This window comes from Labilithrix sp., from assembly GCA_019637155.1.
In the GTDB taxonomy this organism is placed as follows: Bacteria; Myxococcota_A; Polyangia; order Polyangiales; family Polyangiaceae; genus Labilithrix.
This window is the reverse complement of sequence record JAHBWE010000004.1, coordinates 113,553-171,223: the sequence shown is the minus strand read 5'-3', so window position 1 is coordinate 171,223 and position 57,671 is coordinate 113,553. Positions and strand designations below refer to the sequence as shown.

Here is a 57,671-nt window from a genome sequence, read left to right as displayed (position 1 = left end):
TGCTAATCCGCTGCCCATGGCGGAAAAGGATCTCGCTCAGGTCGACCCGGAAATCGCGAAGCTCATCGAGGAGGAGAACCGGCGCGAGCACGAGTCGATGCGCCTCATCGCGAGCGAGAACTACGCGTCGCGCGCGGTGCAGGAGGCGACCGGCTCCGTCCTCACGAACAAGTACTCCGAGGGCTACGCGAAGAAGCGGTACTACGAAGGCCAGGCCGTCATCGATCAGGTCGAGGAGCTCGCGATCGCGCGCCTGAAGAAGCTCTTCGCCCCGAACGACGACTCCGTCCACGTCAACGTGCAGCCCTACTCCGGCTCGCCCGCGAACCTCGCGGTGTACCTCGCGTTCCTCCAGGCCGGCGACACGGTGATGGGCCTCGGCCTCCCCGCCGGCGGCCACCTCACGCACGGCCACACCGTCTCGATCACCGGCAAGTACTTCAAGAGCGTGCCTTACGGCGTGCGCCGCGAGGACCACCGCATCGACATGGACGAGGTGCGGAAGCTCGCGAAGGAGCACAAGCCGAAGCTCATCTGGGCCGGCACGACCGCGTACCCGCGCACGCTCGACTTCGCCGCGTTCCGCTCCATCGCGGACGAGGTCGGCGCCGTCCTCGCCGCGGACATCGCGCACATCGCCGGCCTCGTCGCGACCGGCGTGCACCCCTCGCCGATCGGCGTCGCCGACGTCGTCACCTCCACCACGCACAAGACCTTCCGCGGCCCGCGCGGCGGCATGATCTTCTGCAAGAAGGAGCACGCCACCGCGATCGACAAGGCGGTGTTCCCCGGCCTCCAGGGCGGCCCGCACAACCACACCACCGCGGGCATCGCGGTCGCCGCGCGCGAAGCGGCGACGCCCGAGTTCGTGCAATATGCAAAGAACGTCGTCGCGAACGCGAAGGTGCTCGCGGAGGACCTCCTCGCGCGCGGCTTCGGCGTGACGACGGGCGGCACCGACAACCACCTCATGCTCGTCGACCTCACGAGCAAGAACATCGCCGGCAAGCCGGCCGCGCAGGCGCTCGACCGCGCCGGCATCGTCGCCAACTACAACGCGGTCCCGTTCGATCCGCGCAAGCCCTTCGATCCGTCGGGCCTCCGCATCGGCACCCCCGCCGTGACGTCGCGCGGCATGGGCGTACCGGAGATGAAGAAGCTCGCCGAGTGGATCGACCGCGTCGTCGCGAAGGCGACCGACGAAGCGGTCATCAAGCAGGTCGCAGCCGAGGTGAAGGACCTCTGCGCAAAATTCCCCGCCCCCGGTCTTGTTTCATAGTCGAGAGGGCTCTGCCCTCTCGACGCTCTCCCGCCGGGGGATTCTTCGCGCGCGGGGCGCGCTACGACGCCCCCGGACCCCCGAGAGGGGGGGCCGACGACTTGACGTTCGCCGGGGGATTCTTCGCGCGCGGGGCTACGACGCCCCCGGACCCCCGAGAGGGGGGGGCCGACGACTTGACGTTCGCCGGGGGATTCTTCGCGCGCGGGGCTACGACGCCCCCGGACCCCCGAGAGGGGGGGCGACGACTTGACGTTCGCGGGCGCGGTCCGACGCCTCCGGACCCCCGAGGGGGCTTGGACTTTTTTGGTTCCCATCGGGTGGGAACGCGATTACGCGCCTGGGCGTATGCGGTCGGTCGTTCTCGCGCTCGTGCTTGCAGGGTGTTCGGCTGCGGGGGGGCGGAGCGAGGAGCCGGTGGGGACGACGCAGGTCACGGCCGCGCTCGTCGTGGCGAAGGCGGCGAAGGCGGCGCCGCGCGTCGCGGTCGCCGCGCCGGCGGTGGAGGCGCCGCAGCCCGAGCCGGCGGTCGCCGAGCCCGTCGCCTTCGACGCCCCGTTCACCGGCTTCGGCGCCGCGGGCTGCTCGTACCTCGCGCCGACGAGCGAGTTCATCGGCGCGGACGGTGCGATCGACGTCGTCTGGCACTTCCACGCCGGGCAGATGGCCGCCGCCGACATGAAGACGAGCGGCCTCCGCGCCGTGTTCGTGTCGTGCGGCTACGGCATCGGCAGCGGCGGCTACTCGAGCCGCTTCGAGGACCCGAACCGCTTCGGCGCGATGATGAAGAGCCTCACCCGCATGATCGCGGCGCGCACGAAGCGGAGCGACGTGCACCTCGGCCACCTCGCCCTCGCGTCGTGGAGCGCGGGCTTCGCGGCGGTCGGGCGCATCCTCTCCGTGCCGCAATGGTACGAGGCGACCGACGCGGTGCTGCTGTTCGACAGCTTGCATGCGCAATACATCGATCTCCCCGAGGACGCGAAGCTCAAGAACAAACCGGTCGCGGCGCGCGGCGCCGACCACGTCGACGTGAAGATGCTCCGCCGCTTCATCCGCTTCGCGACCGACGCGGCGGCGGGGAAGAAGACGATGGTCGTGACGCACTCATCGATCGTGCCGCCGGACTACGCGAGCACGTCCGAGGCTACGGCCGCGCTCATGCGCGAGGTCGGCGTGGCCACTAGAGAGACCAGCGCGCCGTTCGGGCTTCCGAACATGACCCCGAGCGTCACCGCCGACGAAGCCGGCCTGCACGTGCGTGGGTTCCGCGGCCAGGGGCCCCACGACCACTTCGATCACTTGCATCTGATCGGTGACGCGGTGAAGACCTGGCTCGTACCGCGCTGGTCCGGCGCTTATACTCCCGCGCGTGAGCGACACTGAAGAGGAGGCGAAGGCCTCGCCGGCGCCCGCCCGCTCCGATCCGCCGAAGGATCCGACCGGGATCGCGACGACGCAGACCTCCCTCATCAGCCCGCTCCAGGATCCCGTCGCGGTCGCCGCGCGCGCCGCCGAGCGCGCCGCGCTGAAGCGCACCGCGATCGGCATCGCGCCGCCCGCGATGGGCAGCAAGCAGCCGCCGAAGCTCGACACGATCACGGGCCACGGCACCGCGCCGCCGCCGGGAGCGAAGCCGCCGCCGAGGGTCGAGACGGTGAAGGTCGAGACGAAGGCGCTCCCCAAGAAGGCCGAGCCGGTGAGCCCGCCCGCGTCGGTGCGTCCGAGCCGCCCGCCGCCCGGCCTCCCCTCCGGCGGGAGCCGCCCGCCGCCTTCGAGCGTCTCGCCCGCGAGCAAGCCGCCCCTCTCCACGAGCAAGCCGAGCAAGCCGCCGATCGCGCCGAGCAGGCCGCCGATCGCGCCGAGCGGCCCGATGCCGGCGGCGAAGCCGGTGCCCTCGATGGACGATCCACCGCCGCCGTCGAAGCCGCTCGCGCCGCGGCGCCCGAGCGTCCCCGCCTCGCCGATCGCCGACACCGTCCTCGCGATGGAAGCGCCGAAGATCGGCGGCGACACCGCGAAGAGCTTCGCGCACGATCCCGCCAACGCGCCCGCTCCGCCCGCGGCGCCGGTCCCGAAGCTCGGCTCGACGCTCATCGGAACCGCGCCGCCGCCCGCGCCGCTGATGGGCCCATCGAAGATCGTCCCCCGCCGCCGCACCCCGGCGAAGGGGATCCCCGCCGCCGCGCCGATCGAAGACGCCGTCCCGACGAAGGAGCAGAGCCCGCGGATCACCCCCGCCGCCGGCACGCCGCCACTCCCACCCGACGTCCCGAAGCCGCCGATGATGACGACCTCGGTCGTCCCCGCGAAGCCGTCGATCGTGCCGCCCGTGATCCGCATCCCGGGCGCGGGGGCGATCCAGACGAAGCAAGACGGCACGCTCATCTGCGAGATCCTCCTCCGCTACGGCTCCGTCACGCAGGAGAAGATCGACGAAGCCCTCGCGATCCAGGAAGAGCGCGGCGGTCAGATCGGCCGCATCCTCGTCCAGCTCGGCGCGTGCAGCGAAGAGGCGATCGCGCGCGCGCTGATCGAGCAGCTGAAGACGCGCAAGGACGGCGGCTTCTACATCAGCGACATCTCGAACGCGGCGCGCGAGAAGAAGGACGTCGCCGGCCTCAAGGTGCTCACGCGGCCGACGCGCACCGTCGCCACGCTCCTCCTCACCGACCTCTTCTCGCTCCTCCTCGCCGCGATGCTCGCGACGAGCGTGCACTGGTTCCGCATCTACCACGAGGAGGGCCTCGATTGGACCTCGTGGCTCGTCGTCGGTCCGTCGGTCGTGCTCTGCATGCTCACGTTCCTCGGCCTCGAGCTCTACTCGCCGATGGCGAAGAGCACGCCGGACGAGATCCGCGACATCACCTTCGCGACGTCGCTCGTGCACCTCGGCGCGTCGGTCCTCTCCACCCTCGGCGATCTCCCGATCGTGAAGTGGGGCATCTTCGTCCGCACGGTCTGGTGGGTCGCGACGCTCTTCCTCGTCCCCGTCATCCGCGCGCTCGTGCGCAACTACTTCTCGGTCCAGCCGTGGTGGGGGATCCCCGTCGTCGTGCTCGGCGCGGCGAAGACGGGGCGCCTCGTCGTCCGCACGCTGAAGGCGCAGCCGCGCTCGGGCCTCAAGCCCGTCATGCTGCTCGACGACGACAAGAGCAAGTACGGCACCCTGCGCGCGAGCTTCACGAACGAGGTGATGGACGTCTACTCCGTCAACGTCACCTCCGCGCAGTTCCTCACCGAGGAGCAGCGCGCGGAGTACTCGAACGACATCTTCGGCGACGACTACGAGCTCACCGCGCCGATCAGCTCCGACCACATCCCGGTCGCGCCGATCGCGAACACGATGGAGGTCTCGGGCGATCCCGCGCGCGACCCCGCCTCGGTGAAGATCTCGACGAAGGACCCGAAGTCGGGCCCCGCGCGCCCCACCGGCGAGTTCTTCAACCCGGAGAGCCAGCGCCTCTCGCGCTCCCAGATCACGAAGGACGCCTCGCAGTTCCCGCGCGGCAAGTTCGCGGAGGTCGACGGCGTGCCGCTCGTCGGCGACCTGAACCTCGGCCCCGTCCTCGCGAAGCGCCTCAACATCCCGTACGCCGTCGTCGCGATGCCGGGCCTCTCCTCGCCCGACCTCCTCAAGATCATCGAGCGCGTCGGCGGCCACTTCACGCACCTGCTCATCATCCCGGACCTGTTCGGCCTCGCGTCGATGGGCGTCCCGGCGAAGAGCCTCGGCGGCATCCTCGGCGTCGAGGTCAGGCAGCAGCTCCTCCTCCCCGGCCCCCGCCTCGCGAAGCGCGTGATGGACACGGTGCTCACGACGCTGGGCGGCCTCTTCGTCGCGCCCTTCCTCCTCCTCATCGCCGCGCTCATCAAGCTCGACTCGAAGGGCCCCGTCTTCTACTCGCAGAACCGGCTCGGCAAGGACGGCTCGTACTTCAAGGCGTACAAGTTCCGCACGATGCACGGCGACGGCGAGGAGCGCCTCAAGGCGATCCTCGACAGCGACCCCGCCCTCCGCGCGGAGTACGACATCTATCACAAGCTCAAAAAGGACCCGCGCGTCACCCGCATCGGCCGCTTCCTCCGCAAGTTCAGCCTCGACGAGTTCCCGCAGCTCCTCAACGTCATCAAGGGCGACATGAGCCTCGTCGGCCCGCGCCCGTACATCGAGCGCGAGCTCACGGAGATGAACGGCCAGGAGAAGATCATCCTCCGCGCGCCGCCGGGCATGACCGGCATGTGGCAGGTCTCCGACCGCAACGCGACGAGCTTCGCGCAGCGCTGCCAGATCGACGTCTACTACGTCCGCAACTGGAGCCCCTGGCTCGACATCCACATCCTCGCGAAGACCTTCGGCGTCGTCATCAAGGGCTCGGGCGTGTGAGCCGAGCTGCTAAGATGAGCGGAATGGGGCTCTTGCGGAAGATGGCCGCCGACGCGATCGAGCTCGCGCGCGCGCTCGGGGCGGAGCGTCCGTCGGTGAAAGAAGCGGTGAAGGCCGCGCTCACGCAGGACGGCTACAAGGTCCTCTTCATGAGCCGCGTCCGCGAGTCGGCGCGCAAGTGGCACGTCCCGGGCGTGAACCACGCGCTGCGGCTCGTCACGACCGTGCTCTACAGCATCGAGATCGGCAACGACATCGAGCTCGGCGACGGCATCAACTTCACCCACACCCTCGGCACCGTCATCGGCGGGACGTCGAAGGTCGGCGCGCGCGTGAAGCTCATGGGCAACAACACGATCGGCACCGCGAAGGACAACGGCTGCCCCGTCATCGAGGACGACGTCGTCATCGGCTGCGGCGCGCGCATCCTCGGGCCGGTCCGCATCGGCAAGGGCGCGTTCATCGGCGCGAACGCGGTCGTGCTGACCGACGTGCCGCCCGGCGCGATCGCGAGCGGCATCCCGGCGAAGGTGCACGAGCGGCGCGACAAGAGCGACAACGGCGCGAAGACGAACGGCGCGGAGTGATGGGCGTCGAGGTCGCGGCGGGGGACGTCCTCGGCGGCAAGTTCCGGGTCGAGCGCATCGTCGGGCGCGGCGGCATGGGCGTCGTCATCGAGGCGACGAACACGCAGCTCGATCAGAAGGTCGCGCTGAAGCTGCTCGCGCGCGGCGCCGACGATCCGAGCACGGTGGAGCGCTTCACGCACGAGGCGAAGGCGGCGGCGCGGCTCCGGAGCGAGCACGTCGCGCGCGTCTTCGACGTCGGCAAAGATCCCGTCCACGGTCCCTTCATCGTGATGGAGATGCTCGACGGGCAGACCCTCGCCGACGTCCTCACGACGTCGGGACGCGTGCCCTCCCATCGCGCGGTCGAGCACGTCATCGACGCGTGCGAAGGGCTCGCCGAGGCGCACGCGCGCGGCATCGTCCATCAGGACGTGAAGCCGGCGAACCTGTTCCTCGTCACCGGCGACGACGGCCGGCCCACCGTGAAGCTGCTCGACTTCGGCATCGCGACGGTGCGCGGGCCCGAGGCCGCGGCGAAGGACAAGGACGGCAAGTCGAGCGCGCCGCGCTCGCAGGGGACGCCGGCCTACCTCTCGCCCGAGCAGCTCCGCGGCGGGAGCGCGCCGATCGATCATCGCGCCGACGTCTGGTCGCTCGGCTGCGTGCTCTACGAGCTCCTCGCGAACGAGAAGCCGTTCCGCGCGACGCGCTTCACCGAGCTCGTCACGAAGATCCTCGAGACGAGCCCCGAGCCGCTCCCGAGCGACGTCGACGTACCGCCCGCCCTCGCCGCCGTGATCCTGCGCTGCCTCGAGAAGGACCGCACGAAGCGCTTCTCGAGCACCGGTCAGCTCGCGCTCGCGCTCCTCCCCTTCGCGCGCCGCCGCGCGCACTCGTCGGTCTCGCGCGCCGTCGCGCACGTGAAGACGGGCGGCCTCGATCCCGATCTCGAGATGCCGTCGTCGATGCCGCCCCCGCCCGACAGCGAGCCCTCGATCTCGAGGCCGGGCTCGGACCCGCGCCTCCGCGCGCCGAGCGTCCCCGACATCTCCCTCGCTCCTCGACCGCTCGCCTCCGCCGCGCCCGCTCCCGCTCCCGCTCCCGCGAAGAGCCGGCTCCCGCTCGCGATCGCGCTCCTCTTCGGGACCGTCGCGCTGGGAGGCGGAGCCTTCGCGATCACGCGCGGCGCGAGCACGACGCCGGTCGCGCCGACGGTCAGCGCGCCGACCACGCCGACGGAGATAACGAACAGCGCCGCCGCCGAGCCCGCGCCCGCGCCGTCGCCGGCCGCGTCTCCGGAGCCGGCGCCCGAGGCGACGACGAGCGCGGCGGCGACGAGCGCGACGCCGATCGCGATCCCCGTGAAGCGACCGGTGGTGCGCCCGCGTCCGACCGCGTCGAGCGCCGCGCCGATCGGCACCGAAGCGGAGATCCGCCACACGCGCTGATGCGTGGTATCGTCCCGCGGCGCTGTGAGTATCTCGACCGGCCAGGTGCTCGAGGGGAAGTTCCGCGTCGAGAGCGTCATCGGCGAAGGCGCGATGGGGCTCGTCGTCGAGGCGACGCACCTCGATCTCGAAGAGCGGGTCGCGCTGAAGTTCCTCCGCGAAGAGGCGCGCGCGCGGCCGGAGCTCGCGTCCCGCTTCGCGCGCGAAGCGAAGGCCTCCGCGACGATCAAGAACGACCACGTCGCGCGCGTCTACGACGTCGGCACGCACGACGGCGCGCCGTTCATCGTGATGGAGTACCTCGTCGGCCGCGACCTCGAGCAGATCCTCGAGGCGAGCGGCCCGCTCGATCCCACGCAGGCGGTCGAGTTCGTCATCCAGGCGTGCGAGGGCCTGACCGCCGCGCACGTGCAGGGCATCGTCCATCGCGACATCAAGCCGGGGAACCTCTTCGTCAGCGAGCACGGCGGCCTCCGCCAGGTGAAGGTGCTCGACTTCGGCATCTCGAAGTCGGGCCTCAAGAAGGGCACGCTCGAGGACGTCGATCTCCTCACCGGCGACACGACCCAGATCATGGGCTCGCCCCATTACATGTCGCCGGAGCAGATCCGCTCGACGCGAGACGTCGATCTCCGCGCCGACATCTGGTCGCTCGGCGTCGTCCTGTTCGAGCTCATCACGGGGCAGCCGCCGTTCGACGCGACCGAGGTCACCGGCATCATCGCGCAGGTCCTCCACGAGCCGCATCGCACCGCGCGCTCGCTCGTCCCCGACATCCCGACCGGCCTCGAAGAGGTCATCGACCACTGCCTGCAGAAGGACCCGACGAAGCGCTATCAGTGCGCGGCCGATCTCGCCGTCGCGCTCCTCCCGTTCGCGCCGAAGCGCTCGCGCACCGTCGCCGAGCGCGCGAGCCAGATGCAGGCGCGCGCGACGGGACGCGAGCCCGCGCCGGAGTCGCTGCCGCCGCCGGCGTACCGTCCGAGCCCGGCGCCCGCGCCGGTGCTGGCGCCGGTCGCGCCGGTGGCCGAGCCCGCGTCGAACCGATCGTTCGCGTGGATCGCGCTCGTCGCGGTCGTCCTCGGCCTCGGCGGCGGCGCGTTCGCGCTCTTCTCTCGGCTCCAGTCTCCGGTCGCGAGCCCCGAGCCGGTGCCGACGACGACGGCGACCCCCGCCGCCCCGGCCCCGGCCGCCGAAGTGACCAGCGCCGTCGCGCCGATCGTGACGGCGAGCGCAGCGCCCGCGCCGTCCGAGGCGCCCGCGCCCGCGGTCGCTCCGCCCCCGCGTCCTGTCGTCGTGGCTCCGGCGCCCGTCGCGCCGCCGCGCCCGCGACCGTCGTCTCCGCCCCCCGCGCCCGCGCCGAACGCAGAGAACGAAATCCGCCACGAGCGTTAATGCGCGGTTTGTCGCAGCAGCATTCCCGCTTATAAGCCGGAGCCGTGGCGGGCTCTACATTCCTTCGATTCAAGAAGCCGGCAGTCTCGTTCCTGCTGATCGCGGCGCTCCTCGGCACCGCGTCGCGATCGGCATATGCCGACGACGTCGCGGACGAAGCGGATCTCCAGTTCCAGCTCGGCGCGGAGCGCTACGAAGCGGGCGACTACAAAGGTGCGCTCGAGCACTTCCTCGTCTCGAACCGCCTCGTCCCGAACAAGAACGTCCTCTTCAACATCGCGCGCACGTACGAGCAGCTGAAGCGCGCGCCCGACGCGTATCGCTATTACCTCGTCGCGCTCGAAGGCGAGACCAACCCGCAGGCGCGGAAGCGCGTCGAAGACGCGATCGCGCGCATCACGCCGAACGTCGCGGTCCTCAAGGTCGAGACCTCGCCGCCGGGCGCGACGATCTACCTCGATCGCAAGGACCTCGGCCCGCGCGGAAACGCCCCGCGCTCGCTCGGCCTCGCGGCGGGCAAGCGCAAGGTCATCGTCGAGAAGCCGGGCTACGAGGCCGCCGAGTCGGAGGAGGTGAACCTCGAGATCGGCAAAGAGGTCGTGGTGAAGCTGACCCTCAAGCAGATCCTCGGCACCGCGAAGATCGAAGGCGAAGAGGGCGCGGTGGTCCGGATCGACGACGAGGCCGGACCGATCGCGTGCACGGTCCCCTGCACCCTCGACGTCGCGCCGGGCCGGCACACGTTCTTCGTCGGCAAGGAGGGCTTCCAGCCGGGCGAGGTCACGACCGAGATCCCGGCGAACCAGGTCACCGCCGTGCGCGCGCGCCTCGCGACGCAGACCGGCTCCGTCGTCGTCAGCTCCGACGTCCGCGACGCGCTCATCTCCGTCGACGGCAAGGCGCTCGGCTTCACGCCCGCCGTCCTCGCGGTCCCGGTCGGCCGCCACACGATCGCGATCACGCAGCAGGGCTATCGCCCCTTCGTCCAGGAGGTCGACGTCACGCGCCGGCAGGAGACGAAGATCGACGCGCAGATGGTCGTCTCCGAAGAGGTCAGCGCCGCGTCGCGTACGACGGAGTCGGTCGAGGACGCGCCGGCGTCGGTCTCGATCATCTCGCAGCAAGAGCTGCGCGCGATGGGCTACCCCACGATCTGGGAGGCGGTGCGCGGCATCCGCGGCCTCTACCTCTCCGACGATCGCAGCTACCAGACGATCGGCTTCCGTGGCTTCTCGCGCCCCGGCGACTACGGCAACCGCGTGCTCGTCCTCCTCGACGGGCAGCCGATGAACGACAACTACATCTGGTCGTCGTACGTCGGCACCGACGGGCGCGTCGACATCGACGACATCGAGCGGATCGAGGTCGTGCGCGGCCCGGGCTCGGTGCTCTACGGCTCGGCCGCGTTCTTCGGCGTCATCAACCTCGTCACGCGCAACAAGAACCAGGCGACGCACGCGGAGGCGTCGATCGGCACGTTCGAATACGGCCTCGGCCGCGCGCGCGCGACGGGCGTGGTGCGCCTCTCCCCCGACGCCGGCTTCTGGGCGACGGTGAGCGGCCTCCAGGGCGGCGCCCAGCGCGAGATCTACTACCCCGAGTACGACTTCGATCCCTCCGATCCGAACGCGGAGCGGAAGGCGAACGGCAAGGTCTCCGACGGCATCACGCGCGGGACCGACCGCCAGTTCGCCGGCATGATCACCGGCCGCGCGTGGTGGAAGGCGCTCACGCTCCAGTGGTTCTTGAACTCGCGCCAGAAGTTCCTCCCGACCGGCGAGTACGAGACGATCTTCGATCACAAGCGCACGCGCTTCGCGGACACGCGCTCGATGATCGAGGCGCGCTACGAGCCGCAGATCACGCAGTCGCTGCAGTCGCTCTCGCGCGCGCACTTCAACATGTACTACTTCGACGGGTTCAACCCGTACACGCCGGCGCTGGAGGGCGCGTCGCGCGACGCGTACCGCGGCCGCTGGGGCGGCGTCGAGCAGCGCTTCGTCTACACGCCGTCGTCCGCGCTCCGCCTCACGGTCGGCGGCGAGTTGGTGGAGCACTTCACGACGCGCCAGGTCGGCGTGAACGACGCGGGCGCGTACGTCCTCGACGACTCCGGCCGCGCGGGGCGCAACGATCCCTTCACCGTCGGCGCCGGCTACGTCAACGCCGACATCGTCCCGACGAAGCGCCTCAAGCTCGTGGCCGGCGCGCGCTTCGACTACTACTCGAACCTCCCGAAGTTCGAGGCGTGGCCCGCGATCAACCCGCGCCTCGCCGCGATCATCAAGCCGTACGACGGCGGCGTCCTCAAGGTGATGGGCGCGAAGGCGTTCCGCGCGCCGAGCGTCTACGAGCTCCACTACACGTCGCCCTTCCAGGTCGCGCCGACGCGGCTCTCGCCGGAGCAGATCTACTCGGGCGAGGTCGAGCTCACGCATCGCTTCTCGCAGGTCGTCACCGGCACCGTCGCGGCGTACACGAACTTCGTGCAGGACCTCGTCGTCCTCAACGACCTCTCGCCCGGCGTCGTGCAGTACCAGAACTCGCCCGCGAACGTCGTCATCATCGGCGGGGAGACGGAGGTCCGGCGCGAGTGGCGCCAGGGCTGGATGCTCGCCGGCACCTACTCGTACCAGAAGGCGCAGTACACCGGCGGCGGCGCGCTCCGCGACGTCGCGAACTCGATCGAGCACATCGCGTCGGTGCGCGGCGCGATGCCGATCATCGGCCGCACGCTCATGGCGATGACGCGCCTCACGATCGAGGGGCCGCGTCCGGACCGCAGCGAGTCGACCTCGGACCCGCCGCAGGCGCGCACCGATCCGGGCGTCGTCTGGGACCTCGTCCTCTCCGGCGAGGTCGAGAAGATGGGCCTTCGCTACAACCTCGGCGCGTACAACGCGCTCGACTGGCGCTACTCCATCATCCCGAGCGGCGAGTTCCGCCAGCGCCAGATCGTCCAGAACGGTCGAACCTTCCTCGCGTCCGTGACGCTCGCGTGGTGACTCCATGAAGAAGCCCCTCATCCTCTCCTCGGCCCTCGCGCTCGTCATCGGGGCGGCGGCGTGCGAAGAGCCGTCTCATCCGCCGCTCGGTGGGGTCGCGATCACGACGAGCGCGCCTACGATCGAGGGCGACTTCACGACCGTCGACGGATGGAACGTGAAGTACTCTCGCTTCATCGTGAACGTGAGCGCGATCACGATCGCCGGCTACGACGGCGTCATCACCGCCTCGGCGACGTCGCAGCTCGTCGACCAGACGCAGCCGCCGACGAAGCTCCTCCTCACGTCGGCGAACCGCATCGCGCGCGCGTGGGAGGACGTGAGCTTCGAGATCGGCCCCACCACCGCGGAGACGGAGCCGCTCGAGCCGGTCACGGAGGTCGATCGCGACACGCTCGCCGTCAGCCGCGCCTCCATCTTCGTCGAAGGCACGATGACGCGCGGCAACGACGTGAAGTCCTTCCGCTGGAGCCTCTCCCCGCGGACGCGCTACAGCGCGTGCTCGGCGCGCGTGAACGGGGCCACCTTGCCGGGGCTCCTCGTCCCCGAGAACGGCGCCGACACGGGCGACATCCTGATGGACGGGACCGTCCTCTTCTTCGACAACCTCGCGACCCGCGGCCACGTCCTGCGCGGCGATCCGATCGCCGCCGCCGACCTGAACAAGGACGGCGTCGTGCAGCTCACCGAGCTCGCCAACGTCCCGCTCGACGAGGCGCGCAAGAGCACCGGCCTCTACGGCCCGATCGCAGGCGTCGACGACCTCGCCGCCTTCCTGAACGCCCAAGCGCGCAGCATCGTGGTGTCGTTCCGCGGCGAAGGCGACTGCCGCATCACGCCGGTCGACGAGGCGCCCTGAGTCCGAGAGGGGCGCTGCCCCTCTCGAGCTCTCCCCGCCGGGGGTTTCTACGCACGCGCTGCGCGCGCGCTTCGACGCCCCCGGACCCCCGCAGACCCCGCAGAGGGGGGGCCGGACTTTGTTTCGAGGGGTGGGCTTCGTGGTCGAGGAGCCAGCGTTTTGTGGGGAGGCCGCCGCCGAAGCCGGTGAGGGAGCCGTCGGCGCCGATGACGCGGTGGCAGGGGACGATGACGGGGATCGGGTTGCGGCCGTTCGCGGCGCCCACCGCGCGCGGGCCCGTATCGCCGATCTTGCGCGCGAGCGCGCCGTAGCTCGTCGTCTCGCCGTACGGGATCGCGCGGAGCGCTCGCCAGACGCGGAGCTGGAACGGCGTGCCGCGCGGCGCGAGCGGGAGATCGAACCGCGCGCGCGTGCCCGCGAAGTACGCGTCGAGCTGGCGGCGCGCTTCGAGGAGGGGCGCGTCGTCGTGCGGCGAGTCGTCGGGGACCACGCCGAAGAGCACGGCGGTGAGCGCGTCGTTCTCCCAGCGCAAGGTGAGCGCGCCGATCGGCGACGGCATCACGAAGTGACAGCGAGCCATGGCGTGAGGATGACGCGACCGCGACCGCGGCGCTGGCCATTTTCGGACGTGGTCGTGCGCCGCCGGCGGTGCCACGATGGGAGCGATGCAGACGCTCGACGCCGGCCGGTGCTATCGCGCGCTGCTCGCGCGGGACGCGCGCTTCGACGGCCGCTTCTTCGTCGCGGTGCGCACGACCGGGATCTACTGCCGCCCGATCTGTCCCGCGCGGACGCCGAAGCGCGAGAACGTCACCTTCTTCGCGAGCGCCGCCGCGGCGCAGGAGGCGGGGTACCGGCCGTGCCTCCGCTGCCGCCCCGAGTCGTCGCCCCAGCTCGCGGCGTGGCGCGGGACCTCGAGCACGGTGTCGCGCGCGATGATGCTCATCGCCGAAGGCGCGCTCGACGGCGCCGAGAACGGCGTCGAGTCGCTCGCGCAGCGGCTCGGGATCGGCGGATGCCAGCTGCGCCGCTTGTTCCAGGAGCACGTCGGCACGTCGCCGATCGCGGTCGCGCAGACGCGGCGGCTCCTCTTCGCGAAGAAGCTCGTCCACGAGACGTCGATGCCGATGGCGGAGATCGCGCACGCCGCGGGCTACGGGAGCCTCCGCCGCTTCAACGACGCGTTCCACCAGCTCTACGGACGACCGCCATCCGCGCTGCGAGGAAGGCGTGCTCCGGCGTCGGCGCTCACGCTCTCCCTCAGCTACGTGCCGCCCTACGACTGGGACGAGATGCAGCGCTTCTTCGCCGCGCGCGCGATCCCCGGCGTCGAGGTCGTCACGCCGCGCGTGTACACGCGCACGATCGAAGAAGGCGGCGCGTGCGGGACGATCGCGGTCGCGCCCTCGCCGAAGAAGGACGCGCTCGCGGTCACGATCTGCTTCCCCGCCGTCGCGGCGCTGCCCGCCATCATCGCGCGCGTGCGGCGCATGTTCGATCTCGACGCCGACGTGCGCGTCATCCACGCGGCGCTCTCGAAGGACCCGCTCCTCCGTCCCCTCGTCGCCGCCCGCCCCGGCCTGCGGGTGCCGGGAGGTTGGGACCCCTTCGAGGTCGCGGTGCGCGCGATCCTCGGACAGCAGGTGAGCGTCGTCGCCGCGCGTGGGCTCGCGGGCCGCCTCGTCGCGCGGTACGGGCGATCGCTCGAAGGCGCGAGCGCCGGCGGCCTCACCCATCTCTTCCCTCGCCCCGAAGCGCTCGCGCGCGCCGGCGCCGAGACGCTCGGCATGCCCCGCGCCCGCGTCGCCGCCCTCGCCGCGTGCGCGCGCGCGGTCGCCGCCGATCCGGGGCTGCTCTCGCCCGCGCGATCGCTCGACGACGCCGGCGCGGACCTCCGCGCGCTGCCCGGCGTCGGCGAGTGGACCGCGCAGTACGTCGCGCTCCGCGCGCTCCGCGATCCCGACGCCTTCCCCGCGAGCGACCTCGGCTTGCTCCGCGGCGCCGCGACGTCGGGCGCGCGACCGACGCCCGCCGCGCTCCTCGCGCGCGCAGAGGCGTGGCGGCCCTGGCGCGCCTACGCGGCGCAGCACCTCTGGTGCGCCGACGCGGGCGAGAAGCGGCTCCCGCTCTCCGCGTGATCAGCCGTCCGTCGTGCCGAGGTCGAAGACCGCCTCGTCGAAGCAGAGGAGACCGTGATCGATCGCGCGGGTCGCCTTCTCGCGGCCGAACGCGCGCACGAGCTCGTCGTCGAGCGTCTGCGGGACCTCCGTGACCGCGAACGCGATCCGCTCGATGTCGTTCGTCGCGCGATCGGCGGTGGCGTGCGCGGCGCGGAGGCTCGTGACCCGCGCCAGCGCCGCGCGCGTCGCCCCCTCGCTGAGGTCGAAGAACGCCGCGCGACAGATCGAGATCTTCGACTCGGTCGACCACTCCTCCCCCTCCGCGGCGACGCCGCGGTAGGCCTCGTTCGCCTCGCACGTCCGGCGGATCGACGCCCACGTCCGCTCGTGCGTGCGGCGATAGACGTCCGTGAACGTCTCGACCTCCTCCGCCGTGAAGCCCGCCGTCTCCGCGCGGTGGAGGCGCTCGGTGCGCTGCGAGCCGTGGGTCTGGAAGGAGCGACCGCCCTCCGCGCGCCGCGTCGAGAAGCTCCCGTGCTCGTCCCACGCGCTGCACGGCATGCGCGTCCGCAGCTTGCCCTCGCGCGCCATGCGTCCCCACTCGTCGACCGAAGGGAGGACGCGCGCGCGATCGGCGCTCACCATCTTCGCGGACTTGCTCTCGGCCTCGTCCCGCCGATGCTCCGCGAGCGCGAGACGTCCCTGGACGTCGTGGAGCTGCGCGACGAGGTTCGCGTTCGCCTCCATCGCCGCGCGGTCGGTGCACGACGACGCGCCCTCCGGCGCCGATGTCGTCTCCGCCGCGCGCGCCGGCGGCGGCGGATGTACGAGCACGGCGACCATCCAACCGGAGGCGAACGTCGCGCCGAGGAGGAGGAGGCGCCAGGGGAACACGCGTCGCATCGGACAACGGAGCGACAACGAACCTTGGACGAAGTTCCTTACGGCGGCGCGCGCCGAAAAAGAACGCAGCGCCGACGGCGGAGAGCCGTGGCGCTGCGTGGGGACGACGCTGCCGTCGCGAAGTACGAAGTGCGTGCTACTGCGAGAGGCCCGCGAGGTTCGTCGTGATCTGGAAGATGTGGGTGCCCTGCGTCGTGATGTAGAGCGTCTTCATCTCCGGACCGCCGAACGTCATGCCGGTCGGGGTCTCCGGCACCGCGATGCCGCCCCAGCGCTCGCCGTTGGGCTTGAAGACCTCGACCCCTCCCGTCGTCGCGACGTAGACGTTGCCCGCCAGGTCGACCGCGAGGCCGTCCGGCGCCGACTCCGCGCCGAGGTCGATGAACTTCTCGAAGCCCGCGAGCGAGCCGTCCTCGTTCAGCGCGTACCTGCGGATGTACGGGACCGTGCCCTGCGTCGGCGCGGTGAAGCCGACGTAGAGGATCTTCTCGTCCGGCGAGAGCGCGATGCCGTTCGGCTTCGGGATGTCCTCGAACGCGTCGACGATGAGGGCGGGGCCGCCGTTCGGGAGGACGCGGAAGATGCGATTGACCGCGGGGCCGCCCTCGACGAAGTAGCCGGGGTCGGTCACGTAGAGCGTGCCGTCCTTGCGCGCGACGACGTCGTTGAGCGTATCGAAGCTGCCGTCGCCCGGCGGCGGCGGCGGCGGCGCGTAGGGATCGGTCTGCCCCGGCTGCGAGGACGGATCGTAGTTCGCGGTGATGACCGACGCCGGCGCGTTGAGGACCGCCTCGAACGTCGTCTTCGTGATGCGCTTCGCCTCCGCGGTGATGATCTCGCCGGTGCCGGGGTGCACCGTGTTGCCGATCGGCTGCGAGCCCTCGAGCGCGACGCCGGTGCGGACCTCGATGGCGCGGCCGTCGGGGAGCATGCGGTAGAGACCGCCGTCGCCGAGCGGCGTCGAGAAGTAGAGCGCGCCGCCGTTCTCCGACCACACCGGGCCGTCGGTGAACGTGCCCGGCTCCATGATCGCCTGCACCTCGCCGATGCCTTCGATCGGGTTCGTGCCCGCGAGCGCGGGGTCACCGCCGCCGAGGCCGTCCGGATCGATCGGCGTCCCGTCCGGGTTCGTCGCCTGCTGGCCATCGGGGGTCTGGTCGTTGGTGGCGGTCTTCTTGTCGCTGCTCCCGCAGGCGACGGCGAAGAGGGTGAGAGCAAGCAGCGGCAGAATGCGGTTCATCGTTCGGCTCCAAAAGATGATTCGTGAGACTTGGGTTGTGGCGACGGGCAGCGTCGTCGGGGTTGTGTCGTTGCCTCAAGCAGTCGTCGTGCCCAGCTCGAGGCACGCGCGAACCCGCGCATTTTTCAGTGGTTCGTGGCGCGGGTCTGTGGCGAAGACGAACAGGGATCAGAGCTGCCACCGCTCGCCGAAGCGGTAGGAGCATCGATTGCCGCGCCTCCCGTGCTCGAGCTCGAGCTCGCGGAGGACGAAGTCGACGAAGACGACGACGTCGCGCCGTCGCTGCCCGCGTCGGCGACCGGCGTCGCCAGCGGCGGCAGCACCGCCGCGAGCGAAGGCACCTCGTCGACGCGCACGAACGTGAAGCCCTCCGCCTTCAACACGGGGACGATGTTCATCACCATGTCGACGGTGCCGCCGTTCTCCTTCTTGTCGTCGATGAAATACGGATCGTGCAGCAGCACGACGCCGCTCCCCGCCGCGCGGATCTGCTGGAGGTAGAGGTCCCCGCACGTCGCGACGTCGACGACGGGTGGATCCGACGCGCCGTTCGGGCTCCAGCAGTCCCAGTCCGCGGCCATGCCGGGCCCCCACTGGAAGCCGAGGTCCCAGTCGACGGGGCCGACGTACTTGCTCATCGGCGACGCGTCGAGCGCGGCGAGCACCGCGTCGTTCCACGCGCCGTACGGCGGCCGGAACATGAAGCGCTGATCGGGGACGAACGGCGCGATGATCGCGTCGGTGCGCGCGACCTCGTCGACGATCGCCTCCGGCGTCAGCTTCGTGAGGTCGGCGTGCGTCTCGGTGTGGTTGCCGAGGACGTGGCCGTCGTCGACGATCGCGCGCAGGACCGCCTCACCTTCCGCGCCCGCCGGCACGTTCTTGCCGTTGACGAAGAACGCGACGCGCACGCCCTGATCGCGGAGCCAATGCGAGAGCTCGACCGTGCGGACGCCGGGTCCGTCGTCGAACGTGAGCGAGATCGTCTTCGGCGGAAGCCCGTTCCCGCGCATCTTCGCGCTCTGCAGCGCCTGCGCCTCCGAGCACGCGTGCGAAGGCTTCGCGCTCGAGCTCTGACAACCAACACCGAGCGCGACCAACACGAAGGCCGCACCAACACGAGGAACGTCGAACATGACGCCGCGACCATGCACGGCACGGTCCGGCTCGCGCGCGGGGTTTTCAGAGCGAGGTTCAGAGCGAGTCGAAGAACGACCAGGTCGCGCGCGGCGCGAGGGACCACAGGTCGTGGCCGATGCCCGGGACCTCGCAGTAGACGACCGGGCGATCGGAGGCGCAGTTCAAGAGCTGGATGCACGGCGCAGGGTCGAAGCCCTCGAGGCCGCCGGTGCGGCACGAGTTGACGCGGCCCCAGTGATCGCGCGTGGCCTGGCCCTCCTTGAGCTCGACCTCCGTGTCGTCGGCGCCGTGCGTGATGATCGCGGCGACGGGCTTCTCCGGGCAGTTGAGCTGACCACGCTCGCTGAAGTCGAGCGCGTCCTCGCTCGTGGGGCCGCCGCCGCCGTGCGCGGCGAGGGCGCGGATCGATCCGCCGCGGAAGCAGCCGAGGTGGTTCGCGAAGTAGGCGCCGCGCGAGTGACCGGTCACGAAGACGCGGTTGATGTCGATGCAGTGCGACTTGCCGAGCGAGGTGCGGATCGCGTCGTAGAGCGCGACGTCGCCGTTGCCCTCGCCGCCCCGCTCGATGTCCCACCGGCCGGACGTGTCGGGATCGGGCCAGACGAACGCGGCCGCGCCGGCGGTCGCGGCCTCGAGCGGGTACTTCGCGCGCGCGTCGGCGCCCTTCTGGAGATCGCCGCCGAAGACGAAGACGAGCGGGATCGGCGCCTGCCCGTTGTGGGCCTCCGGGATCATCCAGTCGTAGGTGCGCGTGCTGCTCCCGATCTCGACCTGCGTCTGCGCGAAGAACCCCTTCGGCGCGCCGAGCGCGGTGGTGTTGCATCCCTCGGAGACGAGGCGCACGACCTTCGAGTCGTCGACGGGCGGCGGCTTCGGATCGTCGCAGCCGGCGAAGAGGACACCGGGGAGGATGAGGAAGAGGAGCTTACTCGACGACGACGACATCGCCGGCCTGGAGCTGGAACGCGATGCTCTTCGGATCCGCGGACCGGAGGTCCTGGTAGCGGAACCGCACGCGCTGGGGGAGCGACTTGCGAACGACGAAGACCTTGTCCGCGTCGGCGTATTCGGAGAGGCCGCCCGCCGCCGCGAGCGCGTGCAGCACGTTCGCGCCGTGATCGAGCTGGAACACACCCGAGTTCCTCACCTCGCCGACGACGGAGACCCGGAGCTCCGCGCCCGCGTCCATCGTCACCGTGACCGACGGCGCGACGACGACCGACTTGAGGCGGTCCTGGATCTCCGAGGCGAGCTGCGCCGGGCGCTTGCCGCGGGCGGTGACCTCGCCGATGACGGGCATCGAGATCTTGCCGTCGGGTCGCACCTTCTCGTGGGTGGAGAGCGGCTCCTGGTTGAAGACGCGGACGTTCACCACATCGCCGTCCTGGATGATCACGCCGTCGGTCGAGCCGCTCGCGGAGGCGGGCAAGCTGTCGGCCCAGACGTAGGGGCCCGTCGACGCGCAGCCGCCGGCGAGCGCGGCACAAAGAACGATGCGGAGCCAAGGACTCATGTCGCCGCGATCATACACGAGCCGGGCCAGGACGTCCTGCGGCTGCGAACCGCTATCCTCCACAGAAATGCGCATCCTGACGATGGAAGACTGGCCCTACGCCGTGCGGTACCTCATGACCGCGGCGCAGAACGCGTCGAACGCGAACGGCCACGCGATGACGTCCCCGGCGCACCTCAGCGCCGTGCTCTACGAGATGCCGCCGGTGCGGGCGATCGTGGGGGAGCGTATCTCGGCGAAGGCGATCGAGGCGTCGGTGCTCGTCGAGCAGCGCGGCGGCGCGAAGAAGGCGCTCTTCACCAAGTACCTCGAGGAGCTCCTCACCGGACCGGCGCCGCGCTCGACGCAGAGCTTCCTCGAGCGCTACGCGACGGGGCATCCTACCGCGGCGAAGAACGGGCTCGTGTTCGCGGCGTTCGCGGAGGCGATCGCCGCCGTGCTCGACACGCCGCGCCTCGAGTCGGTCATCCGCGAGCCCGCGTCGAAGGAGCTGTTCGAGGAGTGCCCCGTGCTCGCGGTCGCGTTCGTCCTCGCCTCGAAGAACGGCCACGCCTTCTTCGGCCATCGTCACGTGCTCCTCGCCGCGATCCACTCGTTCGACAAGGCGCTCCGCGCGAAGGGCAAGCCCGCGCTCGAGGACGAGCTCGCGCGCATCACCGAGCTCGTCGATCGCACGACGCCGAAGCGCGCGCCGACCGACATGTCGCTCTACGCCACGCCGCGCCTCTTCGGGATCCTGGCGCAGGCCCTCACCGACGGCGGCGACGCCTTCGGCCCCAAGCTCACCGAACGCTGCGCAAACGGCGACGACGCGCTCGCGCCGCTGATGGAAGCGCTCCGCGCCGCGGTCACGCGCCTGCGCGAAGGTTCGTGAAGGTCAGGAAGGTCACGAGCGCGCCGGCGCGCGCGCGGCGACGTTCGGGATCGGCGCCTCGACGATCGAGCGCGGCGGCACGCTGCGCGAGAGCACGCAGTTGGCCATGATCTTCGACGACTCGCCGATGACGATCGGACCGAACAGCGTCGCGCCGATGCCGACGTGGACGTTCCGCTCGAGGAGCGGCGCGCCGGCCTCCTTCGTGATCGGGTCCGGCCCGTAGCCGAGGGTGACGTTCTGGAAGAGGATGCAGCCGTGCCTCGCGCGCGCGGCGTAGCTGATCGCGAGGCCGAAGCCGTGCACGATCATGATCCCGGGCTCGAGGTCGGCGTCCCAGTGGACGTCGGACGAGAACGCGTGCCGGATCGTGCGCGACATGAACTGCGCGCCGAGCTGGAGGCCCGCCGCGCGGAAGGCGCGCATCACGCGGTACGCGATCATGAGCTGGAACCCGATCTTCTTCACCGCGTCGCCGGCGAAGCTGCTCTCGCTCGCGCGGTCCTCGTACTTCTCGGCGTACATCTGGATGACGCGATGGTCCTCCGCGATCGCCTCGCGCATCGCCTTGAACGCGGACGAGTCGTCGCCCTTCCGCAGGAGCGCGACGCCGCGCTTGAACTCGCCGTACTCGCGCCGCGCGTCGAGCGCGCCGCCGACCTCGGAGCGCACGCCGCGGTAGTATTGAATGCCGTACACGAACGTCATCCCCGCGATCGCGACGGGCTCGAGGCCGACCTTGTCGAGCGTCGACGCGGTGCGGATCGCGGCGCCGGCGACGACCTTCGCCGCCGCGGGCGCCGCGAGCGAGAGCGCCATGAACGGGCGCGACACCGGGTTCAGGTTGGGGAGGAAGCGCCACGGGCTCGACTCCGGCATGTCGGGGTGCTTCTTCGAGAGCTTGGTCTGGTAGACGCCGTCGCGGTACGCGCGCTCCATCCATTTCTGCATCGAGGTCCAGTCGGAGCCGTGGACGCTCTCCGCGTCGTTCGCGAACGCGAAGGTGGCCCCCGCCTTCTCGAGCCGCACGCCGAGCTCCTCGTCCTCGAGCGCGCGGAAGGCGGGATCGAACCCGCCCGCGCGCACGAAGAGCGCCTTCGGCATCGAGACGTTGCCGGTGTAGATGTTGTGCCCGCGCACGGGCTTCCCCGACGCGAGCTCGTCGTTCTGGCTCGCCATCACGCGCGCGTAGAAGCGCTCGAAGAGCGGCATCTCCGCGAGCTTCGCGTCGGGCCGCAGCCGCCCGAGCACGACGGTGGTCACGCCGTCGTGCCGATCGAGGTGCCGCTCGATGAAGTCGGAGCGCACCTGCATGTCGTCGTCGAGGAAGACGATGATGCGCCCGCTCGCGAGCTCCACCCCCCGCTGCCGCGCCGCCGCCGCCCCGGCGTTCTCCTGCCGCTCGATGCGATGCACGTAGCGCGTGCGCAGATCGGACAGCGCCTTCTTCGTGTCCTCCTTCGACCCGTCGTCGATCGCGATCGCTTCGTAGCGTGAAGGATCGATCGTCTGTGAGTCGAGCTGCATCAACAACCGCCGCAGGAGCTCCTGCCGGTTGTAGGTCGCAATGACGACGCTCGCCCAGATGCCATCGCCGAACCGCCGCGCCATGTCGATCATTCGAGGCTCGATCTTCGCGCGCCGGCCCAGTCCTCGCCACACAAAGGAGCGCCCGCGCCTGCCGTGCGCCGTGTCAACCGGAGGACGTCGGGACCGTGGCCGGGCGCGTGAGGAAGCTCTTCCGCCCGCGTCCAGGTCTCCTCGTCCTTCAGCTCGAGGGGAACCGGGTTGCCCTGTTCGATCTCGCGCAGCCGGGGGACGGTTCGAGCCCGCGCGTCACGACCGGGGCCTTCACGTACGTCACCTCCGGCGGAGGCGACGTGTTCGTCGGCGCATCCATCGACGACCCCAACGTCCAGCGCCTCTCCGGTCTGCGCCTCGACAACATCGAGCCGTCGTGGGCAACGCTCCCCGACAGCGGCTCCGATCACAAGGGCCCCGACGCGTTGGCGACGGACTGCATATCGACGTACGCCGCACGAGAGGACCAGTCGATCTGGCGCGTCCCGAACGACGGCGGCGGCACGTTCACGAGATGGCTCGACGCCGGCGCACGCCAAGCCGTGGCGAGCGCCGCCGACGGCCGCTACGTCTACTTCGCCGCGTACAACGCCGGCGGCGTCTTCGCGTTCGACAAGACATCCAGCGATTGGCGACACATCTACAACGGCAACGTCTGGGGCGTCCACGCCGACCTGCAGGGCGTGTACTGGGGCGAGCACGAACCCGGGCCCGACGCCGGCAAGATCTACGTCGTCCGGCGCTAAGCTCGCCCCACAAAAGGAGCCGAGCCCCCCTTCCGTGCGGCGCTATGCTCGTGAAGATGCGCGCGATCCATCTCGCGTCCTTGCTCGCTCTCGCCGGCGGTATCGTGGTCGCTTGCTCGACGTACGCGAGCGACGACGAGCAAGCGCGCCCGGACGCAGGGGGCGCCGTCGACGCTGCCGCCTCGAACGACGAGCCGGACGCGCCGTCGGCGTCGGACGACGCGGGGCCCGACGGCTCGCTCGCCCTCGGCGCGCTGAACCCTGCGTGCCCCGACCCGACCGCAGGCACCTTCCCCTCCCGGTCGAAGGAGGTGCTCGCGACGCCGCCGGCGGGCGAGGTCGAGTTCCCGTTCGAGATCGACACCGACTCGCGCTCGGTCTTCTGGGCCGCGCAAGCGATCACGATCGCGCAGCTCGACGAGAACGGTAGCGCCGTCATCGACGCCTACAACGGGCTCGCGCGGAGCCGGATCCGACGCGTCTCGAAGGAGCCAGGCGCGCAGGCCGAGACGCTCGTCATCGAACAACAGCGGACCACGACGATCGCGCTCGACGGCGACTACGTCTACTGGCCCGTCGCGATCTCGGGATCCGCGACCGCGATCCGGCGCGTGAGGCGCGACTGCGTCGCTCCGTGCACGCCCGAGCCCGTCGCCGACCTCGACGTCGCCGCGGTCGATCACCTGCAGCGGCTCGCGGACGGAAAGCTGTTCTTCCGGCGCGAGAACAAAGACGGCTACCTCCTCGACGTCACCACCACCCCGCCGGGCGTGACGAAGCTGACGACCACGAACCCCTTCCTCACCGCGACGACGGCGGGCAGCGACCTCTTCATCGGCGCGTCCTCCGAAGACACGATCGGGCGTGCGTCCGGGCCGACCTTCTCCGCGTTCACCCCGGGGTGGGCGAAGCTCCCCGCGCCCTCGTCCGGTCAGGAGAAAGGCCCGGTCACGCTCGGCGCCGATTGCACCGCCGTGTACGCCGCTCGCTGGGACGACGCGGTGTGGCGGGTCGAGAGCGATGGCGGCACCTTCTCGCGCTGGCTCGACGCCGGCGCCGACCTGGGCCAGCTCGTCTCGACCTCGATCGACGCGCACCACGTCTACCTCGCTGCATGGAACGCCGGCGGCGTCTACGCGATCGACAAGAAGACGCGATCGATGCTGACGCTCCACAAGGGAAACGTGTGGCACGTCTTCGCAGACAAGGACGGCGTGTACTGGGGCGAGCACGAGCGCTCGGTCGAAGCCGGCAAGCTCTACACGCTCCGACGCTGAGCCCGGCCCCACCAAACACGCTATCCTCGACCGCGTGCGCCGCTCGCGACTTGCTCTCTTCCTCGTCTTCAGCGCCGGGGCCATCGCGTTCGCGTGCTCGTCGTTCACGGCCGCGAACGACGGCGACGAGCTGCCGGACGGCGGGCCTCCGACCCCTGGCACCGACGGGACCGTCCTCGACGTCGACACGCCGCCGATCCCCGACGGCGCGCCTCCGGATCGCGAGCCGTACGACGCAGCGCTGAACCCTCCGTGCCCCGCGCCCGTGGCCGACAGCATCTCCGGCAAGACCAAGGACCTCCTCGCGTCGCCGCCCACCGACGCCGTCGAGTTCCCGTTCCAGCTCGACAGCGACTCACTCGCGGTCTTCTGGGTCGCGCAGCACATCACGCTCGAGGAGCACCGCGACGCGGGCATCGCGCGGAGCGAGGCCTACAACGGCAAGGGCATCGCGCGGATCCGGCGCGTCCGCAAGGCAGCACCGAGCGCGGCCGAGACGCTCGTCGAAGGGCAGACGCGCACGACGGCGCTCGTCCTCGACGGCGATCACGTCTACTGGGCCGCGTACGAAGGACAGTCGATCATCCGCCGCGTGCGCCGTGACTGCGCCGCGCCGTGCGAACCGGAATACGTCGGCAACGCCGGCGGGCTCGTGCATAAGCTCTACCGCCCGCGTCCGGGCCTCCTCGTCCTTCAGCTGGAAGGGAACCGCGTTCACCTGTTCGATCTCTCGAAGCCGAACGTCGGCTCGATCGAGATCGCCACGACCGGGAACTTCACCTACGTGGTCCCGAACGCAGGCGACTTGCTCCTCGGCGCGTCGTTCGACGAAGCGGCCGTCCGGCGCCACTCCGGTCCGAGCTTCTCCCAGATCGACCCAACGTGGGCGACGCTCCCCGAAGGCGGGTCCGACAGCGAGGGACCCGACGCGCTGGGGACGGACTGCGAGTCGACGTTCGCCGCACGAAAGGACCAGTCGATCTGGCGCGTCGGGAACGACGGCGGCGTGTTCACGTACTGGCTCCAAGGCGAAGTGGGCCCGGCCGTGGCGAGCGCCGTAGACGGTCGCTACGTCTATTTCGCCGCGCTCGACACCGGCGGCGTCTTCGCCTTCGACAAGTCGACCGGCGAGCGGTTCGTCCTCCACCGGGGCAACGTCTGGAACCTCCACGCCGACGCGCAAGGCGTGTACTGGGGCGAGCACGACGACAGGTCGCCCGAGGTCGGGAAGCTCTACGTCCTCTGGCGTTAACGGTTCAACACGAAGCTCCGCACGAAGCTCCGCGGGTGGCGCGCGAAGTGGCTGACCCACTGCGCGGCGTCGACCACGGCCGGCATCTTGTCGTCGTCGTCGCGCACCGCGTCGGTCGCGGTCTTCTTGTGCTTCGCGTACCAAACGCGCCAGCGCTTCACCTCCTCCGCCGTCATCTGGCCGGAGAGGCCCTGGAGCGAGAGCACGAGGTCGAGCATCGTCTTGTGGCAGTAGACCTCGTCGCCCTTCGAGCGCCACGCGCGCGCCTTCGCGACGAGCGCCGCGACCTCGTCCTTCTCGCCGCGCGCAGCGTGCCACACGAGCTGCGGGATCGGGAGCCCGCGCGCGATGTCGAAGCCCATCTGGCTGTAGAAGCGCGGGTTGAAGTCGATGAGGAGCCGGCGCTTGCCGTAGACGATGAACTCCGACTCGAACGCGCCGTAGTAGCCGATCGACCGGCACAGCGCGCCGATCTTCTCCGCGAGCGGCTGCTCGACCGGGCGTCCCTCGAAGCAGAGGCCGATGCCGACCTTGCGCGGCCGCTGCAGCACCTTGAGCGCGCCGCGCGCGACGACCTCACCCTCGAGCGTGACGAAGCCCGACACGCTGAAGATGTTGGTCTCCGCCGCGGTCAGGTACTCCTGCAGCATCGGCTCCGCGACGTCGGGGTGGCGATCGGTGAGGACGGGATCGAACGCGACGAGCTCCTCGAAGCGCTTCAGCTCCGCCGCGAGCTCGACGTGGTCGTGCGCGATGAAGCCCTTGATGCCGCTCGTGAGGTAGACCTGCGTGCGCGGCTTGAGGAGGACCGGGAACGGCACCGCGCGCACGAAGGTGGAGTCGACGCTGATCTCCGCGAGCGCGAGGGTGACGGGGTGCTCGATGCCGACGTTCGCGCACGCGGCGTGGAGGCGCTTCTTGTCGAGGAGCGTGAACACCGCGTCCTCGGGCGGCGTGAACATCGAGAAGTACGAGTCGAGGCGGGTGCGGTGCGCCGCGTAGAGCCACGCGAGGTGATCGTTCGGCGGGTAGAGGAGCGTGCCGGGGTTCTTCTTGCCGTAGTCGACGAGCCAGTCGATCAGCTCGTTCGGCTTCGAGAGCGGCGGATGCGTGAGCTTCTCGCTCACGTGCTTCGAGTAGAGCGCGCGCGCCTGGCGGTTGTCGTCGGCCATCACGACGCGGATGCCGGCGCGGCCGTACGCGCGGGCGGCGGCGAGCGTCCCGTAGTAGTCGGCTCCCAGGAGTAGGACGCTCATCTATCCGTGGAACTTACCCTTCAACTTCAGGAAGGGCGATTCGAAGAAGCGGAAGCTCAAAGATGCAACACCGTAGATGAACGCAATACCGCCGACGACGAACGCGCCGGCGATCGCCATCTGCGTCACGGTCGACTGGCCCGCTTGCCACTTCGTCAGGTAGGGCACGACGACGACGACGAGCGGCCAGTGGAAGATGTACATGCCGTAGCTCACCTTCCCGCACGCGACGAGCGGCTTCGACGACAGGAAACGCGTCGCGCGAGCGCCGACGACGTGATCGGCGCAGAGCGACACGGTGCTCGCGAACAGGAGCGCGAGGGTGAAGTAGCCGACGCCGATCACGCGGCGGTCGTAGTCGTTGAGGCCCGTCGCCATGACGTAGAGCCCGGCGAGGGCGAGCGCGGTCGCGATGAAGATCGGGAGCCGCACGCGGCGCCAGACCTGCGCGATGGGATGGCGGACCTCGCGCTGCGTCACCGCGACGAAGGCGCCGAGGAGGAGCCCGTCCGCGCGCGTGAACGTGCAGCGATACACGAACTTCGCGATCCCGTGCTCGAGGCCGCCCTCTTCGTGCGCGTACCACTGCTGGAAGATGCCGATGTCCGCGCCCTTGAACGTGAGGAACCCGCGGAGCCCCACCGTGAAGACGACGAGCCCGAGGATGAGCGGGATCAGCTTCTTGCGCGGCACCATCAGCGCCACGATCGGCCACACGAAGTAGAACTGCTCCTCGATCGCGAGCGACCAGAAGTGCGCCGTCCACCGCATGATGACGGGATCGAACGCGAGCGAGTAGTTCTGGAAGTAGAGCCAATAAGGCAGGTTCGGGACCCACTGCGCCCCGAGCGCGAGGGTGACGACGGTGCCGCCGATCAGCACCGCGTAGTAGAGCGGGAAGATGCGGAGCACGCGGCGCATCCAGAACATCTTCATCCGCGTGCCGAGCGGCTTCTTCGAGTCGGTGACGAGGCCGCGCGTAATGAGGTAACCGGAGAGGACGAAGAACAGATCGACGCCCGTCCACCCCGACCACATGAACGCGTGGAGGTGCACCGCGATCTTGTCGACGAGGCCGTGCGCGGCGTTCGGATCGTCGCCCGGGAACGTCCACGCGAAGTGGAACGCGAGGACGGCGAGGACGGCGATGCCGCGGAGGCCGTCCAAGGTCGGGATCGCGTGCGTGTCCGCGCCGGCGAGGGCCTGCTTCTGTCCTTCGTCGAGCTCCGCCGGCGCGGGCGGCGGCTCGGGCGAGAGCTCGGCGAAGGAGTCCTCGTCCTTGACGATGCGCCGCGCGACGGCGGCGGAGACGAGGCCGAAGACGAGGACGACGCCGAGGTCGGCGCCGCCGAAGGCCGGCGGCAGCGTGTGCCCGAGCGACGCGAGCGCGCCGGCGATGTTGTCGTTGTTGGTCTGGTCGAGGCCGAGGAGCTCCCGGTCCTTCACGTCCGCGCCGTCGCGGAGGAGCATGTGGTTGCCGGTCTCGCCGCCGAGCTCCTTGAAGCCGAGGCTCGCGATGTACGCGTCGTCGGCGTCGTTGCGGTCGACCGCCTCGACGATGAGCTGCGCGTTGCGCTCGCCGAGGCTGTACGCGTAGTCCCATTTGTCGTGGCCGGGCGAGAACACGCCGCGCGGCGCGAGGTGGGCGACGTGCGCGTCGTTCTTGCCGAGGAGGTCCTCGGTCGGGCGCTGCGCGAAGTACGGCGTCGCCCCTGCCGCGGCGACGGCGATGCGGAAGTCCTCCTTCGTCTCGGCCTTGATGAGGAGACCGAGCCGCGTGTACCGCGCCTCGTCGGCGTACTGCGCGGCGTTGTCCTTCGCCCAGCGCCCGAACGGGAGCAGATGCGACGGCAGCCAGACGAGAAGGGCGACGAGGAGCGTCGCGAACGCGACGGTGCGGCGGCTCGAGAGGCGCGCGTGCAGCGCGGCGAGCCCCTCCGCGAGCGCGGCGGCGGTGGCCTTCATCCGAAGGAGCACGCCGACGAGGAGGAACGCGGCGCCGGCGACGAAGGGCGTCTTCTCGAGCTTGATCGTCGCGGCGATCCCCTGCTCGTCGACCTTCTTGCCGATCAGGTTCACGGCGACGAGGACGGCGCCGCACGCGATGAGCGCGTAGGCGAACCGCTTCGCGAAGACCTCGCGCTCCGCCGCAGGCGCGGAGATGGCGCGCTCGGCGAGCACCGCGACGAGCACGATGAGCGCCGGCATGCCCGCGCTCATGTAGCGGTTCGCGTACATCATCCACTCCCACGCGTCGCCGCCGACGTACGTGGCGTACGCGACCTGCGCGACGAACAGCGCGCCGAAGAGGACGAGGCGGCGGCTCGTCTTGTCCCCCCAGACGCGGCGCGCCCACGCGAAGGAGGGCCTCTCGATGCCGATGCTCGCGAGGACGATCGAGAGCGGGATCGCGAGGTGGAAGCCGAGGACCTGGAGCGCTACGAACGCGCCGCGCTTCACGCGGTCGAGCGTGTGGATCTTGTAGAGCTTCAGGTAATAGGTGTTCGGGACCGTGTCGTGGAAGTACGAGCGGCGAAAGACCATCTGCGCGCCGACCGCGCCGCCGGCGATGACGCCGATGACGCCGGCGAGGAGCCACCGGTTCGCGCCCGTCGCGGTGAGGAACGCGTAGAGGCAGATGAGGCCGACCGGCACCGCCGCGTCGCTGCGAAGGAGCAACGCGGCGGCGGCGACGACGCCCATCGCGATCGCGCGCGGCAACGTGAACCTGTCTTCGTTCTCGAGCGCGAGCCACAAGAGCGCGTAGACGGAGACCGTCATCGCGCCGACCTCCATCCCGCGCAGCGTCCAGAAGACGAGCGGGTAACAGAAGAGGGTGGCGGTCAGGACGGCGACCGGGACCCACGGCGAGGACGTGACCTTCTTCGCGATGCGTGAGGCAACAAGGGCGGTCAGCGACAAGATCGCGACGCCGGTGAGCATGATGAAGAGCGAGATCTTCGACTCGGACAGACCGAGCTTGTGGGCGGCGGCCATCCACAGGACCCAGAGCAGGTTCGTGAAGCCCTCGATCGGCGGCTCGCCGACGTTCCACACGAGGCCGTGCCCGTCCGCGAGGTGACGCGCGTAGCGCATCGAGATCATCGCGTCCTCGAACAGCACGAAATAGCGGGTCCCGCCGAGCGAGAAGCTCGTTCGCAGGATGAAGACCGCATAGAACGCGAGCGCCGCGATCGCGACGCCGAGACGCATGCGGCGGCTCGTCGCCGCGCCGCCTTCCTCTCCTTTAACTGTGTGTCCCTTCGCCAAGTCTCTCTTCGTCGTCCGAAGCTCTACAGTACCCGAACCATCAGCCGCCATCACATGCCCTCCGAAGCCAGGCGCGCGAGCTCGTCCAGCATGTTCTGGGCCTTCGCGTAGCGTTCGGCGGGTCTGCGTCGCAGCGACTTCATGACGATGCGCTCGAAGCCTTTGGCGAGGCGGTCGTCGCGCCCGGTCTCGAGCGGCGCGGCCTCCTGCTGGAGCTTCTCTTTCATGCTCCGTTTGAGGTCGAACGGAAGCTCCCCTTGCACCGCGCGATAGAGGATGGCGCCGACGGAATAGACGTCGGAGGCCTCCGTCACGCGGCGCGCGTCGAGCAGCTGCTCGGGGGACATATAGGGCACGGTCCCGATCGCGGCGTGCATCGAGGTGAGGCTCGACGTCTTCCCCTTCCCTTTCACGCGCGAGAGGTTGAAGTCGAAGATGACGGCGTGCCACCCGTCCGGGTTGGGGCGGAGGATGATGTTCTCCGGCTTGATGTCCCGGTGAATGATGCCCATGGACTGCATTTCCGCTACGCCGGAGAGGATGCCGACGCCGAGGCCGAGCGCGTCCTCGACGCTGAAGCGCGCGCGCTTGAGGACGTCGGAGAGGAGCTCCCCTTCGATGTACTCCATGACGAGCGCCATCTCGTAGGGCGGGCCGGTGAGCATCTCGAACATCCGTGCGATGTGCGCGCTCTGCAGCTGCGACAGCGCCCACGCCTCGCGCTTGAAGCGCTCCACGTTCTCGCGATTGACCGCGGCTTCGGGGTGCAGGATCTTGATCGCGACGCGCTCGCCGCTCTCGGAGTGCCGGCCGAGCCACACCACCCCGAAGGCTCCCGACCCCAAGAGCTCCTCGAGGACGTACGCCCCGATCGACGCTCCAGGCCCGAGCTGCACGGAGAGCATCGTACCCGGGATAGTCCGCGAGAAACGAGAGGCATCGCGCCTCGCTGTCGCTTTGCGCCTATTCTGACAGGGATACACCGCGGTGCCGGCAGGCTACGTGCTAGCGTGGCTCGCGCTCGATGACGGAGGCGCGCCACGAGGGAGCGACCGCGCTCAGGAACGGGGTGAAGCTCGCCACCTCGCTCGTCCTCACGTGGGGCGTGGCGCTGGTCATCACGTTCAAGCTGCCGCGCTACCTCGGCGAGATCCCGCTCGGCTACTACAAGTTCGGCCTCGACTACGCGACGACGCTCGCGGTCTTCCTCGGCTTCGGGATCGACACGTACATCTCGCGCGAGGTCGCGGTGCGCCCGAAGCACGCGAGCGACTTCTTCGGCGGCGTCGTCCTGGTCCGCGCGCTCGCCGTCCTGCCGCTCGTGCTCTTCGGCTGGGCGCACCTGTCGCTCACGCACACGGTGCCGGGGAAGCAGCTCTCGGCCGCGCTGTTCGGCGTCACGGTGATGTTCGTCGTGCTGAACCAGACTTTCCAGCAGACGCTGCAAGCGGCGTCGCAGGTCGGCGGCCTCGCGGTCGCGAACGTGGTCGCGAAGATCCTGTGGGGCGGCGGCACGCTCGGCGCCATCCTCGCCGGCGCGCCGTTCTGGACGCTGCCGCTCCCGATGCTCGCGTCGGAGATGCTGAAGGCGGCGTTCCTCGGCTACGCGACGCGGAAGGCGGTCGATCTGCGGTTTCGCGTCGACGTCGCCGCGACGAGGAAGGTGCTGCGCGTCGCGTTCCCCTTCTTCATCGCGAACGCGGCGGTCTCCCTCGGCGCGACGCTCGACACGGTGGTCCTGAACGGCCTCGTGCCGGAGGACTCGAAGGAGCTCGGCTGGTACAGCGCCGCGAGCATGATCGCGCGGCTCTCGGCGCTGATGTCGCCCGTGCTCTCGGGCGTGCTCGTCCCGATGATGAGCCGCGCGAAGCACCGGAGCGAGGAGGAGCTCTTCGCCATCCTCCGCCGCGGCCTCGAGGGCGTGATGGTGATCGCGATCCCGCTCACGCTGATGCTCGCGCTCGGCGCCGACTTCATCATCGTCCTGCCGAAGGCCTCGTTCCTCCCCGGCGCGCGGAGCCTCGCCTGGCTCGCCCCCACCTTCGTGCTCGCGTACGCGAACGTGCTGTTGTGGATCGCGCTGATGATCCTCGATCGTTCGTGGACGATCACGGTCATCTCGTTCATCGGCCTCGCGCTCCTCCCCATCTTCATCTTCGCGATCCACCCCTTCGCGAAGTCCCTCGGCGGCGACGGCGCGATCGGCATGGGCGTCGCGATGGCCCTCTCCGCGCGCGAGCTCGTCGTCGCGATCATCTTCTTCGTTTGCATCGGCAAACGCGCGGTGGACGATCGGAGCGTGCGGTCGATCACGAAGAGCCTCGGCATCTGCTGCGCCGTCATCGCGCTTCACGTGAGCCTCGCCCGCTTCGGCCACGCGCGCCTGCTCGCCGACATGGCCCTCTACGCCATCTTGATGCTCATCACCGGCGTCCTCCGCCCCCGCGACGTGAAGGACATCCTGCGCCTCATCAAGAACCGCAAGCAGCTCCAGGCCGAGGCGAAGGGCTGACCGGCGATACGCTGCAACGATGTCGGCGGTGGCCACGCGGGAGCCGGACGTCCTCTACGACGACGGCGGCTCCGACGCGACGAGCGCCCCGACGAGGCACACCACGAACGGCCGCAGCGCCGGCTTCGCGAGCACCTTCTCGTCGACGCCCGACGCGCGGAGCCACGGCCGGTGGAAGAGGAGCGGCGAATACCAGAGGCCGCCGACGACGAACGCGACCACCGCCGCCGCGAGGACGCGCGAGCCAGTTCACGTAGGAAGGATCCATCGCGCGTGGCGTAGCCGCTCGCGCGCACCGGCTCTTGAAGTTTCGTTACCTCGGCAGCCGCTCGCGCGAGCAGCGATCCGCCTCTGCGTCACCGCGCGAGCGCGCGAAGCCAGGTCTTCAAGACGCCGGCCGCTTGGTAGCGCAGCGCGATCTCGAGCGCGCCGGCCTCGGCGATGGCGGCGCCGATCAGGCGCGCGACGACGACGGCGGACAGCGGCCGGAGGACGCGTTCGTCGATCCAGCGCTGCACGAGCGACGTCACGAACGGCTCGTTGACGGCCGCGTCGATCGCGCCGAAGTGCTCGAGCACCCGCGGGCCGTCGCGGAAGAGGATGGCCTGCACCGCGGGCTCCGAGCACGCCGCGAGGTACGCGTCGCACGCCGCCTCGACCTGCGCGAACCCCGACTCGCGCTCGACCGCGCTCACGACGCGCGCGGCGAGCTCGCGATGCAGCTCCGTGACCACCGCCGCGAAGAGCGCATGTTTGCTCGGGAAGTGGTGATAGAGCGCCCCGTGCGTCACGCGCGCTCGCTTGCACACCGCGACGACGCTCGCACCGTCGAAGCCGCGCTCCGCGAACTCGCGCCGCGCGACCGCGAGGAGCCGCGCCCGCGTGAGCTCCTTCTTCGCCTCACGCGTCCGCGCGGTGCGCTTTGACATTACCTCATAATGTTAATTACATTACGCCATCATGTCAAACGACGCGCTGCGGGCCAGCTACGAGAGCCGCTTCATCGGCGCCGGCTACGACGTGCTGTCGCGGCTCGTGTTCGCGCCGGTCGGCGGCCTCGACGAGCTGCGCGACGAGGCGCTCGACCTGGCGGCGATCGCGCGGGGCGAGCGCGTCCTCGAGCTCGGGTGCGGGACCGGTGGGTTCACGCAGCGGCTCCTCGCGCGCGGCGCCGAGGTCCACGCCGTGGACTGGTCGGGCCCCATGCTGAAGGTCGCCCGCCGGCGCGCGCCGCGAGCGACGTTCGAGCAGGCGGAGATCACGTCGTTCCAGCCGACCGAGCGCTACGACCGCGTCCTGTTCGCGTTCGTGCTCCACGAGCTCGACGCGGACGACCGCGCGCACGCGCTCGCCGTCGCCCGGAGCGCGCTCCGACCGGACGGCACGCTCCTCGTCGTCGATCACGCGCTCGCGGCGCAGGGCCTCGTGCCGCGCGCCGTGAGCCGAGTCGTCCACGGCTTCGAGCCGACGACGCTCACCTCCTGGCTCGACGGCCTCGTCGACGAGGTCGCGCGAGCGGGCTTCCACCCCGCCCCCCGCCACCCCCTCGCACGCGGAACCGCGATGGCGCTCATGGCGTATCGATGTCAAGACGAGGCGCGCGAAGGCGACAATCGCTAGACGGCCCCTACGAGCGACTCGCCCTCGCTCGTCGCCGCGATGGTCTCGATGGCGAGGGAGGCGACGCGCTCGAAGACCCTATCGTCCAGGACCAGTCGAGCCGGGACGAAGGCTTCATCAGGGAGCTCCTTGCGCGCTTCCATGAAGTAGAGCAAGGCTTGCTCGACGACGTAGTTCTACTTCAGGCCGTGGCTCTCCGTGAAGCGATCGAGCCGCTCCTTGGTGGCGACCGATGGTCGGCCGAGATCTGCGATTGGTCACTCATCGTCATCCCCACGGTCAGGCATTAAAAACTTGCTGAACCATGGAAAAACTACTCTCTGCGAGTTGGGTGGCAGGCGCGTCACGCGGCCTCTCAGACGCGGTAGACGATGAGCTCGAACGCGCCGACGAAGGCCGCGATGGCGAGCGCGAGGATGATCCATGAACGAAGGCGGCGGCGACGCTCTGCGGCGACGAACGCGGCGGGGTCGGTCTCTTTCTCGCGCTGGCGGCGGCGCTCGAGGATCTTCGGGAGGCGGTGGCTGAAGAGGACGCCGCCTCCGATGCCGAAGCCGATCCAGGAGAGGAGCAGGCCGAGGCCGCTCCCGAGGTCTCCGAGCCACGGCATCCCGACGACCGACCCGAGGACGCTCGCGTGGAAGCCCACCACGAGCGCGGCCGCGACGAGACGGAAGCGCCGGAGCTCACGACGCTCGCGTTCGTCGATCGCGCTCTTGAGCAGCGGGCGCACGAGGAGGAAGACGATCGCGACGAGCACGACGCTCAGCGCGAGCGCCACCATCGAGAAGGTAGGCAGGAGGAGCGCGACCAGGCCGTACCTCGTACGCGGGAGCGCCGTCGCGGTCACGACCGCGGCGGGCGCCAGCATCGCGAGCGCGGTCTTCCCTGCGTTCGGGAGGAGCACGGTGGCCGCGGCGGCGGTCGTGGGCGCCGCGAACGCGAGGCTCCCGGCGACCGCGGCGACGAACGCGACGCCGGCCGCGCTCCTGCCCGCGACCGCGGCGAAGCGCGCCTCGACGCCTTCACGGAGCGCGCCGCGCGCGCGCTCGAGCCGCTTCTTCACCGCCGACTCGCTCAGACCGAGGAGGCGCGCGACCTGACGGACCGACTGCCCCTCGCGGTAGAAGAGGAGGAGCACGTCGCGTGCGTCGTCGGGCATCGCCGCGAGCGCCTCCTCGAGGACGAGCCGCTCCTCCTCCGAGATCGCGGCGTCCTCCGCGCTCGTCTCCGCGGCGCGCTCGCTCGCCTCCGCGTCCCACGGCGCGTGCCGCTTCTCGTAGCGCCGCCGCGACCGCGCGCGCGTCAGCGCCTCATGGCGCGTGAGCTGCCGGAGCCAGGGCAGGAAGCTCTCCGCGCGCCGCAGCGACGGGAGATCGTTCCACGCCTGGAGGTAGACCTCCTGCGCGACGTCCTCGCTCGCGCGGAGATCGCGCAAGATCCCGAGCGCGATCGACGTCACGACGTGCTTCGTCGCGTCGACGAGGCGCGCGAAGGCGACACGATCGCCGCTCGCTGCGCTCCGGACATCCATCGCTTCGTCGATCAAGATCGCCATCGTAGCCTCCGTTCTCGAAGAAGAAGGCGCCGGTCGCGGGCGATGGTGACGAAAAAAGTCGGGCGCCGCGCGCCGCGTCGTTCGGGGCCGGCAGGAACGCTCGCCTGGCGCCGGCCGCCACCGTAACCTGCGGCCGTGTCGGTCGCGGACACACCGCTCCTCGGAGGACGATTCGAGCTGCTCCGCGAGCTCGGCGCCGGCGCGTTCGGGCGGGTCTTCGAGGCTCGCGACACCGAGCGCGGGGCGGTCGTCGCGCTCAAGCGGCTCGTCCACGTCGACGCCGACTCGCTCTATCGCTTCAAGCGCGAGTTCCGCGCCGTCGCCGCGGTGCGGCGCGTGCGAGTGCGCGCTCTACGACGGTGACGCCGCCGCCGCGCACGTCGCACGAATGGAGCTGCTCGCAGCGTCTCGTCGCAGCTTGCACACGGCACGCGGCCCGCTCGGCCTCCTCCGCTGCTACGTGCTGGGCTGCATCGGAGGCGCCGCCGTGCTCGAGGGCGACCGCGACGCAGCGGCGACCGAAGCGAGGACGCTCGAAGCGGAGGCGAGCTTCGGAGCAGAGCTGTGGGCTGCTCTTCCGATCCGCGCCGGCCTAATCAGGGGCAGACGCCGTGACCTTCGGCGCCCACCGCGGCGAGGCGAGGGCCGTTCGGGACGTCGAGGGACGGGTGATCGAACGGGGCGCGCTCCTGCGCGACGCGGCAGTCGGTGAGGCCGTTCTGCAAGAAGTCGACGAGCGCGTCCTTGTAGTTCGGCAGGCTCGCGACGAGCGACGAGATCTGGCGCACCGAGATCGAGACGTCGTCGGCGTGCTCGGACCAGTTGCCGTAGAACGTGACCACGTCCGCGAGCGTGGCCTTGCCGCCGTTGTGGAAGTACGGCGCGGTGAGGCCGACGTTGCGGAGCGACGGTGTCTTGAACGCCCCGCGATCCGCCGGCGCCGCGGTCCGCGAGAAGCTCGCGCGGCCGAGGTCCTCCGGGCTCGGCCCCGACACCGGGCGCACCCCGACGTTGTGGTACCCGACGTCGCCGCCGTCCTGGTTGACGAGGCCGTTCTGCTCCGCGAACGCCCACGACGCGTCCGACAGCTCCGCGCCGAAGTGGCACGTCACGCAGTTGCCCGGCGCGAGAAAAACCCAAAAACCGTACTTTTGCCGATCCGTCAGCGCGGCGAAGTCGCCGGACAGGTAGCGATCGAGCGGCGTGTCGTCCGGCACGAGCGTCGCCTCGTACGCCTGGATCGCCTCGCCCCACACGAGCGAGAACTTCGCCTCCGCGTCGAGGTCGCCGAACGCGGCGGCGACGAGCTCACGATACGTGCACGCGTGATCGCCGCAGCGGAGCGCGGAGCCGCCGAGCACGCCGTCGGTCGGATCGACGTGTTGATGCTGGAGCGCGCGCCGCGCGAGGAGCTTCGCGCCGAGGCCGCCGGGCCCGTTGAAGCCGCGTCCCGCGCAGGACATCTCGATCGGATCGTTCGCGGGCCCGGTCGCCTGCGACGCGAGCGCCGACGCCTCGACGCGCGCGATGCCGTCCTCGCCGGTGAGGTCGACGCCGTTGAAGACGCCGCGCGCGCGGCCGTCCCAGAACAGCTCGCGCATGAACACCGAACCGATGACGGTGGACGAGTTGCGCGGCGTGACCTGCCGCGCTTCGCCGAACACCGGCGACGGCGCGGGCTCGCAGCGATCGGCGCCGCTCGCGAGGTCCTCCGAGAGGCCGACGAAGCGCATCGACGTGACGCCCTGCGAGCCGACGCGATCGTCGTTGTCGATGTTGCCGGGCGTGAGCTCCTGATCGGGCGCGGTGACGCCGAGGCTCGCGAAGCGACCGTCGGGCCCGGGCGCGAGCGTGTTCTTCGTCCGCGTGTCCGCCCCCGCCGCGTAGTGACACGACGCGCACGCGGTCTGCCCGTCCCCGCCCGCCTGCACGTCCCAGAAGAGCGCCTTGCCGAGCCGCACCGCCGCGGCCTGATCGACGATCGCGCTCCCCTTCGGCGCCGGAACGCGCACCGTCTTCAGCGGCTTGATGCGGTCCTGGAGCGACCCCATCACCGCGGTGTCGGTCAGGCTCATCGCGGACTCGTCACGCCCGACCGGCTCCGCCTCCGCGGCGCAGCCCGCGGCCACGACCGCGACGAGCAATCCGATCCCATACTTGTGGCGCACGACCCCGACGGCGTGCCACCGCCGAGCCGCCCGCGCAACCTGTTTCAATCCGAGCGGCTACGGGTTCCAGTGGTACATCAGCGGGGTGTACGTGAGGCCCGCGAACGCCGTGATCTGCGTGAGCTGGTTGAAGCGGATCGCGTTGTCGAAGTCCTGGTAGCCGACGCGGAGGCCCGCGTCGACGGCGACCTCGGGGATGATGTTGTAACGGACGCCCGTCTCGCCGAGGACGATCTGGTACTGCGCGACCGAACGCGGCGTGTTGATGACGCGGCCCTGCGAGAGGTACGCGCGGTAGGCGAAGCGGCCGAGGCCGTAGTTCATCGCGACGCCCGTGATCGCGCGCTGCTCGAGGTCGCCGGAGAAGATGTCGATCCACGGTCCCACCTTCGCGACCGCGCCGATCTGGAGGTGCCCCTTGCGCCCCGGCTCCGCCCCGAACGGCGCCGCGCCGGGCGGGACGCGCGCGACCGTCCACGAGTCCCAGACGATCCACGCCTGCCCCGACGAGAAGATGTTGAAGCCGTTGATCGCGTCGCCGCCGAGCGAGGCGCCGACGGCGATCTCCGACGTGAGGTGGTCGCTGAAGTAGTGGCGCCAACCCTGGAGGAGCTCGGAGCGATAGATCGAGGTCGCGTCGCGCTCCTGCTGAAAGGTCGTGTCGATGAGCGCCCCGCCTAGGGTGGTGATGAGGCGGTCCTCGCGCGTCGCCATGTGATCGAGCTGGAGGCTCGCGCCCGGTCCGCGCGTGAACGCGATGACGCCGCGCGACGGCTCGTCGGCGCCGCCGAACGCGTTGTAGGTCGCGCCCGGGATGAGCGCCGTGCGCGCGCTCAGCTTGATCGGGACGAAGGCCTGCACCTGCGCGAAGATGAGCGTGAAGCGCGCGCCGATCGTCGAAGGCACGATCGGGTTCGGGTCCGGCGGGGGCCCTTCGCCGACCCACGGATCCTGGACGAGGAGCGCGGTCGTCGAGATCGTGCCGTACGCGCCGTAGCCGTAGAGCGAGAGCCGCCACCGCGGCGCGATCTGCTCGTAGCCGGCGCCGAACTTGTGCAGCTGCGAGAACGGCTGGTCGTTCGGATCGTCTTGGTTGAGCGTGTTCGGGTTGATGCGGTTCGGGTTCGGGAACCGGCGATCCCAGTAGCGCGTGTAGATGAGGCGCGGGTTGTAGAGCGCGACGAAGTGCTTCGTGCCGTTCTTCCAGATGTAGTCGTAGCGGAGGAGCGGGTTGATCTCCGTCTCCGCCGCCTTGATGTCGCTACCGGACCGAAGACGCTCCTCCGCCCGGATGGACCCCGCCACCTGGTTCTCCACGTCCATATGCATGACAGCGGAGAACGGAAACACGGCCTCTTACCTTACTGGCTCTTTCCGGCAGGTTGCGTCACAAAATAGGCTCGCGCACGTCGCGCTCGGGGCCCCGCGAACGCGACCGCCACAGCGGTTGCGAAGCAACCCGACGCGCGAAGCGCGGAGGGTCGTGTTCGCGGGGTGGGGGTGTCGGGGGCGAAGCCCCTGACTATGAAAAAGTCGCGAAGACTGGGAGGCCTAGGCGGTCGCGGACGTCGCGGGGCTCGAAGAAGATGCCGGAGAAGCGATCGGCGAGGGCGGCGACGGCGAGCACGGCGGCGATCGTCGACATGACGCCGATCGCGATGGCGATCAGGCCGACCGGGCGCTTCGGGGCGTTGGGGACCTCGGCGGGGTGAACGACGCGGTAGCGCGTCTTGAACGCCGCCTCCGCCGTCTTCATCTCGAGGCGCGCGGCGTCGAGCTGCGCGATGAGGTCCTGGTACTTCTTGTTGACGGCGTCGAACTGGACCTGCGCCTCCTGGACGCTCTTCGTCGTGCCGGCTTGCGGCGTTTCGGGCGCGGCCGGCGCGGGCGTCGGAGCCGCGGCGCGCTTGGGCGCGTTCTCACGCTCCGCCGCGGCCGCCTTCTTCTTCTCCTGGATCTCCTGAATGAGCTCGCGCTCCTCCGCCTTCAGCTTCGCGACCTGCGGCGAGTCCTGCTTCGTCTGCTCGATCGTCTGCTTGAGCGCGATGATCTCGGGGTGCCCCTCCGCGAGCTGCTGCTTCTTCGCGATGAGCTCCTGCTGGAGCTCGGCCTCGCGCCGGATCTTGCCCTCCTGGAGGATCGCGATCTGCTGGTGAAGCGCGTCGAGCTTCGCCTTCAGCGCGGGGTCCGCCGGCTCCGGGCGATCGTTCACGCCGGCGGGCAGGTTCGGGATGATGATGCTGAAGCGCGCCTTCGGGTTCAGCGCCCGCTGCTGGCGATCGAGCTCGGTCGCCGCGATCTCGAGGTCCTTGTGCGCGGCGGCGACGCTCGACTCGAGGATCTTCACGCGCTCGGGGATGACGCCGACCTCGGCCTGGAAGCGGGACTCGAGGAAGTTCTTCACCGCCGCCTCGACGATGTCGCGCGCGGCCTCGGGCTCGGACCACTCGAGGCGGATCGTGACCGTCGCGCCGTCGACCCACACCTTGAGGCTGTTGTGGATCTTGTTCACGAGCGCGTCGTACTTGTCCTCGTCGCTCGACGGGGCCTTCCCCATCTTGCGGTTGATCTTGTCGATGAGACGGCGGTGCGGCTGGCGCATGTCGTCCCAGCGCGCGACGAGGTTCTTCTGGCGAACGATGGCGACGACGTTGTCCTTCGCCATCACCTGCTCCTCGTACTCCTTCGCGACGTTGCGCATCTCCTCCGGCGAGAGCTGCTGCTGCTGGCCACCGGTGAGGATGTTCGTGCGCTGCACGAGGATGCGCGCTTCGACCTCGTAGTTGCGAGGCGCGAAGATGGTGCCGAGCACCGTGAGCGCGCCGCAGATCATCACGACGACGAAGGAGAGCCCCTTGCGCCGCTTCGCCGAGCGCGCGGCCTCGGAGATCCGCTCCTTGATCGCGATGTTCGGTCCGTCGTCGTCGTCGTTGCCGCCGCCGCGGTTACCGCCGCCGCCACCTTGTTGGGTGCGGCCACCGCCGCCGCCGCCGCCGATCTGGAGTTTGTGGTCGGGCCGGAAGAGAGTCGCTTCTTCGATACGAGCCATCGTTACCTTGTCTTGTCGTTCAGCTTAGCTTCGATTTTACACTCGTGCCCGTCTCGCTCACTCGGGAGTCGAGAAGGGATCGGACGAAGCCGGAGCCGCCGGGGTGCTGGCCGGCGGCGGTTCCGGGCTCGCCGGGGCAGGAGAAGGAAGGGGGGGCGGCGGATTCCGGGCCGACGAACGCGGCGGATGCCACGCCGGAGGCGGCGCGATCGCAGAGATCGGCCGAGCTCCGGCCTCGCGCGCCTCGGGGAGTGGATCGCCGATGACCATCCCCGTCGAGGCCGGGACGGGCGCCGGGAGCGGGTCGGCGACGGCGGACGTGAGCGTCGCCGGGACCAGCGCGGGCTCGTCGTGCGAGCGGTCGTGCGCGCGCGCCTCGGAGGAGCTGCTCTCCGACGCGAAGAACGCGATCAGGCCGATCGCGCCCGCGAGCATCGCGAAGCTCACGAGCCACAGGCTCGTGCCGGCGCGCTTCGGCGCGAGCTGGGACATGAGCGCGTTCGTGTCCTCGAACCGAACCGTGCCGCCGACCGCGGGGTAGCTCGCGTCGGCGGGCGCCTCATCGTCGAGCTCGTCCTCGCTCACGCCCGCGATCGGCGCGCGCGCGATCGCGACCGGGAGCGCCGCGGCCGCGCCGGTGTGTCCTTCGGGGTGCTCGGACAACGGCTCCGGCGCCGGGAACGGCAACGTCCGCCGCGCGGGCGCCGCACGCATCGAGACCGGCGCCGCGTCGCCGAGGCCCGCGGCGCGACGTGCGTCGCGGAGCGCGCGGCGGAACGCGTCGACCGACTGCCAGCGGTCCGCCTTGTCGAAGCGGAGCGCGGTGTCGATCACGTTCACGAGCGCGGGGTGGAGGTCCTGCTTCACGAGCGAGATCGAGCGCGCCTGCACCGTACCCGCCGCGAGGAGCTTCGCCTGCACGTGGGGCCCGAGGTGGACGGTCTCGCCGGTGAGCGCGGTGAAGAGCGTCGCGCCGAGGGAGTAGATGTCCGCGCGGTGGTCGATCTCGTCGCGCGCGCCGACGGCCTGCTCCGGCGACATGAACGACGGCGTGCCGAGCACCATCCCGAAGAGCGACATCTTGTTCCGCGACTTCGAGGTCTCGAGCACGCGCGCGACGCCGAAGTCGAGCAGCTTCACGTCGCCGTCCTCGCAGACGAAGACGTTCTGAGGCTTCAGATCGCGATGGACGATCCCCGCCGCGTGCACGGCGTGGAGCGCGTCCATGAGCGCGTCGGCGACGTCGAGCGCCTCGGCGACGTCGATGCGACCGCCGCGCTCCTGGCGCAGCGCCTCGAGCGTCTTGCCGTCGAGGAGGTCCATGACGAGGAAGACGCAGCCGTCGTCCGTCATGCCGTCGTCGAGGACGCGGACGATCGCCGAGTGCTTCACCTGGTTCGTGAGGTAGCCCTCGCCGAGGAAGCGCTCGCAGACCTTGGGGTCCGTGCAGAGGGTGGGGTGGAGGATCTTGAGCGCGGCCTTGGCGCCGTTCCGATGCGTGACGGCGTACACCGAGGCCATCGAGCCGCTGCCGAGCAGAGCGTCGACGCGCCACTTGCCGCCGATGATGGTGTGGAGCCGGCGGTCTTCCTTCTGAGCCATGACGCGGGAACGAAGAGCATGTGCGGTGCCAACGCTCGCGCTGGCGGGTCCGTTACGAATGCTCCATCCATTCGCGGCGTTGACGGACGAGCGGCGCACGGTCTCATCCCGCCGCGTCACGCAGCACGCACGGCGAGACGAGACGCCACGGCGAACGCGACGCCGAAGGTGATCAAGGTCATGTAGCTGTTGAGCCCTTGGTCGCCCCAGATCTGGATGACGCAGACCGCGACCATGCCGAGCGCCGCGAGCGCGGCCGATCGCTCGAGCGGCGTCTCCGCCGATCGGTACCCGCGCATCGCCATCGTCCCGGCGAGCGGATAGATCATCCAGATCAGCGTGAACCCGAGCACGCCCGCGATCGACCAGAGCCACAGCACGCCGTTGTGCGCGATGAGGCGATAGTTCTTGAACGTGTCGGTCAGGTCGACGGGCGGGTTCGCCGGCGAGTAGTCGTACTCGTGGCCGAAGCCGCGCATCACGACCGGGCTCTCTTGCAGCGTGTAGATCAGGTTCTCGTTCTCGATGTCGCGCGAGAGCGACGACGCGTCCTTCTGGTCGAGCACGGACACGATGCTCTTCGCCGGCTTGAACACGGCGGAGCTCGAGCTCACCTCCGAGCCGACGAGGACGTAGCCGGCGAGGACGGGCGCGGCGAGGAGGAGCGCGGCGGTCACGCGGCGCTTCCGCTTCGACGGATCGAGCGCGAGGTAGATGAGGAACGGCGCGATCGCGAGGCTGACGAACGCGAGGCGCCGGTTGTTGAGGACGATCGCGAAGAGGATGAACGCGCCGAGGCCGAGCGCGCGGAGCGTGACGTGCCTCCGCCGCTGCTCGAGCGCGTGCGCGAAGAGGATGACGAGCGCGCTGACGAAGAGGACCGTGTCGGAGTGGTTCGTGCACCACTCCGGCTTCCCCGGCATCGCGGTGATGCCTTGCGGCATACACACGCCGAAGTAGACGAAGACGACGAGCGCCGAGCGCGCGAGCGCGGCGACGACGTACGCGGTGCCGACCGCGGCGAGGTCCTCCGGCACGCGCAGCGCGTACAAGAAGAGGAGCCCGACGATCGGGAGCTGCAGCATGTGGATCGTCTGGCGGAACGTCCAGTCCGTCTGGCCGCCGCGAAGGAGGCCGTACACCGCGAGCGTGACGACGCTCGAGAGGAAGACGAGGAGCGCGCCCTTCGCGAAGGCGGGCGGCTCGGTGTAGCCCACTTTTTTCGTGCTGATCGCGCGATGGAGCAAGAAGCCGGTGACGACGAGGAAGGTCGAGAACGACGCCCCGGGGACGCCGGCGAGCTCCTTCAGCGTGCCGAAGTACGCGACCGCCGACGGCCACATGACCGAGTTCCAGTAGCCGCCCTCGCCGAGCTCCCGGAACATGACCTCGCTGAACGGCTCGATGAAGAGCGCGAGCGCGAGGTAGATGCGGAGGCTCTTCTGGAGCGGCAGCCGCGCCATCGCCCACGCGAGGAGCGGCATCCACACGACCGCGAACGCGGAGTCGAGGCGGAAGCTGTTCGCCCAGGCGCCGGGGCTGGCGAACCGCGGGTGCGACGCGAACCAGAGGAACGCCGACGCGAGGAAGACGCCGCCGATGACGGAGGTGGTCGTCTTCCAGCCGTTGTCCGCGAAGACGACGCGATCGTCGATCTCTACGCGCTGCGGCTTCTCGCCGAAGGCGCCGTAGTGCTTCTGGACCCGGTCGTGGAGATCGGCGAATTCTGCCTCACGTGCGACCGTCGATGCGCTCTTGAAGCTCGTCCCGTGACGTGTCCCTTCCGGCGCCGGATCCTCTTCCTTCTCCTCTTTATCTCCGAGGATCCGTTCGTCGAGCGTCGCCGTGTCATCGAGCATGGCCTCGCAGCACAGCAAGACTTCGTCCACCTGGACGATGCCGCGCGGGGCGATGCGGCACCATGATGAGCCGCCTTGAAGAAGCTCGCCGTCCTCGCCCTCTTCCTTCTCCTCCTCACATGCTGTTCGGACTCGAGCTCGGCCCCCGCCGGCGACGGCGCGGCCGACCGGATCGACTTCGAGCTCGGTCCGCGCACGAAGATGCTCGACGCCGCCGCCCTCGCCGCCCTCGCGCCGGGCGCGGACGCCTCGCAGACGCTGACGTTCGACGAGGGCTTCGGCACCACCCTCGCGCGCGGCGACGTGCTCCTCGCGGGCGTGAGCGAGAAGACGCCGAAGGGCCTCCTTCGCCTCGTCCGCGGGACGACGACGGAGGGAGGAAAGACACGGGTCGACACCGTCATGGTGCCGCTCCAGCTCGCGTTCAAGCGGCTCGACGTGCACCTCGAACGGCGCCTCGACACGTCGGGGACTGCGCCTGCGCCGCCGCCGCGCACGCGCCCGCTCGCGAAGATCTTCGAGGTCGGCGGCACGAAGCAGATCGACGAGCTCGTCTTCGACGGCGACAACGACCCCGGCACGCTCGAGAACCAGCTCCGCCTCCAGAACCTCTACGAAGGCGGGGTGGAGCTCTCGTTCGACCTCCGCTTCGACTGGGGCTTCGTCGATCTGATCATCGACGGCCTCGACAAGCTGCTGAAGTGCACGGTGACGTTCGGGCTCGCGCCGGGCTGCCCAGACCTGAAGGTCCCCGAGCTCTCGGTCAGCATGGAGTTCAAGGCCGGCGTCGCGACGACGTTCGATCAGTCCGGCGCGGCATCGATCCCGTACAAGACGGCGAAGTTTCAGATCGGAGAGGGAAAGACCTTCGATCCGATCCCGATCGGACCGCTCGTCTTCCTCCCGGAGCTGACCTTCGAGGGCCACAGCGAGGGCAAGGCGGGCAGCTTCAGCCGCATCGCCGGACACTCCGAGGTCGGGTTCGCGGTCGGGGGCACGCTGTCGACCTCGAGCGGCCTCCACCTCAGCGCGGAGCCGAAGCAGGTCTTCGAGGTCTCGAAGGTGGAGGCCTTCCTCGACGCGCGGACGTCGACGAGCATCGGGCCGAAGCTCAAGATGCTCGCGTACGGAGCGATCGGCCCCACCTTCGGCGTCGAGTTCGTGAGCGAGCTCGACGTCGACCGCACGCGCGACGCCGACTGCTACCGCGCGAGCGTCGGGATCGACGGGACCGCCGGCTTCGAGGTGCGCTTCCCGTGGGCCGCGATCGGACAGAAGATCACGGGGAGCCCCGAGATCGGCGCCGACGTCGCGAAGGTCGCCGCCATCTTCGGGCTCGACGGGACGATCTTCTCGAAGTCGAAGACGTTCGAGGTGTTCCCGCTGCAGCAGGTCGCGGCGGGTCCGTGCACCGCGCCGCCGCCGGGCACCCTCCCGCCCGGCATCCCCGCCGACGACACGCTCGCGAACCCGCCCTTCGTGCCGTGGGCGCAGCGCTGGGACGAGCCGGGCCATCACTACAAGTTCTCGGCCTATCCGCACAACGCGCGCGCGCGGCTCGCGCTCGCGGCCGACGGCAACCTCTGGGCCGTCGCCTCGCCGAGCACCGTCGCGCGTCGCTTCACGATCGACGGCGCGCAGCTCACCGCGCACCGCTTCCTCGCGCGCGAGGACGACAAGGACGTGCCGCGCGCGCTCTCGGACGTGCTCGTCCGGCACGACCTCGGGACGTGGCTCCTCTTCGAGAGCGGCGACGTCGCGCGCCTCGCGCCGAACCGGACGTTGTCCGGCGCCTACCGGTACACCGTGCCGGTGAACGGCGAGGAGGTCGCGACGTTGCGCATGGGCGTCACCGGACCCGACGATCGGAGCGCGCTCGTCTTCGGCATCCGCGAATACGGGAACAACTTCGACAACGCGATCGTGATCGCGGAGCTCGCGCCGAACGGAGCGGTCGAGCGCGCGCAGCGCTTCGGCTACGCGACCTCGTCCGGCGTGCAAGCGGAGTTCCTCCGCGCGGTACGTGCGATCTACAACCAGGCCGGGGACCTCGTCGTCGCGGGCGAGGACGAGCCCGGCGCGGCGCAGCTCGACACGCGCTGCGTCGTCTTCTCCCTCAAGCCGGACGGCGCGATCGGCTTCGCGACGAAGCTCGCCTCGACGTCGGACAACGGCACCTGCCAGGTCGGCGCGCTCGCGGAGGCGGCGAACGGAGACCTCCTCGTCCCCGCGAGCGACGGCCACACGTTCGCGAACGCCGCGCTCACGATCGTCCTCGACCGCGCCGGCGCGCTCCGACACGCCGCGTCCTTCCGTCTCGGCGGCGAGTCCTTCATCACCCCGACCGCGATCCTCCCGCTGCCGTCGAGCGGCTACGTCGTGGTCGGCAGCGACATGCGCAGCGCGGGGGTGCCGGGCACGTTCCTCCTCCGCCTCGACGCGCTCGGCCGCGCCCTCGACGGCAAGGTCTACCGCGCGAAGACGGAGGGCATCTCGCTCGGCTTCGTCGACGCCTTCCTCGCGAAGGACGCCGGCGTCGTCTTCGGCGGCCTCGCCGACTGGGGAGACCTCGCCGCCTCGACGGACACGACGCGCTTCTTCGCCGGCAAGGCGTTCGCGAAGGACGGCGCGCTCCCGTTCAACGCCGCCGCCGACGCGACGATGACGGACCTCGGCCCGTCGGCGCCCACCATCACGGCGACCGCGGCGGCGTTCGCGCCCGCGGCCGCGCCCGTCACGGTGACCGTCGCGCCGGTGACGCTGCGGATGGAGGAGCTACCCGTCACCGCGACGACGTTCGCGCCGTAGCTCGGCTACCAGCAGGTCTTCGACCGGATCGCGCCCGTGAGCTGCTGCGCCATGATGGCGTGCACCTCGAGGTTCGGGTGGTAGTCGCAGCCGAGGCCGTAGCGGAAGCCCATCTCGACGAGGTCCATCGCGTAGACCTTGCCGTCGCCGCCCTTGTTGCGCTCGGACGCGATGCGCCGGAGGACGTCTTTCATCTTCGTCCGCGCGTTGTCGAGCGGGAACTGGTCGGTCAGCATCGGCGGCGTCGCGAGGAAGACGTGCGCGTTCGGCCGGCGCTCGCGGACCTTCTGCACGAAGTCGGCGTACGTCTTGTAGAACTTCTCCATCTCCTCCGGGAAGTTCAGGTCGCCGTCGGGCTGGTTGTCGCCCGGGAGCGCGCCCTCCTCCGCGTTCTCGGGGAGGTCGGGCTTCGTGTCGCGCGCGAAGTCGTTCGTCCCGAGGCTGATGACGACGACCTGCGGCTTGTCCTCTTCCTTCTCCTGCGCGAAGTCCCAGAGCGGCTCCTTCGCCGCCGCGAGGGTGCGCTCCCAGAGCTGCGGGACCGTCGTCGTCGCGTCGTCGACCGGCACCGGCGCGCCCGTCGGATCGATGCGGACGTTCTCCTTGTAGTTCTTGTAGACGCCCTTGCCCGACCAGCAGAGAGTCACGACGTCCGCGTCGAGGTTGCGCGCCGTCTGCGACGTGAAGGACAGGTACTGGTTCTCCGTCAGCGGCACCGTCACCGGCGCGACCTTCCCGTCGGGGAGCTTCACCTCGCGGATCTTCACCTCGAACGGGCACGTCGCGTTCGACCCGGTGTTGCCGTAGCCGCACGTGATCGAGTCGCCGATGACCTCCATGCGCCGGAAGCGCCGCCGGCTCTCGAGGAACTCGCCGCCGTTCAGGTCGATGCCCGAGTAGAGGAGGCCGCCCTTCTGCGCCTCGGTGTTCTTCCAGATCGTGACCTCGTGCGGACCGTCGGAGAGGCCGCCGATTTCGAAGCTCGCCTCAGGCGTGATCGTGGGGTTGCCCTTCGCGTCCTTCGTCACCGTGATCTGGCGCGTGACGGGCGCGAGGTTGTCGACCACGACCTCGACGAGCTGGTCTTGCGGGTTCTGGCTCGCGGGGAGCGCGAGCTTCACCGTGACCTTCTTCGTGCCACGGAACCGGAACGTGATGTGGTTGCCGGACCAGTCGAAGTACGTCGCCGTCTCGGCCGGGGCGCCGGTCTCGGGATCGGCGGGCTTCGGCAGCTGAAAGCGCCCCACGAGCTTCTCGCCCTTCGGGCCGTCGAGGCTGCTCTTCGGCTCGATGTTCGAGCGCGCGCCGCAGTTCGCGGGCTCTCCGGTGACGCCGCCGTTCTCCTCCGGCGTGTTGCGATCGGTGAGCGGGATCACGCACGCGGGGAGCGTGAGCGCGAGGATGCTCGCGATGGCACGGGGGCGAAGGAGGTTGGACAAGGCGCCTCAGGAAGTTCTAGCAGGCCGGCACGCGCTTTGTCTGGAGGCAACGCGCATGCTGACGGCCCCGACGCGAACGCCCACGGTTCAGCCGCGCTTCTCGCGCGGACGTGCCCGGGTCGCGCCGGCATCTTCGCCACAGCATGTGCTGCCCGCCCCACGTTAGAAGCCGTTTGGAGGAAGTTTTGGATATACTCGACCGTGCCGACTCCCGCCGAGGTACCGTGCCGCATAGCGACGCGCCTCCCCCGCTCGGGACTCCCATCAGCGACCCTCCTCCGGCCATGTCTCATCATCCGAATCCGCCCTTGATGATGCTCGATACGGGGATGGGGACGGGACCTTCCGGGTCCAACACCATGGACCCGGTCTGGCAGCGTCTCTGGCTCCGGTGCCAGCAGCACGACTGGCAGTCGCTCGCCTTCATTGGCTCGAGCAAGCGCGACCCGGACGGCATCCTCGAGATCGCACATGGCATGGCCCGCCTCGCGAGCGAGCTCGGCCAGGAGCTCACCGTGTTCGACGCGCGCCAGCTCGGCCTCAAGGACATGAACCGGATGCTCGCGCAGATCCAGAGCATCACGAGCCGCGGCAAGCGCTGCATCGTCGTCCTGAACCTCGTCACCGTGAACGCCACCACGGTGCCGATGGCGCAGAACGTCGACGCCGCGCTCCTGGGCGTCTTCATCGGCGAGACCAGCACCGTCGCCGCCTCCCGCACCGTGGACGAGGTCGGTCGCCCCAAGTTCCTCGGCTCGGTCGTCCTGAACGCGTCGCTGGCGAAGTGAAGCGGCTCGCCGTCGTGGCGCTCGCGGCGGCGGCGGCGTGCGGCGATCGTCCGCCGTCCTCGCCGTCGGCGTGGGCTCCGCCGCCGGAGCCGGAGACGACGGTCGCACCCGCGAGCGCCCCGCCGGACGCGAAGGCGCCGAGCGGCGAAGGTCTCATCACGCCGTGGCTCGAGGTGAAGGACAAGCGCATCCGCCTCCCGAACGGCAAGCCGTTCCACGGCCGCGGCGCCAACGTGCATGATACACGCGCCTGCGACTCCTGCTCCTTCGCCCCGCCGGTCGTCTCGGAGGTGCTCCGCCGCATCGACGTCCTCACCGACGAGTGGAACGCGAGCTTCCTCCGCCTCCTCCTCGAGGCCTACCCCGACGACGGGAGGGCGAAGATCGGGAACGCGCGCACGCACTACCGGAACATCCTCGACGACGAGGACTACTTCCGCGACGTGATGCGGATGATCGGGCACGTCGGGAAGAAGAAGGGCGTCTACGTCCTCGTCTCGCTCTGGCAAGACCCCACCTTCACGCCGCTCGGCTGGCCGTCGGCGAAGACCGCGCTCGTGTGGAAGAAGCTCGCCGGCGCGCTGCGCGACATGCCGTTCGTGATGTTCGGGATCGTCAACGAGCCGAAGGACAACTGGGACGGCAAGCAAGACGCGGAGGTGTGGGCGGCGATGAACGGCGCGGTCGCCGCGATCCGATCGGTGGAGCGCCCGGAGCGTCCGCACGTCGTCACGGTGCAGGGGACGCGCGACTACGGGCGCTCGCTCGACTACTACGTCACGCACCCGATCACGGCGGGCAACGGCGTCAACGTCGCGTACGAGACGCACGTCTACAACCGAGCGAACCGGTTCGACGAGCTCGTCGTGCGCCCGGCGCGCTCGCTCCCCGTCGTCATCGGCGAGATGGGGCCGCTCCAGAACCAGGACGTCACGATGTTCCCCGAGGACTGCACGAAGCTGTGGGACGTCGCCGAGCGCCACGACGTGCCGTGGCTCGCGTGGTCGTTCCACAACAACTGCCCGCCGAACCTCGTCACCGAGCGGAAGAACCAGTGCATCGCGGGCGCGCCGCTCGAGCCGACGCCGTGGGGCCGCATGACGAAGGCGCGCCTCGCGCACAAGTGGTGACGCGTTCGGCCCGGAAGGTGCAAGAATGGATGCGTCATGCAGAAGGCCCTGCTCATCAGCATCCTCTTCGCGACGGTGCTCATCCCGCTCGTCGCCGCGCGTGGCGGATCGGTCAAGAGCGCCGTGCGCCGTAGCGCGATCGCCACGAGCGCGTTCTGCGTCCTCTACTGGCTCGGTCTCGTCTTCGTGTACCCCCACCTCGGCTCGGGGAGGCGGCCGGTGCAGGTCGAGACGTACGAAGGCCAGTGATCAGAGCGCCTCGATCTGCTGCGTGCTCTTGCGGAGCACGTAGAAGCGGCCGGACCCTGCGGCGGCGTTGAGCAGGAAGATCGTCTGGATGTCCTTCGCCTCGAGCTCCGCCGCCTGCGCGGCGGGGAGGCCCTCTTCGAGCGCGGGCTCGAACGCGAAGTCCTCGTCGAAGTTGTGGTGACCGGGACGGAACGTCTGCGAGAAGTAGCCGCGGAGGACGATCGGCGCGCTCGTGAGGCCGCGGATCTCGGTCGACTCCCAGCGCCCGAGCGAGGCGGTCTTCTCGAAGGGTCCGATCGCCTTGCGGTAGCGATAGCGCGTCGTCACCTCGAGGCCGCGCGGGCCGGCGACGCGGAGCTCCTTCGTGTCGGGCGCGACCTGATCGTCGGCGACGCACTCGGAGACCCACGCTTCGTCGCTCCTGACGGTGACGATCTCGCCGGCGCCGAGGAAGCCCGCGCGCGGCGTCGTGTACTTCGCCTCGAAGTGCCAGCCGAAGTCGCGCGCGACGACGAGCGGCGTCTCCGACGGCGCGACGAGCCGGCGCGCGGTGTTCGCGAGCGTGAGGGTGCCGAACGGCGCGGTCCACGTGTCGGCGATGACCCGATCGGTGACGGCGTGCGAAGAGCCCGCGAACGTCGACGGATCGCCCTCGCCGAACGGCCCCCACGCGAGCTTCGCGACGACGGAGGCGCGTGCGATCGTCTCCGGCGCGAGCCGGACGTTCTTCGTGTCGAGGCGGCCGCGCGTCTTGAGGCGGTGGTTGCCGAGCACGTTGCCCGCCTCCCCCTGGAACGTGCAGAGCTCGGCCCCTTCGTTGAGGAGGACGGGCACGAGCGACGGCACGTTGCTGCGCTGCGGGATCGCGCGGATCTGCTTGAGCCAGAGCGAGCCGTCGGTGTCCTTCTTGTACTCGATGTCGAGCGCGAGCTCGGCGTTGGCGGCGACGGCGTGGTCCTTCTTGAACGCGGCGGACGCCTTCGCGATGAGCTGCGCGAGGTCGACGTAGTCCTTCTCCCACGTCATCACCTTCGCGCCGAGCGCGACGCGGGTGGAGCCCTGTCCGAAGACGACGCTCGGCTCGCTCGGCCCGTCGCCGAAGTCGTAGATCTGCGCGGTCACCGTCTCCGGCAGCGCGCCCGGCTCCGGGTTCGTGACGGACTCGGCGCCGAGCTGGGTCACGAGCTCCATCGTCGTGCTGAACGAGTCGAGCTTCACCGTCGCGACGCCGTTCGCGGCCTCGCGCTCGTCGGGGAACGAGAGGTGCACCGCGAGCGCCATCCCGACGTCGTCCTCGTCGATGCCGTACTTGATGCGCTCGAGCACCGCGTTCGTGTTGAAGAAGCTCGCGAAGACCTTCTTGATCGCGCGCTCGACGCCGCGCTCCTTCGCCTCGCCCGGATCGCAGAGGCTCGGGCCGGCCGTGTCGGCGTCGAGGTCGTCGGCGAGGCAGCCGCTGAAGCTGTCGTAGAGGCCGGCGCCGCTCAGCGTCTCGCCGTCCTCCACGTTGGTGGAGCTGCGGAAGCGGATCTTCACCTTCGGATCGAAGCCGAACGCGCGGAGGTCGGCGAAGAGCTGCGTCCTCAGCGCGGGCGGCAGCGCCGCGTCGTCCTCGATCATCTCGCGGAGCTGCACGAGCTTCGCCTCGAGCGCGGGGATGTCGGGCGGGAACGTGAGGCCGCCGATGCGCGCGTCGATCTCCTCGCGCAAGGTCTTTCCTGCCGGCAGCGTCTGCGCGACGAACGCGTCCCACAGGTCGAACGAGACGCCGAGGGCGTTCGGCGAGCTCGCGGGGATGGTGCGCCGGAGGGTGCCGAAGTTCGACGCCTTGCCGCCGAAGTACTTCGCGTCCGCAGGTCCGAGCTCGACGCTCGGCTTCGTGAGCGCGCCGAGGCGCGTCTTCTTCGGGATCGTCACTGGCGCGGGCCGGCGCAGCGCGGCGATGTCGGCGCGGGTCTGCGCGTCGATCTCGCCCTTCGGCTCGATGACGTCGAGCTTGCACGTCGCCTGGCCGAAGACGTCCGACGCCGCCGTCGTGCGAAGCGCGATCTCCTTGCCCTCGAGCGCGCGCACGCGGGCGCGCTCGCTCTCGCTCTGCGGGTACACGAAGGGGATCCCCCAGGTCTTCGAGAGGATCGCGACGTGCGAGCTCGGCGTCGACGGCGCGAGCGCGACGATGCCGGCGACGAACGGCACCTCCGCCGGCACGCCGTCGGTGACGAGGATGTCCTCGGGCTTCAGGCGCCCTTCGAGGTGCGCCCGCTTGATCTCGGAGCCGGGGACGAACTTCGCGCGCCCGAACGCCCAGCCGTCGGAGTAGCAAGCGTCGCCGGCGAGCCAGCGCGCGGGCGATCCGATCACGACGCCGTTCTCCGCGAGCCAGCCGCGCTCGCGCTCGGCCGCGGCGGCTTGCTCGTAGCTCGGCATGTAGAACACGGTCGCGCGCCTCCCCTCCGCGACGTTGATCTTGCTCTTCACGAGATCGTGGAGGCGCTTGACGTCCTCGCGCGAGTACTCGTCCTCGCGGAGGAGCTGGATGCCGTACTCCATCACGTCGCCGCGCGGCGGCATGAGCACGGCGCCGACGATCACGCGCTGCCCCTCGGCCTTCAGCGACGCGCGCGCGAAGTCGCCCGGCGACGTCCCGGCGAACCCAGGCAGGTGCTTCCGCGCGAAGTCGAGGTGGAAGGGGAGCTTGTTCGAGTCCTGGAAGTAGACGCGCCCGGGCTCGCTCGTGAGGATCGAGAGCTTCACCCACCGCGGCTCGGACGTGCCGGCGTTGACGATGAACGGATCGTCGGGGAACGAGAGCGTCCCGCGATGCTCACCCCCTTCGTTGACCTCACTCGAGGAGCCGCCGGCGTCCTCGACGAAGGAGCACGCCGAGAGGGACATAAGGAGAAGGAAGGCCGCACGCCGAAGCATGACGTGGCTCGAAGCACATCTTGCACCACAATGTAGTCTTATGTCATTTCATGCAGTTGCGAGCCAGGTTGCGCAACGCCGCTGGTGCACCCACCCCTCAGTGTCGCCGCGCGAGTGAGCACGGCGACAGCGGACTTTTGCAGCTCCGAACGGTCAGAGGCCGAAGCCGCCGGTGAGCTCGAGGCGCTGGCCGGTCATCCAGCGGGTGGCGGGGTCGACGAGGAGCGCGACGATGGCGCCGACGTCGTCGGGGACGCCGACCCGGCCGTGCGGCGTCTGCGCGACGACGTAGGACTGGACGTCGGGGTCTCGCATGACGCCGCCGCCGAAGTCGGTCGCGATGCCGCCCGGCGCGACGGCGTTCACCGCGATGCGGCGCGGCCCGAGCTCGCGCGCGAGCTGGCGCGTCAGGACTTCGAGCGCGCCTTTGACCGACGCGTACGCGGCTTGGCCGGGGTACGTGTAGCGCGTGAGCCCCGTCGTCACGTTCACGATCGCGCCGCCGTCGGCCATCAGCGGGACGAGCTTCTGCGTGAGGAAGAACGGACCCTTGAAGTGGACGGCGAGCAGCGCGTCGACGTCGGCCTCCGTCACCTCCGCGAAGGGCGCGCCGTGGCCTCCGCCGGCGTTGTTGACGAGGTAGTCGAGCGGACGCCCCTCGAGCACGCGCTGGAGCTCGGCGACGAAGCCCGCGAACGTCGCGGCGCGCCCGACGTCGAGCGGAAGCGCGGAGGCGCGGCGGCCTCTCGCTTCGATGTCCTTCACGACGGCGCGCGCTTCGTCTTCACGCTCCCGGTAGGTGAGGATGACGTCGGCGCCGCGGTCGGCGAGGTGGAGGGCGACACTGCGGCCGATGCCGCGGCTGCCGCCGGTGACGAGGGCGATGGGTGAGGTGGTCATGCCCATTGGATGCCGTACCTCCCGTCCTGCGCCTATAGACCAATTCATGCCATACTTACCTTTTGGTAAGCATGGCCGCGATCCTCAAAGAGCTTCCGATCGTCCCCGCGGAGCGCGCCCTCAAGGTCATCGGCGGCCGCTGGAAGGCGTACATCCTGTACTTCCTCTTCGAAGGTCCGAAGCGCCTCTCGGAGCTTCACCGGCTCTGCCCCGGCGCGAGCCAGAAGGTCCTCGTCCAGGCGCTGCGCGAGATGGAGGCGCACGGGATCGTGAAGCGGAAGGTCTTCGCCGAGGTCCCTCCCCGCGTGGAGTACTCCGTGACGAAGCTCGGTCTCACGTTGCGCCCCATCATCGCCGCCCTCTGCGCGTGGGGCCGCCGCCACGCGTCACGGACCGACGCGCCCTGAGAGCGCGGTCTGGCCCCACTTCGTGACCGGACCGGCCGCGCCAGCGTGGACATCCCGCGCGAAAGGAAGGATCGTGCGGCGCGATGATCTCCCTTCGCGAAACCGCGGCCGGCGCGATGTTCGGCGGCGTCGAGAGCTCGATCCTGCGCCGGTTCGACGTCATCGACGTCGCGCGCTACTTCCCGGAGCTCGAGCAGGAGCTCCGGCGACCCCGATGAAGACGACGCGCGCCTGGCTCTGCATCTTCGCGCTCGCGCCCGCCGCGCTCGGGTGCTCGCGCGACGCCGATCCGGCGCCGGCCGCGACGCCTCCGCCCCGGCGCCCGGCCGGCGCGATCGCCCACGCCGGCGTGGGCACGCCGCCCCACGCCGCCGACGGATGCCGGAGCGCCGTCGACGCCGCGCTGCGCGCGCTCGCCCGCGGCGCCGAGCCCGTCGACGCCGCAGTCGAAGGTGTCACCGTCCTCGAGGACGATCCGCGCTTCAACGCCGGCACCGGATCGCGCGTCCGGCTCGACGGGACGACGGTCCAGATGGACGCGTCGGTGATGACGTCCGAAGGCCGCTTCGGCGCGGTCGCCGGGATCGAAGAGGTCAAGAACCCGGTCAAGGTCGCGCGCGCCGTCCTCGACACGCCGCACGTCCTCCTCGCCGGCGACGGCGCGACCCGCTTCGCGCGCACGCTCGGCATGCCCGTCCACGATCCGACGACGCCGGCATCGCGCGATCGCACAGTCGAGCTGCAGCAGAAGCTCCTCGCCGGCGATCCGTCGATCCCGTCCGCGTGGAGCGCCTTCGACTGGCGTGCGCGCTGGAACTTCGAGCGCCCGCTCGAGGACGCCGGGCTCGTCGCGCGCCCGTTCGACGCCGCCGCGCCGCGCGACGCCGGGGCGAGCACGGACACCGTCGGTGTCGCCGTGCGCGCGAGCGACGGACGCTTCGGCGTGGCGCTCTCGACCGGCGGGACCGCGATCACCCTGCGCGGGCGCGTCGGCGACGTCCCGATCCTCGGCGCCGGTCTCTACGCCGGAAAACACGGCGCCGCCGCCGCGACGGGCACGGGCGAACGCATCGTCGAGGCCGGCCTCGCGCGCGCCGTCCACGAGTGGCTCACCGCAGGCTCGAACGCCGAGACCGCCGCCCGACGCGCGGTCGATCTCCTCCGCGGAAAGGACATCGGCATCATCGTCGTCACGCGCGACGACCTCGCGGCGAGCGCCGATCGCGACATGGCGTGGGCCGCGCGTGAGGAGGGCTCCTCCACGTGGAAGGGCCCCACTCCCGCTCAGTTGTAGGGCTCCCATCTCCGGCCGTCCCAGCCAGGCTTCAGCGCCTTCGCGAGGGCCTTCCTCGCCTTGGGGCTGAACTGATCGTCGTCGTAGCCGAGCTCCACGTGCTGGAGCTTCTTCAGCGTCTTCGACGAGGCGAGCGCGAGGAGCGCTTCGTCCGTCGCCTTCGTGTCCGCGATGTTGAGCACCTCGAGGTTCGAGAACACCTTCGAGCGCGCGATCGCGATGACGGCCTCGTCGCCGATCGCGCAGTCCATGAGCGAGAGCTCACGGAGCTTGGTGAGGTGGCTGCTCTCGGCGAGCTTCACGATGCCCGCGTCGTCGATCGGGTTGGCCCAGAGGAGGAGCGTCTCGAGGCTCGCGAGGTTCTTCCCGCCGAGGACGTGCGTGTCCTTGCTGGTCATGCGCACCTCCGCGAGGTTGAGCCAGCGGAGCGAGCCGAAGTCGGTCTTCGCGATCATCGCGTAGTCCGGCTTCTTGAGGCCCCTGAGCTCGAGGTGAGTGACGGGGTGGGTGGCGAAGATCGCCTTCGCGCCGGGGAAGAGAGCGCCGTTGCCGGTGAGCATCTCGAGGAAGCCGCGCCGCCACCTCCACGTGTGGACGTACTTCCGGATCGGCTCGAGCCACGTCTTGCCGTGCGCCTTGAGGAGCTCGTGCTCCCGCTTCCCGAGCGTCACGTGGTCGGGGTGGAGATCATCGACGTCGGCGCCGAAGATGGGAGTCTTCAGGAGGCACTGCACGGTGATGAATTCGCCGCGCGGATCGCCGTGCTCCGTGAGCCAGTCGGCGTAGACGAGGCGCGCGTCGTCGGTCTCCGGATCCGCGAGGACCGCCGCGAGGAGCTTCGCCTCGTCGGCCTTGTTCTTCGGCTTCACGACGGCAGGGCCCGCCTTCGCCGCCGGCACGGCCTTGGCCTTCGGCGCCGCCTTCTTCGCTCCCTTCGCCCACGGCCCGAGGCCGTCGTTCGACACGCGGACGAGGAGGCCGCGCCACCCCGCCACGAGCGCGCCGCCCTGACCGTCCGCGACCGCGACGTTGAAGCGAGCCTTCTCCGGATCGAGCTTCGGGCTGCCCGCGAGCGGCTTCCAGGTCTTGCCGTCGTCCTTGGACGTCTTGAGACCGAGCGTCGAGACGAGCAGCACCTCGTCGCCGAGCGGCACGACGCCGACGTAGGCGTCTTTTCCACCCGGGACGGGCTTCCAGGTCTTGCCTTCGCGACGGAGGATGGTGCCGCCGACACCGACGGCGAGGAGCG

45 protein-coding genes (1 of these 45 only partly in view) are annotated in these 57,671 nt (G+C 70.2%); 22 read left to right on the top strand and 23 right to left on the bottom strand.

All coding sequences use genetic code 11. From position 1 onward, the window contains the following. The first annotated feature begins 16 nt into the window (after positions 1 to 16). From KF837_09340 to KF837_09305, 8 genes are all read left to right on the top strand, one after another. A complete protein-coding gene (locus KF837_09340) occupies positions 17 to 1,279 on the top strand; it encodes a serine hydroxymethyltransferase (protein MBX3227507.1) in 1,263 nt (420 codons plus the stop codon). Positions 1,280 to 1,627: 348 nt separating this feature from the next. Further along, positions 1,628 to 2,665: a hypothetical protein gene (locus KF837_09335; GenBank protein ID MBX3227506.1), complete on the top strand. Its 1,038-nt coding sequence runs from the start codon at positions 1,628 to 1,630 to the stop codon at positions 2,663 to 2,665. Beyond that, positions 2,652 to 5,666: a sugar transferase gene (locus KF837_09330; GenBank protein MBX3227505.1), complete on the top strand. Its 3,015-nt coding sequence runs from the start codon at positions 2,652 to 2,654 to the stop codon at positions 5,664 to 5,666. Before KF837_09335 ends, KF837_09330 begins: the two co-directional genes overlap by 14 nt. Before the next feature lie 14 nt (positions 5,667 to 5,680). Beyond that, positions 5,681 to 6,253 (top strand): serine acetyltransferase, encoded by a 573-nt coding sequence (locus KF837_09325; protein ID MBX3227504.1) that lies wholly within the window; start codon positions 5,681 to 5,683, stop codon positions 6,251 to 6,253. Beyond that, complete coding sequence (locus KF837_09320; GenBank protein ID MBX3227503.1) at positions 6,253 to 7,683, top strand: serine/threonine protein kinase; 1,431 nt, start codon at positions 6,253 to 6,255, stop codon at positions 7,681 to 7,683. Before KF837_09325 ends, KF837_09320 begins: the two co-directional genes overlap by 1 nt. A gap of 24 nt (positions 7,684 to 7,707) precedes the next feature. Further along, positions 7,708 to 9,078 (top strand): protein kinase, encoded by a 1,371-nt coding sequence (locus KF837_09315; protein MBX3227502.1) that lies wholly within the window; start codon positions 7,708 to 7,710, stop codon positions 9,076 to 9,078. 44 nt (positions 9,079 to 9,122) lie between these two features. Next, positions 9,123 to 12,083 carry a TonB-dependent receptor gene (locus tag KF837_09310; GenBank protein MBX3227501.1) on the top strand — a complete coding sequence of 987 codons (2,961 nt, stop codon included), beginning with the start codon at positions 9,123 to 9,125 and terminating at the stop codon, positions 12,081 to 12,083. 4 nt (positions 12,084 to 12,087) lie between these two features. Then, entirely contained in the window at positions 12,088 to 12,942 is an 855-nt protein-coding gene (locus tag KF837_09305) for a hypothetical protein (GenBank protein ID MBX3227500.1), read from the top strand. Here KF837_09305 and KF837_09300 read toward each other — a convergent pair. Then, complete coding sequence (locus KF837_09300) at positions 12,917 to 13,522, bottom strand: methylated-DNA--[protein]-cysteine S-methyltransferase (GenBank protein MBX3227499.1); 606 nt, start codon at positions 13,520 to 13,522, stop codon at positions 12,917 to 12,919. The two genes, KF837_09305 and KF837_09300, sit on opposite strands and share 26 nt — an antisense overlap. 85 nt (positions 13,523 to 13,607) lie before the next feature. Here KF837_09300 and KF837_09295 point away from each other — a divergent pair, with 85 nt between their 5' ends. Then, positions 13,608 to 15,080, top strand: coding sequence for a DNA-3-methyladenine glycosylase 2 family protein (locus KF837_09295; protein ID MBX3227498.1), 1,473 nt, complete (start codon positions 13,608 to 13,610; stop codon positions 15,078 to 15,080). Here the strand turns inward: KF837_09295 and KF837_09290 are convergent, their stop codons facing one another. The 5 genes from KF837_09290 to KF837_09270 form a co-directional block, all read right to left on the bottom strand. Further along, entirely contained in the window at positions 15,081 to 15,965 is an 885-nt protein-coding gene (locus KF837_09290) for a hypothetical protein (GenBank protein ID MBX3227497.1), read from the bottom strand. A 136-nt stretch (positions 15,966 to 16,101) separates the two neighbouring features. Further along, complete coding sequence (locus KF837_09285) at positions 16,102 to 17,205, bottom strand: SMP-30/gluconolactonase/LRE family protein (GenBank protein ID MBX3227496.1); 1,104 nt, start codon at positions 17,203 to 17,205, stop codon at positions 16,102 to 16,104. A gap of 125 nt (positions 17,206 to 17,330) precedes the next feature. After that, on the bottom strand, positions 17,331 to 18,341 hold the full coding sequence (locus KF837_09280; GenBank protein ID MBX3227495.1) for a polysaccharide deacetylase family protein: 1,011 nt from the start codon (positions 18,339 to 18,341) through the stop codon (positions 17,331 to 17,333). A gap of 58 nt (positions 18,342 to 18,399) precedes the next feature. Next, positions 18,400 to 19,290 (bottom strand): hypothetical protein, encoded by an 891-nt coding sequence (locus KF837_09275; protein ID MBX3227494.1) that lies wholly within the window; start codon positions 19,288 to 19,290, stop codon positions 18,400 to 18,402. Further along, on the bottom strand, positions 19,271 to 19,858 hold the full coding sequence (locus KF837_09270) for a polysaccharide biosynthesis/export family protein (protein ID MBX3227493.1): 588 nt from the start codon (positions 19,856 to 19,858) through the stop codon (positions 19,271 to 19,273). Before KF837_09270 ends, KF837_09275 begins: the two co-directional genes overlap by 20 nt. 67 nt (positions 19,859 to 19,925) lie before the next feature. Between KF837_09270 and KF837_09265 the strand changes: the two genes are divergently transcribed. Then, positions 19,926 to 20,732: a hypothetical protein gene (locus tag KF837_09265; protein ID MBX3227492.1), complete on the top strand. Its 807-nt coding sequence runs from the start codon at positions 19,926 to 19,928 to the stop codon at positions 20,730 to 20,732. A gap of 12 nt (positions 20,733 to 20,744) precedes the next feature. Here the strand turns inward: KF837_09265 and KF837_09260 are convergent, their stop codons facing one another. Beyond that, positions 20,745 to 22,343, bottom strand: a complete 1,599-nt coding sequence (locus KF837_09260) for a glycosyltransferase (protein MBX3227491.1) — start codon at positions 22,341 to 22,343, stop codon at positions 20,745 to 20,747. A 116-nt stretch (positions 22,344 to 22,459) separates the two neighbouring features. On the opposite strand from KF837_09260, the gene KF837_09255 reads away from it, so the two are divergent. Genes KF837_09255 through KF837_09245 form a run of 3 tightly spaced genes read left to right on the top strand, consistent with a single transcriptional unit; the run spans position 22,460 to position 25,588 of the window. After that, complete coding sequence (locus tag KF837_09255; GenBank protein MBX3227490.1) at positions 22,460 to 23,059, top strand: hypothetical protein; 600 nt, start codon at positions 22,460 to 22,462, stop codon at positions 23,057 to 23,059. Between the two features lie 56 nt (positions 23,060 to 23,115). Further along, complete coding sequence (locus KF837_09250) at positions 23,116 to 24,336, top strand: hypothetical protein (protein ID MBX3227489.1); 1,221 nt, start codon at positions 23,116 to 23,118, stop codon at positions 24,334 to 24,336. 34 nt (positions 24,337 to 24,370) lie between these two features. Then, positions 24,371 to 25,588 (top strand): hypothetical protein, encoded by a 1,218-nt coding sequence (locus KF837_09245; protein ID MBX3227488.1) that lies wholly within the window; start codon positions 24,371 to 24,373, stop codon positions 25,586 to 25,588. Here KF837_09245 and KF837_09240 read toward each other — a convergent pair. The 3 genes from KF837_09240 to KF837_09230 all read right to left on the bottom strand — a co-directional run bounded on the left by KF837_09240 (position 25,585) and on the right by KF837_09230 (position 31,010). Further along, entirely contained in the window at positions 25,585 to 26,844 is a 1,260-nt protein-coding gene (locus KF837_09240) for a carbamoyl-phosphate synthase (protein ID MBX3227487.1), read from the bottom strand. The two genes, KF837_09245 and KF837_09240, sit on opposite strands and share 4 nt — an antisense overlap. Further along, positions 26,845 to 30,057, bottom strand: coding sequence for an acyltransferase (locus KF837_09235; protein ID MBX3227486.1), 3,213 nt, complete (start codon positions 30,055 to 30,057; stop codon positions 26,845 to 26,847). It abuts the gene before it with no gap. A 107-nt stretch (positions 30,058 to 30,164) separates the two neighbouring features. Next, positions 30,165 to 31,010, bottom strand: coding sequence for a serine/threonine protein kinase (locus KF837_09230; GenBank protein ID MBX3227485.1), 846 nt, complete (start codon positions 31,008 to 31,010; stop codon positions 30,165 to 30,167). A gap of 128 nt (positions 31,011 to 31,138) precedes the next feature. On the opposite strand from KF837_09230, the gene KF837_09225 reads away from it, so the two are divergent. After that, a complete protein-coding gene (locus KF837_09225) occupies positions 31,139 to 32,626 on the top strand; it encodes an oligosaccharide flippase family protein (protein MBX3227484.1) in 1,488 nt (495 codons plus the stop codon). Positions 32,627 to 32,680: 54 nt separating this feature from the next. Here KF837_09225 and KF837_09220 read toward each other — a convergent pair whose 3' ends face one another. Both KF837_09220 and KF837_09215 read right to left on the bottom strand, forming a co-directional pair. Beyond that, complete coding sequence (locus KF837_09220) at positions 32,681 to 32,848, bottom strand: DUF1761 family protein (GenBank protein MBX3227483.1); 168 nt, start codon at positions 32,846 to 32,848, stop codon at positions 32,681 to 32,683. Positions 32,849 to 32,982: 134 nt separating this feature from the next. Continuing rightward, on the bottom strand, positions 32,983 to 33,555 hold the full coding sequence (locus tag KF837_09215) for a TetR/AcrR family transcriptional regulator (protein ID MBX3227482.1): 573 nt from the start codon (positions 33,553 to 33,555) through the stop codon (positions 32,983 to 32,985). Positions 33,556 to 33,586: 31 nt separating this feature from the next. Between KF837_09215 and KF837_09210 the strand changes: the two genes are divergently transcribed. Beyond that, entirely contained in the window at positions 33,587 to 34,246 is a 660-nt protein-coding gene (locus KF837_09210) for a class I SAM-dependent methyltransferase (GenBank protein ID MBX3227481.1), read from the top strand. Here KF837_09210 and KF837_09205 read toward each other — a convergent pair. Both KF837_09205 and KF837_09200 read right to left on the bottom strand, forming a co-directional pair. After that, positions 34,243 to 34,401 (bottom strand): hypothetical protein, encoded by a 159-nt coding sequence (locus KF837_09205; protein MBX3227480.1) that lies wholly within the window; start codon positions 34,399 to 34,401, stop codon positions 34,243 to 34,245. The genes KF837_09210 and KF837_09205 overlap by 4 nt on opposite strands. Positions 34,402 to 34,601: 200 nt before the next feature. Further along, positions 34,602 to 35,804 carry a sigma-70 family RNA polymerase sigma factor gene (locus tag KF837_09200; protein ID MBX3227479.1) on the bottom strand — a complete coding sequence of 401 codons (1,203 nt, stop codon included), beginning with the start codon at positions 35,802 to 35,804 and terminating at the stop codon, positions 34,602 to 34,604. A gap of 135 nt (positions 35,805 to 35,939) precedes the next feature. Here KF837_09200 and KF837_09195 point away from each other — a divergent pair, with 135 nt between their 5' ends. Next, positions 35,940 to 36,167, top strand: a complete 228-nt coding sequence (locus KF837_09195) for a hypothetical protein (protein MBX3227478.1) — start codon at positions 35,940 to 35,942, stop codon at positions 36,165 to 36,167. 233 nt (positions 36,168 to 36,400) lie between these two features. Here the strand turns inward: KF837_09195 and KF837_09190 are convergent, their stop codons facing one another. The 5 genes from KF837_09190 to KF837_09170 form a co-directional block, all read right to left on the bottom strand. Continuing rightward, entirely contained in the window at positions 36,401 to 37,948 is a 1,548-nt protein-coding gene (locus tag KF837_09190) for a hypothetical protein (GenBank protein ID MBX3227477.1), read from the bottom strand. 81 nt (positions 37,949 to 38,029) lie between these two features. Beyond that, entirely contained in the window at positions 38,030 to 39,322 is a 1,293-nt protein-coding gene (locus KF837_09185) for a hypothetical protein (GenBank protein ID MBX3227476.1), read from the bottom strand. 172 nt (positions 39,323 to 39,494) lie between these two features. Continuing rightward, positions 39,495 to 41,021: a hypothetical protein gene (locus KF837_09180; GenBank protein MBX3227475.1), complete on the bottom strand. Its 1,527-nt coding sequence runs from the start codon at positions 41,019 to 41,021 to the stop codon at positions 39,495 to 39,497. A 57-nt stretch (positions 41,022 to 41,078) separates the two neighbouring features. Continuing rightward, on the bottom strand, positions 41,079 to 42,623 hold the full coding sequence (locus tag KF837_09175; GenBank protein MBX3227474.1) for a serine/threonine protein kinase: 1,545 nt from the start codon (positions 42,621 to 42,623) through the stop codon (positions 41,079 to 41,081). 116 nt (positions 42,624 to 42,739) lie between these two features. Next, positions 42,740 to 44,482 carry an O-antigen ligase family protein gene (locus KF837_09170; protein MBX3227473.1) on the bottom strand — a complete coding sequence of 581 codons (1,743 nt, stop codon included), beginning with the start codon at positions 44,480 to 44,482 and terminating at the stop codon, positions 42,740 to 42,742. Positions 44,483 to 44,557: 75 nt separating this feature from the next. Between KF837_09170 and KF837_09165 the strand changes: the two genes are divergently transcribed. Beyond that, on the top strand, positions 44,558 to 47,290 hold the full coding sequence (locus tag KF837_09165; protein MBX3227472.1) for a hypothetical protein: 2,733 nt from the start codon (positions 44,558 to 44,560) through the stop codon (positions 47,288 to 47,290). Between the two features lie 5 nt (positions 47,291 to 47,295). Here the strand turns inward: KF837_09165 and KF837_09160 are convergent, their stop codons facing one another. Next, a complete protein-coding gene (locus tag KF837_09160; GenBank protein ID MBX3227471.1) occupies positions 47,296 to 48,729 on the bottom strand; it encodes a hypothetical protein in 1,434 nt (477 codons plus the stop codon). A 359-nt stretch (positions 48,730 to 49,088) separates the two neighbouring features. Between KF837_09160 and KF837_09155 the strand changes: the two genes are divergently transcribed. The 3 genes from KF837_09155 to KF837_09145 are packed head-to-tail and all read left to right on the top strand — an operon-like array spanning position 49,089 to position 50,896. Next, positions 49,089 to 49,517, top strand: coding sequence for a hypothetical protein (locus KF837_09155; GenBank protein MBX3227470.1), 429 nt, complete (start codon positions 49,089 to 49,091; stop codon positions 49,515 to 49,517). After that, on the top strand, positions 49,514 to 50,647 hold the full coding sequence (locus tag KF837_09150; GenBank protein MBX3227469.1) for a cellulase family glycosylhydrolase: 1,134 nt from the start codon (positions 49,514 to 49,516) through the stop codon (positions 50,645 to 50,647). Before KF837_09155 ends, KF837_09150 begins: the two co-directional genes overlap by 4 nt. A gap of 36 nt (positions 50,648 to 50,683) precedes the next feature. Beyond that, a complete protein-coding gene (locus KF837_09145) occupies positions 50,684 to 50,896 on the top strand; it encodes a hypothetical protein (protein ID MBX3227468.1) in 213 nt (70 codons plus the stop codon). On the opposite strand, the gene KF837_09140 is transcribed toward KF837_09145, so the two are convergent. Continuing rightward, positions 50,897 to 53,821 (bottom strand): hypothetical protein, encoded by a 2,925-nt coding sequence (locus tag KF837_09140; protein ID MBX3227467.1) that lies wholly within the window; start codon positions 53,819 to 53,821, stop codon positions 50,897 to 50,899. Between the two features lie 153 nt (positions 53,822 to 53,974). After that, complete coding sequence (locus KF837_09135) at positions 53,975 to 54,721, bottom strand: SDR family oxidoreductase (GenBank protein MBX3227466.1); 747 nt, start codon at positions 54,719 to 54,721, stop codon at positions 53,975 to 53,977. Positions 54,722 to 54,792: 71 nt separating this feature from the next. On the opposite strand from KF837_09135, the gene KF837_09130 reads away from it, so the two are divergent. Further along, positions 54,793 to 55,128: a helix-turn-helix transcriptional regulator gene (locus KF837_09130; GenBank protein ID MBX3227465.1), complete on the top strand. Its 336-nt coding sequence runs from the start codon at positions 54,793 to 54,795 to the stop codon at positions 55,126 to 55,128. Between the two features lie 214 nt (positions 55,129 to 55,342). After that, positions 55,343 to 56,422: an isoaspartyl peptidase/L-asparaginase gene (locus tag KF837_09125; GenBank protein ID MBX3227464.1), complete on the top strand. Its 1,080-nt coding sequence runs from the start codon at positions 55,343 to 55,345 to the stop codon at positions 56,420 to 56,422. Here KF837_09125 and KF837_09120 read toward each other — a convergent pair. Beyond that, on the bottom strand, positions 56,413 to 57,671 hold the 3' portion of the coding sequence (locus KF837_09120; protein MBX3227463.1) for a TIGR02996 domain-containing protein. 640 nt of this gene lie beyond the right edge of the window; only the last 1,259 of its 1,899 coding nucleotides appear in the window; the start codon falls outside the window, past its right edge; the stop codon is at positions 56,413 to 56,415. The two genes, KF837_09125 and KF837_09120, sit on opposite strands and share 10 nt — an antisense overlap.

Coding starts and splice junctions, on each gene's coding strand:
- KF837_09240 (MBX3227487.1), bottom strand. CDS start 26,844: ATGAGCGTCCTACTCCTGGGAGCCGACTACTACGGGACGCTCGCCGCC.
- KF837_09225 (MBX3227484.1), top strand. CDS start 31,139: ATGACGGAGGCGCGCCACGAGGGAGCGACCGCGCTCAGGAACGGGGTG.
- KF837_09250 (MBX3227489.1), top strand. CDS start 23,116: ATGCGCGCGATCCATCTCGCGTCCTTGCTCGCTCTCGCCGGCGGTATC.
- KF837_09335 (MBX3227506.1), top strand. CDS start 1,628: ATGCGGTCGGTCGTTCTCGCGCTCGTGCTTGCAGGGTGTTCGGCTGCG.
- KF837_09135 (MBX3227466.1), bottom strand. CDS start 54,721: ATGACCACCTCACCCATCGCCCTCGTCACCGGCGGCAGCCGCGGCATC.
- KF837_09290 (MBX3227497.1), bottom strand. CDS start 15,965: ATGCGACGCGTGTTCCCCTGGCGCCTCCTCCTCCTCGGCGCGACGTTC.
- KF837_09305 (MBX3227500.1), top strand. CDS start 12,088: ATGAAGAAGCCCCTCATCCTCTCCTCGGCCCTCGCGCTCGTCATCGGG.
- KF837_09295 (MBX3227498.1), top strand. CDS start 13,608: ATGCAGACGCTCGACGCCGGCCGGTGCTATCGCGCGCTGCTCGCGCGG.
- KF837_09285 (MBX3227496.1), bottom strand. CDS start 17,205: ATGAACCGCATTCTGCCGCTGCTTGCTCTCACCCTCTTCGCCGTCGCC.
- KF837_09155 (MBX3227470.1), top strand. CDS start 49,089: ATGGACCCGGTCTGGCAGCGTCTCTGGCTCCGGTGCCAGCAGCACGAC.
- KF837_09215 (MBX3227482.1), bottom strand. CDS start 33,555: ATGTCAAAGCGCACCGCGCGGACGCGTGAGGCGAAGAAGGAGCTCACG.
- KF837_09275 (MBX3227494.1), bottom strand. CDS start 19,290: ATGTCGTCGTCGTCGAGTAAGCTCCTCTTCCTCATCCTCCCCGGTGTC.
- KF837_09180 (MBX3227475.1), bottom strand. CDS start 41,021: ATGGCTCGTATCGAAGAAGCGACTCTCTTCCGGCCCGACCACAAACTC.
- KF837_09210 (MBX3227481.1), top strand. CDS start 33,587: ATGTCAAACGACGCGCTGCGGGCCAGCTACGAGAGCCGCTTCATCGGC.
- KF837_09140 (MBX3227467.1), bottom strand. CDS start 53,821: ATGCTTCGGCGTGCGGCCTTCCTTCTCCTTATGTCCCTCTCGGCGTGC.
- KF837_09320 (MBX3227503.1), top strand. CDS start 6,253: ATGGGCGTCGAGGTCGCGGCGGGGGACGTCCTCGGCGGCAAGTTCCGG.
- KF837_09235 (MBX3227486.1), bottom strand. CDS start 30,057: ATGCGTCTCGGCGTCGCGATCGCGGCGCTCGCGTTCTATGCGGTCTTC.
- KF837_09125 (MBX3227464.1), top strand. CDS start 55,343: ATGAAGACGACGCGCGCCTGGCTCTGCATCTTCGCGCTCGCGCCCGCC.
- KF837_09145 (MBX3227468.1), top strand. CDS start 50,684: ATGCAGAAGGCCCTGCTCATCAGCATCCTCTTCGCGACGGTGCTCATC.
- KF837_09175 (MBX3227474.1), bottom strand. CDS start 42,623: ATGGCTCAGAAGGAAGACCGCCGGCTCCACACCATCATCGGCGGCAAG.
- KF837_09270 (MBX3227493.1), bottom strand. CDS start 19,858: ATGAGTCCTTGGCTCCGCATCGTTCTTTGTGCCGCGCTCGCCGGCGGC.
- KF837_09170 (MBX3227473.1), bottom strand. CDS start 44,482: ATGCTCGATGACACGGCGACGCTCGACGAACGGATCCTCGGAGATAAA.
- KF837_09265 (MBX3227492.1), top strand. CDS start 19,926: ATGCGCATCCTGACGATGGAAGACTGGCCCTACGCCGTGCGGTACCTC.
- KF837_09300 (MBX3227499.1), bottom strand. CDS start 13,522: ATGGCTCGCTGTCACTTCGTGATGCCGTCGCCGATCGGCGCGCTCACC.
- KF837_09325 (MBX3227504.1), top strand. CDS start 5,681: ATGAGCGGAATGGGGCTCTTGCGGAAGATGGCCGCCGACGCGATCGAG.
- KF837_09340 (MBX3227507.1), top strand. CDS start 17: ATGGCGGAAAAGGATCTCGCTCAGGTCGACCCGGAAATCGCGAAGCTC.
- KF837_09260 (MBX3227491.1), bottom strand. CDS start 22,343: ATGGCGCGGCGGTTCGGCGATGGCATCTGGGCGAGCGTCGTCATTGCG.
- KF837_09280 (MBX3227495.1), bottom strand. CDS start 18,341: ATGTTCGACGTTCCTCGTGTTGGTGCGGCCTTCGTGTTGGTCGCGCTC.
- KF837_09130 (MBX3227465.1), top strand. CDS start 54,793: ATGGCCGCGATCCTCAAAGAGCTTCCGATCGTCCCCGCGGAGCGCGCC.
- KF837_09200 (MBX3227479.1), bottom strand. CDS start 35,804: ATGGCGATCTTGATCGACGAAGCGATGGATGTCCGGAGCGCAGCGAGC.